This window comes from Candidatus Polarisedimenticolaceae bacterium, from assembly GCA_036376135.1.
Lineage (GTDB): Bacteria > Acidobacteriota > Polarisedimenticolia > Polarisedimenticolales > DASRJG01 > DASVAW01.
In genome coordinates, this window is the sequence record DASVAW010000165.1 from 1 (window position 1) to 42,900 (window position 42,900).

The window sequence follows — 42,900 nt, forward strand, 5'->3', positions numbered from 1 at the left end:
CACGGCGATACGTCGTGAGGGCCGCCCTTCAAGCCGAACCCGCGGACTCGGCGCTCCCCTAGACGCGCATCGGAAAGGAGATCCCGGTGACTTTCGGCGTTGTCGCGAGCGAAGAGCCCCTCGTGGCGGAGTTGATCGCGCTGGCGTTCGAGTCGGCGGGACACGTCGGCCTCGTCTTCGAGGATCTCAGGCACGCCACTCGAGTGCTCCAGGAGCTCCACGTCGACTTGATCGTCCTGGACATGGATCCACCCGACGGGAGCGGACTCGAGTGGCTGGAGACCATGGCCACGGAGTGGCCCGATCTCTCCTCGCGAACGCTGCTGCTCTCGCGAACCTCGCTGTCGCCCGAGGAGGCGGCCCGCGTCGGGAAGCTCCGAGTCGAAGTCGTCCACACGCCGTTCTCCCTCGTCGCCGTCGAACGCGTCGTGACGGGGCAGCTGCAGAAAGCCGGATTCGAGCCGTACGCGCCGGAGAGCCTCGGATGGAAACGGGATCCCCGCGCCGAATTCGTGAACTAGAGGGCCGCCGGTCCGGCGACGCTCGCGCCCGAGGAGGCGCTCGATCATGCACGGCACCAGGCGCCGGAGCTCCACGCGGACGGCGCGCGGTGCCGGAGTCGGGGTCGCGTTTTGCTTCTGAACGAAGACGGCGTCCCCGGGGCGTGTACGATTCGAACATGGACCGAATGGGCGCAGAAATACGGAAGGTCGGACGCCCGATGCGATGGGCCGCGCTCGCGATCGCGCTCGGCGCGCTTGCCGGCCACGGATGGGCGGCGACCGACTCCTCCTGCGCGCGCTGGGAGCTCGAGGGCCTCGCGCCGGGAATGAGCGCCGAGGAGGTCCTCGCGAAGCGACCCGCCGCGGGGATGCGTTCGCTCCTGCGCGAACCCGGTGGCGTCGAGACATCGGGCGTGCATTACCCCGGCCCTCCGCTCGACCTGTACGTGGAGTTCGACGGTCGTATCGACCGGCGGCCGCCGCCCCGCGCGGTGCGGGTTCGCGTTGCGATGCCGCCTTCCCCCACGGCTGCACGCGAGATCCTCGAACGATTCGGCCCGCCCCGAGTGGGAGCCGTCGAACTCGAGAACGGTCTCCACGAAGGCACCGCGGTGTGGGTCGACGACCGCTGCGGCGTCGTCCTCACCGCCCAGGTCCCGCCCGCCGACTGGTGGCTGCCGCGGGTCGGGCTGGTCCTCGAGCTGCAGCCTCTCGGCTTCGTCCGAAGCGGCATCGCAATCGCGAATGCGGGGTTGAAGCGGACCCTGGAGCAGGTCGGCGCGACCGCGGAGCCCACCGCGACCCCGCCCGTGGTGGACGAGGTCGTCGAGGAACCCCCCGCGACACCGCCCGTCGTCGAGGAGATCGTCGAGGAACCCCCCGTGACACCGCCCGTCGTCGACGAGATCGTCGAGGAACCGCCCGCGACACCGCCCGTCGTCGACGAGGTCGTCGAGGAACCCCCCGCGACCCAGCCCGTCGTCGACGAGGTCGTCGAGAAGCCCCCCGTCTCCGAGCCGCCGGCCAAACCTGCGACGATCGCCACCTGGCGCCCCGCGATCAAGGCTCCCGCCGCCGCCCCGCCGAACCCTGCGCCGCCCGCGACCATCGCCACCTGGAAACCCGGCGCGGCGGCCGCGCCGTCGCGGGACAACGGGAACGCCAAGCCACCCACGGATCGCCCCGCGGAACGGATCGCGTTCGTTCCGGCGGTGGTTCCGCCGACTGCGAAGTGGCTGGGGTTGAAGGGGGAGGTGACCCTGAAGGTGCTCGTGAAGGTGGACGGCTCCGTGGCCAATCCTCGAGTGGTGGTCGCGCGGCCGGCGGGTCGGGGATTCGAGGAAGCCGCAGTGGATGCGGCGCGACAATGGCGTTATGCGCCCGCCGTCGTCGGGGGAAGGCCGGTCGATTCGGAGCTCGTGATTCGCATCGACTTCGAATGAGAGCGGGCGCCCCTTCCCTTCGGAAGGGAGGCCCGCTCCCGCGTCATCGATGGGTGGTGGTATCGGTGACGCGAAGGGTCCCGATCATGTGGTTGAAGGTCGACTTGAGCTCGGCGTAGTCCTGCCCGGGGGCGATGAACAGCGCGTACACGACGTGATCGTCGGCCAACTCGCGGGTGAACACCGTCACCCGCTCCTCTTCGCCCGTCACCGCGGAGCGTCCGGACAACACGAGCGAGATGGCGGAGGCGCCGTCGATCGTGTCGATGCGCTCGGAGTCGGGGACCGGCGTCAGCGAGGGATTGGTGCGGAGAATCTGACCGACGAGGTCGCGAGTCGCCTCGGCGAGGTTCGTTCGACTTACGTTCCGCGCGCCGACGGCTCCCTGGAACGAGAACCGATCGACGGCCGGATCGGGGTCGTTCAGGAACGGCTGGTAGTGATTGATGACGACGCCGTAGATCAGGTCCTTCTCGGCGCCGCCCGCGTCCACGAACCCGCCCTCGGGCGCGATCGTCACGCCGAAACCGTCGGCCGCCTGGCTGGGGGTCCAGTTCGACGGGTATTCGATCTGGTAGGAACCGTTGCGATGCGCGAACGTCCGATAGGACGTCGCGGGCACCTCGATGCGGAGGTCGCCGTACCGCGTATTCGATACCGCGCGCGGCGACGGGGTGGCGGGCTTGTTCGTGGCGATTTGCTGCATCGACTTCGCGGCCGGCATCCCAGCCAGCGTCGTCTGGGTCCTGCGGAGGTTCCCCACCGGCGCGGTCTCGCGCACGGTCAGCAGCTTCATCTCGTTCCGGATGCGGTTCGCGCGTCCTTCGGGAGCCGGATGGCTGCTGAAGAACTGCTCCACCTTGCTCGGTTCGCGCGCCTGCTTGGAGTTGAGCAGCTCGAAGAAGTCGACCATGTCCTGCGGGTCGTAGCCGGCCCGGGCCATCGCCTGTGCTCCCACGACGTCCGCCTGTTCCTCGTCGGTGCGGCTGAACTTCAGGAACAGGGCGTTGAGCCCGAAGCCGCCGACCGCGCCGATCACCTTGTTGGGTGCCTTGTCGTCTTTGGTGAGGAGCCCGCCGAGGAGGCCAAGGCCCGCCTGCCCCATGTAGGCCTTCGACGCCTGGTTGGTGCCGTGCCGAAGGGCCACGTGGGCCATCTCGTGGGCCATGACGCCGGCGAGTTGGCCTTCGTTCTTCGCGGCGTCGATGAGCCCGCGATTCAGGTACATGTACCCGCCGGGCAGGGCGAACGCGTTGATGTCCGAGGCGTTCACGATCTTGAACTGGTAGGGGAACTTCGTTCCGGGCATGGCCGCCGCGAGGCGCTGCCCCACGGCGTTGATGTAGGCGTCTGCCTTACGGTCGTGGAGGATGGGCAATTGGCTTTCGACCTCGGTCGCGGACTGACGACCGATCTCGAGGTCCTGTTCCGTCGAGAAGAGGTTGAAGCCGGGCTTGATCTTCGTCTGCGCCGCGGCGCCGCTCGCGACCAGAGCCGACAGCGTCACGAGGATACCGAGGTTCAGGATCCGTCGAAGGGGTTCGATTCTCATGTTCTGGGTCTCCTTGGATACACGACCCCATCGTGTGCGGCGGAGACCGGGGAACCCATGGGGTGATGACCCCAACCGGCGGAGGGCGGTAGGGTTAGACCCCATCGAGTTTCCCGGCGCCGCCACCTACCCTGCGAGTTGAACCTCACAGGAGAGAAGGCCCATGAACCTGAAATCCGTGCTCGCGACCCTCCTCATCGTGCTCGGCGTCGTGGCCTTCGCGTACGAAGGCTTCAGCTACACGACCCGCGGCGAGGGCATGCAGCTGGGCCCCATTCACATGACGACCGAACGGTCGCACCGCGTCCCGCTGTCGCCGCTCGTGGGCGGACTCGCCCTCGCGGGCGGCATCGTCTTGTTGGTCTCCGACGGGAAACGACTCGGCGGACCGGCGACGTCATGACGACCTGCAACCTGCTCGATCCAGCTTCGAAGGAGAAGCCATGAACGCCCCCAGATCCGCTCTTCACGCCGCTGCGCCCCTCGGCGCGGCCTTCCTCGCCGTGACGCTGTTCGGCTGCATCCAGCAGCCCCCTCCCCCCTCCTCCTCCGCGATCGACGTCCCGCAGAAGACTTCCGGCGCCTCGTCGAGCTTCCGCGCGGCGGAGCCCAGGGCCGCTCGCGTCACCGTTCCCCAGGGTACGGAAGTCCACATGACCCTGGCCTCGTCGGTCGGCTCCGCCACGAGCTCCGTGGGCGATACGGTCACCGGCACGACGACCTCGGCGATCGTCATCGGCGATCAGGTCGCGATCCCGGTCGGAAGCACGATTCACGGTCGCGTCACCGGCGTCGATCCGGCGACGAAGGGTCTCGACGTCTCCGAGAAGGGCGGCGCGATCGCGTTGGCGTTCACCAAGCTCACGACCCCGGCGGGCGACTCCTCGTCCATGTCGGGCTCGCTGACGAGCATCGCCAAGTCGGGCGGCAAGACGGGCGGCATCATCGGCGGCAGCGCGGCCGGCGGTGCGCTCCTCGGCAAGATCCTCGGCGGCAGCACCAAGGACGCCGCCATCGGCGCCGTCATCGGCACCGGAATCGGCACCGGCATCGCCGCCGGTACGAAGGGCAAGGAAGTCGTGATCCCCGCCGGGACCGACCTCGCCCTGACCCTCGACCAGCCCCTGATCCTCGCGCGGCGCTAAAACGCCGCCGCCGTTCGGCGAAGGGAACATCCCCCCTCAACCCCTTCGCCGGACGGCTTTTTCGGGGCTTCACGGACAATCCTGCCCGCGAGTGCCGTCGGCGCGGGGGGGGGAAGGGGCCCCGCGCAGAGCGAGACCCCCTCCCCGGCGCGCTACTTGATCAGCGTGACGTGCCCCTTGAGCTCGTGCCCTTTCCCGCGGGCGACGACGCGGACGGAGCCGTCCGCCGCGAGGTCGGCGGGCGCCGCCGCTCTCGCGGCGCCGGGCGGGTTCTCCAGCGTGACTTGGAACCGCACCGGCTTGTGCATGCGCTTTCCGGTCGCCATGCCGCTCGCCGCGTCGCGCGGCGCGACCACCTGGCTGGCGGCCAGCGGCGTCGCGTTCTCCACCGCGCGCACGGTGCACTCCCCTTGCGGGGCGTCGCGGAAAACGAACCTCCCGTCGGCGTCCGGGACCGCCTGCTGCGTGACCCCGCCGCAGTCCAGCACGACGACGCACCCGCCGGTGCCCGTGCCGGCGCTCACCGCGGGGCTCGCCGCCTGCGCGCCGTTCGCGAGCAGCGCCTGCGCGAGGATCATGGACACGATTCCGAAGGAATTCCCCATCATCCGTCTCTCCTCGATCGAGTCGGTGCGACTCGTTTCAGGGGTGGACTTGCGCCGAACGCGGCGAGTCCGGTCGGGAGAAAACGTATGGACCGGGACGCCCAAGTCAACCCGGCGGGAGGCGCCCCCGGGCCGGCTCAGTCGAGGAGCTTCTCGAGGTCCTCGAGGACCCGCCGCTCCTCGGCGGAGATCTTCGAGGTGATCCCCAGAAACCCGCCGGCGGATTCCGCGACCTCGCGGGTGGAGCGGAGCACGTTGCTGCGCATCTGCCAGCTCTCGTCGGCGGTGAAGCGACCCCACAGCCGCCCCACGTAGGCCTTCCAGATCGCGAGCAGCTTCGGATCCGGCCTGCGGGCGAGGGCGTTCGCGAGCAGTCGCCGCGCGATCCGGTCCGCCGCGACGCCGCGCTCCTGCGCCGCCTTCAGGATCGCCTCGCGCTCCCGATCCTCCAGCTTGCCGTCCGCCCAGGCGACGACGACGAGGGGGATGAGCGCCACCGCCAGGGCCGTCTCGGGAGTGATGCCCAGGGCGACGAGGCGATCGAGGAACTTCTCGTCCCGGATCTTCACGACCTCGCGCAGCATCGCCCGGCGCTCGCCCTCGTCGGTCTTGCGCCGCAACTCGTCGAGCAGGTCCGCGTTCTCGCCGGTGAAGAAGGCGGCCTCGAGTGAGGCCGCGTCGTGCCGGAGATCGGTCCCGTGCGACATGAAACCCCCACGACGGCGAAGGCCCGGGCCGAAGCCCGGGCCTTCTGTTCGCGCCGGCGTTCACCGGCGTGTTGTCTGGTCCCCCCGTGGGGGGCCTTTGAGGACAACGAGAAGTTACTCCCCCGGCAGACGGAAGGCAACGTGGACCTCAATCGCGGCTCTCGGCGATCCTCCGGGCGGCGTCGATCTGGCGGTCCTCGCCGATCACGGCGACGCGATCCCCGTCCTCGAAGACGGTGGACGACTTCGGGTTCGGGACGAGCGTCCCGCGCCGGATCAGGGCCACCACCGACGCGCCGGTGCGCGAGCGCACATCGGCCTCGGCCAGCGTCTTGCCGATCAACGGGCTGCCCCGCGAGAGCCCCATCCACGTGATCTCGAGGCCCTTCGAGGCGCGGAGCAGCTCCTCGAGCGACCGGTGCTCGGCGTCCGAATCGATCCGCGCGTCGTAGTGATCCCTCCGGACGGATTCCGCGTACTCGTGGGACTGACGCAGGGGATAACCCAGGCTCAACAGCGTGTGGTGGACGAGCTCGAGGCCTCCCTCGAGCTCGGGGTGAATGACGTGATGCGCGCCGGCTTTCGCCAAGCGCCGAACGCCCTCTGCCGTCGCGGCACGGGCGATGATCCTCAGGTTCGGGTTGATGTCCCTCGCCGAGGTCACGATCACGAGGGCCGCGCTGTCCTCCGGAACCGTGCTCACGAGCGCGCGCGCCCGCTCGAGCGCCACCTGCGTGACGACCTCCGAGTTGGCGGCATCGCCGTACAGCGCGGGGATGCCCCGCTCGTTGAGGACGGCGATGCGGTCGATGTCCGATTCGATGACGACGAACGGGACCCGGAGCGACTGGAGCACGTCGACGAGGTGTTTCCCGACCCGCCCGAACCCGACGACCACGACGTGCTCCGTCAGCCGCTCCTCCGCGACCCCCGAGAGGGGCCGCAGCGATTCCTGCGGCTTCCAGTAACCCGGGACGCGGCGGAGAAGCGTCTCCAGGCGCGGACGGGCGCGGAACAGGAACGGGTTGACGGTGATGGAGAGCGCGGCGCCGGCGAGGAGGAGCGAGTACTGATCGAGATCGAGCAGGCCGAGCGACAACCCCGCCTGCCCCAGGATGAACGAGAACTCGCCGATCTGGCTCAGTCCCACCGCGACCACCAGGAACGTGCGCGCCGGCCTCGAGAAGAACAACCCCATCAGGATGACGATCAGGCCCTTGCCGACCACCACCAGAAGCGTCAGCAGCGCGACCTGGCCGAGGTGTGTCCACAGAAAGGCGGGGTTCACGAGCATGCCCACGGAGACGAAGAACAGCACCGAGAAGGCCTCGCGAAACGTGAAGATGTCGGCTCCCACCTGGTGGCTCAGCTTGGATTCGCTGATGACGGCCCCCGCGAGGAAGGCTCCGAGGGCCAACGACACCCCGAACAGCTCCGAAGCGGCCATGGCGGTTCCGAGCGTGATCGCCAGCACGACCAGGACGAACAGCTCACGGGACCGCATGTGCGCGATGCGCTCGAGAAGCCACGGGATGATCCGCACGCCCGCCACGAGCATGATCCCGACGAACGCCGCCGCGGTCAGGAGCGTCCGGGTCAGATGAGCCCAGTCGATCCCGTCCTGCCCGCTGGCCATGGCCGGCATCAACAGGAGGATCAGGACGGAGAACAGGTCCTCCATGACGAGCCAGCCGACCGCAACCCGGCCGTGCGAGGTGTTCAGCAGGGAATGGTCCATCAACCCGCGCAGCAACACGACGGTGCTGGCCACGGAGATCGACAGCCCGAGCACGAGACCCGCGCTCCAGGACCATCCCCACGACCGCGTGAGGACCACGCCGGCCGCGGTGGCGAGCGCGGTCTGGACCAGCGCGCCGGGAATCGCGATGTCGCGGACCCGCCGGAGGTCGGAGAACGAGAAATGCAGCCCGACGCCGAACATGAGGAAGATGACGCCGAGTTCGGCCAGTTGCCGGATCGTCTCCAGGTCGCTGACGAACCCCGGCGTGAACGGCCCGATGGCGATCCCGGCCAGCAGGTAGCCGACGATCGTCGGAAGCCCGAGTTTCCTTGCGGCGATCCCGCCGAGGAACGCCATCCCCAAGGCGACGGTGATGTTGATCAGCAGGGGGACATCGTGCACGGCGTCGTTCCTCGAGAGGCTTCAGCCTCGAACCGTCGAGTTGCGAGCCGGAAATTATCGCCGAGGTTCCCGCGACGCGTGCTCCCCCTTCTCGCGAGGAGGCTTCGCGAGCAGGGGAACCACGCGTCGACCCACGACGACGACGAGGCCGGCCGCTACGATACCGACGACGAGCCCGCCCGGGTGGACCGCGCGAAGCGGCGCGATCCGCGACCAAACGGTGCCGCTTCCCCCCGGTGCGACGACCACGGCCCCGTCCCCGTACAGCTCGAAGCCCGCCCAGGCGACGTCCGCGACGCCGGCCTCGATCCGGTCGCGCCGGACGCGGGCGAAGCCGTCGGACAGCCGCCGTCCGCGGGCCAGCTCCGCGGCCAGATCGCTCACGAAGGCCGCCGCGTCGTCGTCGCGAACCGGCCACAACGAGGCCACCACGGCTCGCGCACCGGCCCGGAAGAAGGCGCGGGTCAACCCGAACACGCCCTCTCCGGACAGGAGCTCCCCCCCGGCGCTCGAGCACGCGGACAGGACGACCACCCGGCCCCTGAGGTCGAGCGCCGCGATCTCGGCGGCGGTCAGCAGTCCGTCCTCGGAAGGATCCCCGCGGGCCAGGACGATCGCCGCGCGATCCGGACGGGCGTCGTCCACGACCGCATGCGCGGCGAAGTGCACGACCCCGTAAGGGGCGAGATCGGTCGTCTTGATGAACCGTTCGGAGGCCGCCTCCGCGGTGACGACGCGGCTCTCGCCGCCGAGCAGTCGCACGAGCCACGTCGCCTCGTCCACCGCCCGGGGGATCCTCCCGTAGGCGGAACGGAAGACCGCGACCTGCGCCGAGTCCTTCGTCTCCGGGTCGGCGACGGCGAGCGCCGACGGCGGAACCGATGCTCCGCCGCGCGCGGCGAGCCACGCGGACGCTGAAGGGGCGATCGAGATCTCGTAGCGTGAGGCCAGGCGGGCGTCGCCTTCGCCGGTCGGCAGCGCGGCCACGGGGAGGCGGTGCATCCCCCGATCGGGGACGACGACGAGGCGCCGCACCGTCGGAGCGACCGTGCGCAGCGGCGCTTCGAAGAGCTCGGCGTGCAGTCGCCGCCCCGCGCGCGACGCGCCGGGATCGCTCGCGTCGACCAGGCCCAGGTAAAGCTCGATCCTCGGCTCGAGCTCCACCGACTCGCCGACCGGCACGACGCGGACGCGCTCCCGCTCGATGACGAACACCCACGACCCCCCGCGGTCGTCGAAGAGGTGGATCTCGGGATGTTCGAGCCGCGTGGAGAGCTGGAAGACGAGCATGGCCTCGTCGTCGGCGAGCGTGCGGCGGAGCGACGCGAGCGTCGCGGAGCCTCGCCGCCCCCGTTCGGCCATCTCGAAGGCGACCGCCAGATCCTCGTCGGAAGGTTCGCCGTCACCCAGGGTCCTGCCCGCGCAGGTCGCGTACCAGCTCCCCCACTCCGCCGCGACCCGGGCGGCGATCAGCGTGTCGGACTGCCCCGCGTGCAGCGCATCGACCGCATCGAAGGCCGCCTCGCAGGCCGCGATCGCCTCGGCGCGTCGCGCGAACCTCCACTGCACGTGACTCCGGGCGAAGAGGCTTCGCACGACTTCGTCGGGGCTCCCGCGCGTTTTCGCCGCGTCGATCGCCTCGTCGACGAGGGCCAGGGCCTCGTCGGGTTGCCGGCTGCGCACCGCGAGGGCGCGCAGCGCCTGTACCTCGAGGCGCGCGTTCCCCAGGTTCCGCCCGACGTCCAGGGCCCGACGGGCGAGCTCCCCCTGTCGCTCGTCGGGGACGGACCGCAGCCGCGCGAGCAGCAGGCAGGCCGCGGCCTCGGCGGCGGGGTTACCTGCGGCGACGGCGCTGTCGACCGCCGCCTGCACGAGACCCGTGACTTCCTCGACGGAGATCTCCCCTCGCTCGAGCAGGCGTCCGGCGAGGACCGCGGCGTTCGAGCGCTGCGTCGACTCCTCGAACCGGTCGCCGCGGATGCGACAGCGCTCGGCGTCGGCGAGGTAGGCCTCCAGCCCCTCGCGGTAACGGCCCGTCGCCCAGGCGACGGCCCCGAGACCCCCCGCGACCGCGGAGGCGAGGTCGTCGGGACCCTCTCGGAAAGCGACCGTCCCGGCGCGCTCGAACGCGGCGCGCGCCGCCGCATAGTCGGCGAGGCGGATCGCCTGCCATCCGCGCTGGGCCTCCACGCGCGCGCCGACGACCGCGTCCTCCGATCGCGCCGCGGCCGACGAAGCCGCCCCGAGCTGTTCCTCCGCCTCCGCGTTCCGGCCGCCGTACCCCAGGTACATCGCGTACCAGACGCGCGCGCGGGCCTCGGCGTAGGCGTCGCCTCCCGCGACGAACCCGTCGATGGCCCGGCGGTACGACGCGTCGGCCCCGGGATCACGCAGGTCCGCCAGGACCCCCGCCAGAACGATGCGGGCGGCGTCGTTCGCCGGATCGACCGCCACCGCCGCCTCGAGCCGCCGCCTGACCTCGGGCCAGGCCTTCTGCTCGCGCGCGGCCATGAAGAAACAGGCCCAGCGATCGACGGCGTGTCCGGTTCCCCGCAGCCCCGCCTCGCACGACTCGATCGTCACGGCGCGCACCGGCGCCGGAGCCGCCGCCAGGATCGCGACGCCCAGCAGCGTGCGCCGGGCGAGCCGTTTCACTCGACGCTCGCGCTGAAGCTCGGCGAGGAGACGCGCCGGCCGTCGGTGAGCACGGCGTCGACCTGCCAGACGATGGTGGCGCCGCGCGGCAGGGAGCCGAGGGCCTCGGCGGGGACGAGGTACTCGGTCCCCGCGAGGTTCGGTACCGTCGCGAGCACATCGAGGTCCGCGGTCGCGACCCGGAGCCGGTAGATCGCGCCGGGCTCGACGGGCGACCACCGGAGCCGGAAGTGGTGTCGCGCAAGCGCGGCCCCTTGGGGCACGAGGGACGCGATCTCGCGGCGCGTCCCCTGCCGGTATTCCGGCTCGGGCCCTCGAGGGATCGCGATCCAGAGCGAGGCCGCCGCGATCAACACGGCGGCCGCGGCGAGCCAGTAGGGACCCGATCGGCGGGGCGCGGCGACCTGGACCGGCGCCGCTCCTGCGGCGACCGCCAGGCGCCAAGCCTCCGAGCAGGCGCCGCAGACGGCGAGGTGGTCCACGACGCGGCGCCGCGTTTCCGGAGTCGACGCACCGCAGACCGCGTCCCAGATCGCCTCCGCCTCGGGGCAAGGCGCCGTCGATCCGGAGGGGTCGGCCGTCGACGCGAACGCCGACTCGAGGTCCTTCACGGCTTGAGCCCTTTCGCCTCGAGGCAGCGGCGGAGATCCGCCATGCCCCGGTAGACCAGATTCTCGGTCCGCTTCTCGGACCAGCCGAGAATGCGCGCTCCCTCGGGAACGGAATGTCCCTGCAAGCGAACGACGCAGGCGAGCCGACGGTCGGCCGCGAGCGTCGCGAGACAGGCGCGAAGTCCGCGGGCGATCTCGCGCGAGGCGGCGGCGCGCTCCGGATCGCCCCGTTCGTCGACGATCATGCCCTCCTCGAGGCCCTCCGGGGCCTGAACCTCCCGGCTGCGCCGTCGCCGACGGATCTCGTCGACCAGGGCGCTGAACGCCGCTCGCTGGACATAGAACGGCGTCGCCCTCCAGTTCCCCTCACGCGACTCCTGCGCCGCCACGATGCGCGTGATCGCGACCCCGACGAGATCGTCGGCTTGCGAGCGTAGCCACCAGGGGCAGATGCGTCGCACCGCCTCGGCGAGCCTGGCCCGCAGCTGGTCGTGCCCGATCTCCGGTTCGCTCGAGTGCTCGATCGCGCCGTCGGGCTCGCGCGGAACGCTCATCCGGCTCCCGTCTCCCCGTGCCTCGAATCTCCCCGCGGGCTGAGGGGATCCCGCGACGGACGCGTTCTGTTCAGGGCGAGGAGAGGCCCCATGCTAATCGAGAACCCGGGTCGACGTGCCCCGTACGCCGCGGCTTTCGCGTTGTCCCTGACGCTCACGGGGCCCGCTTGGGCTCAGGCGCCCGACCCCGGCTGGCTGGCGAAGGCCTCCGCGGAGGTCGCCGCCGCCGAGTACCGCTTCGCGGCGGACGAAGCGGGGGCGGCGTGCGCGCCGAACCGGGCCCACGACCTCCGGGCGCGCGTCGCCGGCGACGGGATCTCGATCGAGTCCCGGACCCGCGGAGCCGATCCCCGCGAGGGCGGCTGGCGACTGACCCTCGGCGGCCTGGCGTGGGGGCGGGGCGAGCACTTCGGGCCGGCCGAGCGGGGCGCCGTGACCTCCGAAGGGAATCGCGCGGCGATCGTCCGCATGGGGATCGTCGAGACCTGGATCAACGACACGCGCGGGCTCGAGCAAACGTTCGACGTCCACGCCCCTCCGCCGGGGTCGCGCGCGGGTGGGCTCCTCCGGATCGCCGTCGAACTCGGCGGCGACCTCCTCCCGTTCCTCGCGGAGGACCGCGCGTCGATCGAGTTTCGGTCCCCCGGCGGCGAGCCCGTCGCACGCCTCGGGCACCTTCTCACCACCGACGCGCTGGGGCGCGTCGTCCCGTCGAGCTTCGAGCTCGCCGAGGGGCGCCTGGAGATTCACGTCGACGACGCCGACGCCGTTTATCCCCTCCACGTCGATCCGCTGCTGACGAGCCCGTCGTGGGTCGTCGAGTCGAACCAGGCCGGCAGTTCGCTCGGAATTTCGGTCGCGACCGCGGGGGACGTCAACAACGACGGCTTCTCCGACGTCGTCGTCGGCGCGTGGGGGTACGACGCCGGGCAGACCGACGAAGGGGCGGCCTTCCTCTACCTCGGGTCCGCCTCCGGTCCGTCGACCACGGCGAGCGTGACGTTCCAGGCCGATCAGGCCTCGGCGCAGTTCGGCGCCGCCGTCTCGACCGCGGGCGACCTCAACGGCGACGGCTTCGACGACGTGATCGTCGGGGCCCCGGCGTACGACCCCGGCGTCGCGGACGTCGGGCAGGTCTTCGTCTACCTCGGAGGCAATCCGATGAATGCCGTCGTCGACAAGACGGACAGTCGCGGGAGCTCCGGTTCGAACTACGGCGGCTACGTCGCGCCGGCGGGGGACGTCGACCGCGACGGCTATTCGGACGTCGCCGTCGGCGCGGCGTACCTCGACGACGGGCAGGTCGACGAGGGGGCCGTGTTCGTTCGGTACGGGCACCCCACTTCCGTGTTCGACGCCTCGCAGGAGTGGGCCATCCAGTCGAATCAGGCGAACGCCAGGCTCGGCGCGGTCGGGACCGCAGGCGACGTCAACGGCGACGGGTACGACGATCTCATCGTGGGCGCCTATCTCTACAACAGCGGAGAGAGCGGCGAGGGGAAGGCGTGGGTGTTCCACGGCGGACCCGGCGGTCTCGCGGCGGGCCACAGCTGGTCCGCGGAGCCGAACCAGCTCGAGGCCCAGTTCGGCGTGTCGGTCGCCACCGCAGGGGACGTCGACGGCGACGGGTACGCCGACGTGGTGGTGGGTGCCAACGCCTTCGACAACGGACAGACCAACGAGGGCGCGGTCTACCTCTACCGCGGGTCCGCGTCGGGACTGTCCGCGTCGTACACCCATCGCATCGAGTCGGACGGGCCCGGCGCGCTGCTGGGGACGTCGGTCGCCACCGCCGGGGACGTCAACGGCGACGGTTTCGCGGACGTCATCGCGGGGGCGCTCAACTTCGACGGGGCGGGAACCGATCGCGGACGGATCTACGTGTGGCCGGGAAGCGCCCAAGGATTGCGTACGTCCTCGCCGTGGACCTTCGACGGCGACCAGGACTCGGGGAAGATCGGGAGATCCGTCGCGACGGCGGGGGACGTCAACGGCGACGGGTACTCCGACGTGATCGCCGGGGCCTCCGACTACGACGCGGGCCAGACCAACGAGGGGCGCGCCTATCTCTTCCTCGGATCGGGAGACGGGCTGACGACGGCCTCCCTCGACGACATCGTCCTCTCGGGAGCGACGGTGGACACCGACTTCGGATGGTCCGTCGCCTCCGCCGGCGACGTCAACGGCGACGGCTTCTCCGACGTGATCGTGGGCGCCGAGGGATACGACAACGGGCAGACGGACGAGGGCGGCGCGTTCGTCTACCTCGGGTCGGGAGGCGGATTGCCGACCTCCCCGAACGCCACGCTCCAGTCGAACCAGGCCGGCGCGCTGTTCGGGTGGGCGGTCGCGGGCGCGGGGGACGTCAACGGCGACGGTTACGACGACGTGGTGGTCGGCGCCCCCGAGTTCAACATCAACACCGGGCAACCGGTACGCACCGGGAGGGTCTTCGTGTTCCATGGCGGCCCCTCGGGCGTCGACCCCACCGCGGACTTCCAGGACTCGCACTACGGCACGTCGGGCCCACCGGACGCCAACTTCGGCGAGAGCGTCTCCGGCGCGGGTGACGTCAATGGGGACGGCTTCGCGGACGTCGTGGTCGGTGCCCGGAGCGCCGGCGAGGCGTTCGTGTACCACGGCTCGGGAACGGGCTTGCGCAACGACAACGAGACCGCGCTCGCCGAAGGGAACGAGTTCGGTCGCAGCGTCTCCGGCGGCGGCGACGTCAATCGCGACGGCTTCTCGGACGTGATCGTCGGGCGCCCGGACACTTTCGGCTCCGACTTCGCCTACGTGTACTGCGGCTCGGCGGCCGGGGTCTCGGCGAGTCCCTGCTGGACGAAGGCCGGGACGTTCAGCGGCATGGGCCACGGCGTCGGCGGAGCCGGCGACGTCAACGGCGACGGTTTTTCCGACGTGGTGGTGATCGATCGCGCCTCGGGGGCGAGCAGCGGCCAATGGCAGGTGTTCCACGGGAGCGCGTCGGGGCTCTCCACGACGGCCGCTCGCACGGTCTCCTTCTCCTACCTCGATCGCGTCGGCTCCGCGGGAGACGTCAACGGCGACGGCTTCTCCGACGTCGTGATCGGCGCGGGATCCGGGAACTCGGCCGCGGTCTACCTCGGCTCGTCGACCGGCATCGGCTCGACCGCGGGTTGGTCGGTGACGGGCGCGAACGCCGGCGACCAGTTCGGGCACGCAGCCGCGGGAGCCGGGGACGTCAACGGCGACGGCTTCTCCGACGTGATCGTCGGCGCGTACGGCGAAGGATCGGGTGCCGTCCACGTCTATTACGGCGGCGGTGGGGACGGCCTCGATCGCCGTCCGCGGCAGATCCGGTCCTCCACCACCGCGCCGATCGCGCACGTCGGCAACGCCGACTCGTCCGATCGTTTCAGGATCCGACTCTTCCGGCGGACCCCCGCCGGCCGCGACTCCGTCGGGTACCAGTTCCAGGTCGCCTCTCCCGGGCAGGCTTTCGGTTCCGGCGTCAGCGGAACCGCCGGCCCCGCGGACTCCGGGGTTCCCGGCGCGAACGGAAGCGCCACGGACACGGAGAGGCTGGTCACCGGCCTCCTCCCGCAGACGGTGTACCGGTGGCGCGCGCGCTATTTCTCGCACAACCCTTACTTCCCGGCGTCGCGCTGGTTCGCCGTGCAGGGGAACAACGTCACCGAAGCGGACTTCAGGACCCCGTGCGCCACCCTCTGGTACCGCGACGCGGACGGCGATACGTACGGCACGTCGTCGCTGTCGCAGAACGCCTGCGCCCAACCCACCGGCTACGTCGCGACGGCGGGAGACTGCAACGACGCCGACGACTCGATGTTCCCCGGGAATCCGGAGGTTTGCGACGGGAAGGACAACGACTGCAACGGGACGGCGGACGCCCTCCCCGCGCCGACCGGGACGCCCTCGATCGCCACGATCACGCGAAGCGGCATCTCGGTCACCTTCAGCTGGGCTGCGGTAGCCGGGGCCGACCGCTACGACACGGTGCGCGGGCGGCTTCTCCTCCTGAAGTCGTCGGGAGGCGATTTCACCTCGACGGTGGACAACTGCTCAGCCAACGACGCGACATCGACGTCCGTGACCGACCCCTACCCGACGCCGGTCAACGATCATTTCTACTTCCTGGTTCGCGCCGTGAACTGCGCCACGAACGGCACCTACGACGAGCCGGCGGGGACGCAGGTGGGGCTCCGCGACGCGGAGGTGCAGGGGGCGGCGGGAGGAACGTGCCCGTGAGGCTTCGCTCCGCTCACGGGCACCCCGCCGCCGGCATCCGCTCCGAAGGCGTGGAGTCGAACCCGTAGGTCCCCGCGCCGCAGCCGCTCTGCGCGCGGACCAGGTAGTACCAACCGTCTCCGCTCGCCGGGTCGGGGCGCGCGTCGTCGAAGCTCGTGTTCGCCAGATCGTTCCCGAGGCACGTCGCCGTCGTCGTGCCCGACGTGCGGAGCTCGGACAGCGCCGCCGACGCCACGTCGTAGACCACGCCGCCCCCGAGCCCGGTCCAGGCGATCGTGGTCGTCGTCGATCCGCTCACGGCCACGCCGGCGACCTCCGCGGGAACGGGAATCGTCGCCCCGGGCTGGCAGGTGCCGCCGCCGCAGGAATCCCCCGCGGTGCAGGCGTTCCCGTCGTCGCACGCCGCCCCGTTCGCGAGCGAGGCGCAGGTGTCGGGGACGCAGGCGTTGGGGAGCTTCACGTTCGTGACCTCGACGTCGTCGAGGTAGAGCCCCGCGAACTCCGCCGCGGGGTCCGAGGCGAACCGCCAGCGGAAGCGGACCGCATCGCCGTCCGCGAGGCCCGAGATCGGGTGGCAGCGCCGTGCGTACGCGGTGACCCCGCCGGTCCCGTAGTCGTTGCACGAGGTTCCGCTCGCGAAGGGGCCGTTGAGCACGTTCTTCGTCGCCGGATAACCGCAGGCGTTGATCGGCGGCGACTGCGTGCAGGCCAGCGGCTCCCAGCCGGTCGTGGCATCCGCTACCTCGCAGCCGGAGGCGTTGTCGTTGCTCGGGGCGGGAACGTCGTTCCACGGGCCGCCGTTGACCGAGTACTCGACCGCGACGCCGTCCCAGTGGTACTCGAGCTGGTGCCGCTCCCAGTAACGGAGGTTGAGGCTCGTCGCCCCGGCCGTCAGCGCCGGCGACTGGACCTCGGTGCAGGTGTTCGGCGTGTACGTGTTCGACGCGGCCGGGCCGGCGTTCCGGTAGGCGTAAGCGCCGGACGCGGTGTGGTTCGCGCCGGCGTCGTCCGCGGCTCTCACGACCCGCCACGACGGATCGGAGGTGTTCCCCGCCCCCGCCGCGTTGAGCTGCAGGAACGCCGTTCCGTCGCCGCCGCCGTCGGTCCAGGTGCCGGGCGACGGTTGCGTGCCGGGGCCGTAGGCGGTCCCCGGGACGACCGCAGCGTTGGTCTCCTCGTTGCCGCCGCCGCAGGGCCCGCCGTTCCCCGTGCTGTCGTCCTCGGCGCGCACGACGTAGTAATAGGTGACGCCGCTCGAGAGCGCGTTCACGTCGGTGTGGGAGCTCGGTCCGGTCACGCAGGTCGCGATCCGGCTCGCGGCGGAGGGGACGAAGTCGGGGGTGGTCCCGCGGTAGACGTTGTACCGGACGTTCGGGGTGAGCGGGCAACTCGTCGTCGCGGGGTTCCACTGCAGGGTCACGCCGCAGTTGGTCCCGTTCGCGCTCGTGCCGGACGCCGCCCCCGCGAAGCTCGGCTTCAGGTTGCACGTGCCGGTCGCCGTCGCCTCGGTGCACCCGCTTGCGACGAGCGACTGGCACTTCCCCGCCGCGTCGGTCGCCGCGATCACGCGGTAGGCGTAGGACAGCCCGCCGAGGACCGACGTGTCCGTGAAGGTCGTGGTCGTCCCCGGGACGGAGGCGAGCGGCCGGTAGAGCCCGGGGTTCGCGCAGGTGCCGTCGGCGCGTTCGATCGCGTAGGCGCCGGGCGCGGGGACGAGCCCGGTCCAGGACACCGTGATGCGGTTGTCCGCCGGCACGGTCGCCGCCCCGATCGTGGGTGCACTCGGCGGTCGCGTCGTGCACGCCGTCGCCGGGCAGAACCCCGCGCCGCTCCCGTTCGGCCACGCCGCCGAGGCGACCCGGGTCGACCAGTTCCCCGCCGTGGCGAAGTACTGGCCGACGTACCAGAAGGTGCAGTCGTCGAAGGGATCGACGCTCATGCTCGTGTAGTCGCCCCAGCGGGCGTTGGTGTTGTTCGCGGTGCCGGTGACGATCGTCGTCTCGGCGACCGTCATGCTCCCCAACGGGTCGTCCTTGGAGCGGCCGGTGAACCGGATGCTGTGGTTGTCCGACCCCGCGGTGAGCCCCGTCGTGCTGTACCCCACGAGGATGTTCTCCGCCGTATCCATCGCGACCGAGGGCATCCAGCGGCTGCGCCCGCCGGGGACGTCGGCGACGGTTCCCTGCTGACGCACACAAGGGAAGGCGGAACAGACGGCGTCGGGAGACCCGGAGAGGCGGAAGTCGTACCACCGGACCCCGGAGGCCACCCCGGATACCGAAGGATCGACGGAGTGGCTCACCACCAGCGACTCGTGGTCGACGAAGTTGCGGTACGCCGCCCGGAACATCAGCCGGTCGCCCAGCGAGGAGAGCGTTTGGGTGGTGCCCGGCTGCGGGATGCAGTCCCCTCCGCCGTTGCAGGCCCCCGTGGCCGGCGCGATCGGAATCACGGCCTGCCGCGTACGGGTCGTGTTCGCGGGCGTCTGGAAGTCGACCTTCATCCGGTACAGATGCATGGACGCCCCGTGCACCGACAGGAAGATCCCCGGCGCGCCGGTGGGCGGGGGCGCGAAGCCGTCGAGGTCTGCGGGCATGTGCCCGCCCTCGAAGGGATCCTCGATCACCTGCCACGTCGCGTCCGGGCTCCCCGCGATCATCTTCCCGCGGTCCATCGCGGCGAACAGCGCCGCGACGTACGAGCCCGAGGAGGACGTGAACGCGTGCGCCATCAGGTAATAGGCGTCCGACCACGCGCCGAAGTGCGGGTAGTCGCCGAAGCGCCCGTTCGGCACCGCGAACGCCCACCGGAAGTACGCTCCCGCCGCGTTCGCGCCCGTCGAGACCGCCACGCACTGGTAATACGTGCCGTTCGCCGGGCTTGAGGTGAACTGCGAGATCAACCAGCGGTTCGCGAGCTTGTCGAAGAGGACGATCGGGTCGCCGCTGTTCTGCGTCTCGCAAGCACCGCCGAACCCCGACCAGAGCGTGTTGATGTTGATCGGACCCAAGAGCGAGGTCGCGGTCTTGTTCGACCGGTTGAGCGACCAGACCTGGTAACGCGTGTTCACGGTTTCCACGAACTGGTTGTTCCCGACCGAGCCGTTGCTGTCGGACGGCGTGAGGCCGACGGTCCCGACCCCGGGGAAGTTGAACCCGATCGTCGGGGTTCCCGTGAGGAACGTTCCCCCGGCGGGGGCAGGCTGCGCGACGGGGTCGGGGACCCCGGAGCGGATCCGGCGCCACGGCGGGAGCAGCGGGTTGCGCGGCGGCTCGTCCTCGCGCTCCACGGCGACCGCGGGGGCGCGCGCGGCCAGGACCTCGAGCGGCTCGGAGACGTCGAAGTGGGAGGCGGCGACGGCGTAGACCGACTGCCCCTGCGCGTTGCGGTGGGAGGTGATCGTGTCGGTCCTGGGGTACGGCGCGATCTTCGCCTCGCGATCGCGCTCGCCCCCGCTCGGCAGCGCGGGGGCGACTTGCTGGAGCTCCTTCTTCTTCGGGGCGGTGTCCCTCGCGGCGACGTCGGGAGACCCGACGGCGAGCAGGCACGCCGCGAGGCACACCCATGCGGTTCGGCCGATCGATCGAAGCATCCGCAACCCCCGGCGCGCCGCCCGGCCCGGGAGGGCCGTGCGGGCAGCCGGAAAGGTACGCCGCTCCGGCCCGATCCTCCAGCCCGACCCCGCGCGGACCCTACCGTGGCCGGGGAGCGGAATCGACCTCGATCTCGTCCACGACCACGCGGAGGCGATTCGGCCGCCCGGCCGCCTCGACCTCGATCCGGTGGGGGAAGAGGAGCCCCTGGGTCTTCTTGAAGTCGCCGAACGTGGTGGTGACCTGGACGGGCCGCCCGCGGAACCGCCGCGTCGACACGCTTCGGACGAGGTGGTGGGATTTCACGTCGAGGTAGTCGTGGCGCACGACACCGCTCGCGAGCGTGATCTGCAGCTTGTAGACCTCGCGGCCGTCCACGAGCTCCCGATTGGCGAGCTCCACCCGGTGTCCCTTGGCCTTCCAGTCGACGAGCGGCCCGTCGAGATCCGCCTGTTCGACCGCCTCGGCGACGGCCTCGGCGGGAAGCGGCGTCGGGTCGAACCGTCCATCCAGCGGAGAGCTCACCCAGCCCTGCTTCCCGTCGGAAACGAGCACGGAGGTGACACCCTGGACGGTGAACTCGAACCGAGTCCGGGCCGGCCGCGCCAACTCGCGTTTCACGAGGGCCTCCCGGCCCGCGCCGGCGCTCGCGCGCCCCTTCTGCACGAGCCGCTGAACGGAGCGGATCTTCGTCAGCCCTCCGCGCGCGGCCAGGTGCTTCGCCACGATCTCGTCGACCGACGGCTCCACGGTGGTCGCGGACGCCGGCGTGCCGGCCGAGATCGCGACGAGCGTGACCGCGGCGATCGCCATCCGCGCGCGGCTCACCGGCCACCTCGCGCCGGAAGCTGGGCCGGTCGTTTCGGCCGTTGGCCTCGATTCGGGGTCGAAGGCCAGTACGTCGTTCCGTAGCCCCATCCTCCCCAGTAGACGGGCTGGCCCGAATCCCGGTCCGCTTGCGCCTCACGGGCCTCCTGCTCGGCTTCGTCGGCGCGGCGCTGGGCCTCGAGCGCGGCGATCTCGGCTTGCGCGGCGCGCCGCTCGGCCTCGTAGGCCGCGGCCTCCGACTGCGCGACCTGGACTTCCGCCGCGGTCATCCACTCGCCGTCGTACTTCACGTAACCTCGCGCGCGGTAGCTCTCCTCCTCCGTGACCCAGCGACCGTCGAGCTGGACGAATCCCAGCGCCTGCCTGGCCTCCGCGTCGTCGGGCGAGACCGTCAGCACGTGCTCGTACGCCTCGCGTGCCTGCGAGGACAACCCGCGCTGCGAGGCCCAGCGCCCGAGGCCGCGCCAGCCCTTCGCGTCCTGCGGGCCCAGACGGCTCGCCCGCTCGTCGTATTCGTCGAGCGGCGTCTTGCCCTTGACGATGCGGTCGACCGAGGAGGTGGGCACCCCGACGATGCCGTCGCCGATGTCGACCTTCACCACCTCGTCCGTCTGCTCCACGATCCGGCCGGAGATCGTGCCGGCGTTCTTGAGGAAGACCTCGTCGGCGAGCAGCGAACCGGGCGTGAAGAGGAAGCAGGAGCAGGAGAGAACCAGGAAGAACCGGTGTTGTCTCAAGGGGAACCTCGCGGGGGTGTCCAGCGCCCCCTTCAGCCGGGGGCCGGTGTCAGATCCACGATCTCCATCCGATGATTGCTCTCCGGATGCTCCGGCGAAGGTCCTTCGGTCCGAATCGCGTAGTCTCCTTCGAGGCCTTCGTCTCGGACCCACCGGCGGATGTAGGCGCTCCGGTCTTCCGTGGAATCGGGTTCGAATACCGGCTGGACCCCGTAGCTGAACTGGAGTCGGCGGCAGGTGGCCTCGTCGGAGCTGATCGCCACGATCCAGACCGGCAGCCGGAACAGGGTGATGTTCCGCGCGGTCGCACCGGACCTCGTGGGTACGAAGACGGCTGCCGGCGACGCGTACTTCAGGCTCTCTTCCACGGACAGGGCGATGAGGTGTCCGGGCCGCAGTCTCCCCCTGAGGTCCACCCCGCGGTAGAGCTCCTCGACGGACTTCTGGCGCACGTGAGGCTCCACGGCGGCCGCGATCTTCCCCAGCATCGCCGTGGCCTCCACCGGGTATCTCCCCATGGCGGACTCGCCGGAGAGCATGACGCCGTCGGTTCCGTCGAGGATCGCGTTCGCGACGTCGGTGGCCTCCGCCCGCGTCGGGCGGGGATTCCCGGTCATGGACTCCAGCATCTGCGTGGCCGTGATGACGGGCTTGCCGCGCATGTTCGCCCGGCGCATGAGGTCCTTCTGGACGACGGCGATCCGCTCGATGGGGACCTCCACGCCCAGATCCCCACGGGCGATCATGATCCCGTCCGCGGCCTCGAGGATCTCGTCGATCCGGTCCAGCGCGCGGTCGCGTTCGATCTTGGCGATGACGAAGGGGCTCTTCCCCAGCGACGTCGCGGCGGCGCGGACCGCTTCGACGTCCGCGGCGCTCTCCACGAACGACTGGCTCACCGCATCGACGCCGTGCTCGAGCGCGAACCTCAGGCATTCGCGATCCCGCTCCGTGAACGCGCGGATGCCCAGGTCCACGCGGGGGACGTTGAGTCCCTTGCGGGACCGGATCTCCCCGCCGACGACCGTGCGGCACGTCACGTCGCTCGCGGACACCCGCACCACCTCGAGCTGAATCAACCCGTCGTTCAGATACAGCGTGTCCCCCGGGCGAACCGTCCTGGGCAGGGGCTCGAAGGTCACCCAAGCGCGGGTCCGATCGCCCAGGATCTCCTCCGTGGTCAGCGTGAAGGGATCCCCCCGCTCGAGGTACACCGGTTCTTCCGCGATTCGACCGATGCGCATCTTGGGCCCGGGGAGGTCGGCCATGATCGCGACTCGACGCCCCGACCTTCGGGAGGCGGCGCGGAGATTCTCGATGACCCGTCCGTGGCTCTCGAGAGCACCGTGGGAGAAATTGAGGCGGGCCACGTTCATCCCCGCCAGGAGCATCCGCTCCATGACCTCGGGGGCTTCCGAGGCGGGACCGATCGTGCAGACGAGCTTCGTCTTGTGAGCGGGCAGGCTCACGCTCCACCTCCTTCGGCGTCGGAGCCGACGCGGGCGCCGCTCAGCGGGCCCGCGCCGCGAGGACGGACGGGGAACGCCGCCGCATCGACGGCGTCAGATCTCGCCGGTCGGCACGCAGTTCTTGGCGTTGTGGCACTGGGCCTCGCACAGGTTGACGTACGTCTTCCCGTTGTCGCACTTCACGGGGCCGTAGATCTTCGGGCAGAGGCAACGCCCCGCCTCGGCCTCGCTGAGGAGGCTCGACACGCCGAGCACCAGCGCGAACGCGAACGCCGCGGCCACCGCGATCCGGATCGTCTGCTTCATGATGGAACCCTCCTGTGCGGGGGATCCTACACCTCCGACTCGACCCCGTGCGCGAGACCTCCCACACCGCCGGCGTCTACGCGAGCGTGGTCGAGGCGGGCGAGGTGCGGGAGGGAGACGACGTCGACGAGGTTCCGGCGTAGACTCCCGCGCGAACGCCCATGACGGAACGGGACGGCCGGACACCGGGGGGGATCTTCCCCGCGACGCGGTGGTCGGCGATCGAGGGGACTCGAAGCGCCGATCCCGACGTTCGAGCCCGCGGTACGCGACCAGCTCGGCACGATCGTGATGCTCTCCTCGCTCAAGAGCGTGATCGCGGGGTTCCTGATCGGGATTCTCGCGATCTTCGTCCGGCGTCGCGCGGTGATCGCGATCGCCGGACTGGTCATCGGCCTCGTCCTGGCCGGCCTCGTGGCGATGCAGCCGGACCCCGCCACGGGGGAGCACTATTACGCCCAGATCATGATCCCGGGGGCGATCGTCGGCCTGCTCGTGGGCTGGGCGACCGCCCGTTACGGCGACAAGTCCGCCGCGAACGCGGCGTGAAGGAGAATCCGATGAGCCCCGCGAAACCCGTCCCCGACGGTTACCACACGGTCACGCCGCACCTGGCGATCCGCGGCGCCGCCCGCGCGCTGGAGTTCTACGCGAAAGCGTTCGGCGCGGAGGAGGTGTACCGCATGCCCGGGCCCGACGGCACGGTGCTGCACGCCGAGATCCGCATCGGGGACTCGATCGTGATGCTCGGCGAGGAAGCGCCGCAGATGGGGGCCGTCTCCCCCGAGACGCTCGGCGGATCCCCGGTGAGCCTGCTGCTCTACGTCCCCGACGTCGACGCGTCGTTCGCGCGCGCGACCGCCGCGGGATGCGTCGCGCAGATGCCCCCGACGGACATGTTCTGGGGCGACCGTTACGGGAAGCTGAAGGACCCGTTCGGACACGTCTGGAGCATCGCGACCCACGTCGAGGACGTGGCGCCGGAGGAGATGGCGCGCAGGATGGCGCAGTCGATGTGAGTGGATCGGGGGGCTCGCCGCCGAGCCCCCCGGATCCGGTCAGGGTTTCGCGGCGGCTTCCGGCACGACGTCCCAGGCCCCCCGGGCGTCGAGGAACATCACGCAGTCCTCGCTCCCCTCGCACCGCGCGGCGTGCGGCGCTCCTCCCGTGAACGAGAAGAACGATCCCGGAGGAACCCGGGTCTCCTTCCCGTCGACGACGAGCACGAGATTCCCGGAGACGGTCGTCACGTAATGGTCCGCCGAATGGTGGTGGAGCGGCGTGACGAGTCCGGCGGCGTATTTCAGGAAGAAGTGGCTCGGCCCCTTGGCCATGTCCCCGTCGACGGTTGCCGAGCTCACTCCCGGGATCTTGCCCGGCGTCCAGGTCAGCTCCGCACGCGGCTTGACGACGGCGGCGCCCTTGCCCGCCAGGACTTGACCCGGAACGACCAGGGCGATCGCGGCGACGCATACGAGGATTCGTCTGTTCATGTGGGCCTCCTTCCGCGGGACCATGGAGCCCTGCGGTGCACGCTGTCTACCATCCAGTAGGTAGGTTGGCAAGCGAAGTTCGGGAGGCCCGCCCGGACGGCGCGCGTGTTAACGTCCGCCCACGGAGGCGGCCGATGCCCGCGAAGCGCGACACCGCGAACCGGATCCTCGACGTCGCCGAGCGACTGGTCCAGGTCCGTGGATTCAATGCCTTCAGCTACGCCGACGTCGCAAAGGACGTCGGGGTCCGGAAGGCGAGCCTGCACCACCACTTCCCGACCAAGGGGATCCTCGGTGCCGCGTTGATCGAGCGCTACCACCGCCGGTTTTTCGAGGCCCTCGCCGCGATCGATGCCGACGACGCGGACGCGGGGGACCGTCTCGAGGCGTACGCCGGGCTCTACGGCGCCGTGCTCCGGCGGAAGCGGATGTGCCTGTGCGGTATGCTCGCGACCGACGCGGCGACCCTTCCGAAGGCGATGCGGGATCGGATCGCCGGGTTCTTCGACGAAAACGAGACGTGGCTGGCCGGGGTCCTCGAGGCGGGACGTCGTCGCGGTGAGCTCCGGTTCGACGGCCCGGCCACCCCACTCGCCGAGGTCATCGTCAGCTCGCTCGAGGGGGCGATGCTCGTGTCGCGGGCGAGCGGAAGCGCCAGGCACTTCGATCACGTGGCGAAGCGGCTGCTCGACAGCGTGCGTCCCCGGGAAGGCCGCAGGGCTCCCCGGCGCTAGGCCTGGCGCGGCGCCCCGGCCGGTGCCGGGACGCCGCCCCTTCGTTCGAGATCAGGCCAGGTCGAACCGGTCGAGGTTCATCACCTTCGTCCACGCCGCCGCGAAATCGCGCACGAACTTCTGCTTCGCGTCGTCGCAGGCGTAGACCTCCGCGAGGGCGCGCAGCTCCGAGTTCGAGCCGAAGACGAGGTCGACCGCCGTGCCGGTCCACTTCACCTCGCCGCTTCTCCGATCGCGACCCTCGTAGAAGTGCGCGCACCGCGCCGACACCTTCCACTCGAGGTCCATGTCGAGCAGGTTCACGAAGAAGTCGTTCGTCAGCGTCTCGGGTCGCTTCGTGAAGACGCCGAGGTCGGAGCGCCCGGTGTTCGCGTTGAGGGCGCGCAGGCCGCCGACGAGCACGGTCATCTCGGGCGCGCTCAGCGTCAGCATCCGGGCGCGCTCGACGAGCAGGTGCTCCGCCGGCAGCGTGTTCGACTTGCCGTAGTAGTTGCGGAACCCGTCCGCCGTCGGCTCGAGCACGGCGAACGACTCGACGTCGGTCATCTCCTGCGTCGCGTCCGTCCGCCCGGGCGAGAACGGGACGTTCACGTCGACGCCGGCGGCCTTCGCGGCCTTCTCGACCGCCGCGCAGCCGCCCAGGACGATCAGGTCGGCGAGCGAGATCTTCCCGGATTCCTTCTGGATCTTCCCGAGGGCCTCCAGTGCCTTCGCCAGCAGCACCGGATCGTTGACCTCCCAGTCCTTCTGGGGCGCGAGGCGGATGCGCGCGCCGTTGGCGCCGCCGCGCTTGTCGGTGCCGCGGAAGGTCGCGGCGGACGCCCAGGCGGTGAAGACGAGTTGGGAGACGGACAGCCCCGACGCGAGGATCTTCGCCTTGAGCTCGGCGATGTCCTTGTCGCCGAGCGACGGAAGCGTGGCCGGGGGCACCGGGTCCTGCCAGATCTGCGGCTCTTTCGGAACCTCCGGGCCCAGGTAACGCGAAATCGGTCCCATGTCGCGGTGGGTGAGCTTGAACCAGGCCTTGGCGAAGGCCTCCGCGAACTGGTCCGGGTGCTCGTAGAAACGCCGCGAGATCTTCTCGTAGGCCGGGTCGAACCGCAGGGAAAGGTCGGTCGTCAGCATCGTGGGAACGTGACGCTTGGACGGATCGTGGGCATCGGGAATGACGGCCGGCGCCCCCTTGGCGACCCACTGGTGCGCCCCCGCCGGGCTCTTGGTGAGCTCCCATTCGTAGCCGAACAGGTTCTCGAAGTAGTTGTTGCTCCACTTCGTCGGGGTCGTCGTCCAGGTGACCTCGATGCCGCTGGTGATGGTGTCCCCGCCCTTCCCGGAGCCGAAGGTGCTTTTCCAGCCCAGCCCCTGGGCCTCGATCGGCGCCGCCTCGGGATCCGGCCCGACGTGGGACTCGGGGCCCGCGCCGTGGGTCTTGCCGAAGGTGTGCCCGCCGGCGATCAACGCCACCGTCTCCTCGTCGTTCATCGCCATCCGGCGGAACGTCTCGCGGATGTCGCGCGCGGCCGCGATCGGATCGGGATTCCCGTTCGGACCCTGCGGGTTGACGTAGATCAGCCCCATCTGCACGGCGCCCAGGGGGTTTTCGAGGTCCCGGTCGCCGGAGTAGCGCTCGTCGGCGAGCCACGTCCCCTCGGGCCCCCAGTAGACGTCCTGCTCGGGCTCCCAGACGTCCTCGCGCCCGCCGCCGAAGCCGAAGGTCTTGAATCCCATCGACTCGAGCGCGCAGTTGCCGGCGAGGACCATCAGGTCGGCCCACGAGATCTTCTTGCCGTACTTCTGCTTGACCGGCCAGAGCAGCCGGCGCGCCTTGTCGAGGTTCACGTTGTCGGGCCAGGCGCTCAGGGGCGCGAAGCGCTGCGTGCCGTTCCCCGCTCCGCCGCGCCCGTCGTGAATGCGGTACGTGCCGGCGCTGTGCCACGCCATCCGGATGAACAGCGGACCGTAGTGGCCGTAATCGGCGGGCCACCAGTCCTGCGAGGTGGTCATGACCTTCTCGATGTCCTTCTTCAGCGCGGCGAGGTCGAGCTTCTCGAACTCCTCGGCGTACTTGAAGGCCTCGCCCATCGGATCGCCCGCGGGCGGGTTCTGGTGGAGGATCTTCAGGTTGAGCCGGTTCGGCCACCAGTCCTGGTTCGACTTCGCCCCGCCGGCCGTGCCGCGCAGGCCCCCCGACATCGGACACTTGCTTTCGCTCGACATGCTTCCTCCCATCGTCTCCGGTCGACTTCCTGAGTCAGACTCGCTCGCCTTCAGGAGCGTTTTCCTTTCGCCGACGATTTCGCACATTCCGCGCACAGGCCGCGGAAGATCACCTGCGCTTCGTCGATGATGCTTCCGGACGGTCCCACCGGGGGCCGCAGACACGGCTTGCGACCCTTCCAGCAGGGGACGTCCTCGATCCCGCCGCAGCCGCGGCAGACGAAGTGGTGGTGCCAGACGTCGCTGGCCTCGTAGAGGGCCTTTCCCGGGCCGGTGTCGGCGGGCATGACGAGCGACGCCCCGGTCAGGTCGGCCATGACGTTGTAGATCGTCATGCGCGGGATCGAATGGCCGCGCTTTTCGAGAAGGTCCACCACGTCGTCGACCGAGCGGTGGCCTCCGACCTCGCGCAGCACGGCGTAGACCAGCGTTCGGGGCCGGGTCGACCGAAGCCCCGCCGCGCGCAGCCGCTCCGCGGCGTCGAGCTCGGCGTGGGTCGTCTTCCTCGGCATCCCGGCTCCCGTGTCCGACCCCACGCTAGCACGAGTGTTTGACAATATCAAAGTAAGGCCGGGACCTTCCTGGGATCTTCCGTTGATGTCGCATCCGACCGGTGACAAACTCCCGCGGCTCGAGAGTCCCCTCGTCCGGGGACCCGCCGGGAGGGGTTTTCTGCGTGAGTGACGAGGCGCCCGGGTCCGGACCGAGGCTCGGCGACGTGCTGCCCGGACTGGGTGTCGTCGCGGCGGTGGCCGTCGCGGCGCGCCTCCTCCACGCCGCCCTGCCGGAGTCCGTCGGCAGGGTCCTCGGCGAGGTTTTCTTCGCGGTGCTTGCGGGACTGGCCCTCGGGAACGCGTTCCGGCTCCCGGCGGCGACGGTTCCCGGAATCCGGTTCGCCTTCGAGACGGTGCTCCGGCTGGCGATCGTCCTGCTCGGCGCCGGCCTGTCGTTCGTCGCCGCCCTCGCCATCGGCGTGAAGGCGCTGGCGCTCATCGTCCTGCTCATGGTTCTCGCGCTGGCGACGACGCACCTCCTGGGGCGGCGCCTCGGAGTCCCCGCGAAGCTGGCGTCCCTCATCGGCGTCGGGACGGCGGTGTGCGGGAACTCGGCCATCAGCGCCACCGCGCCGGCGATCGGCGCCAGGGACGAGGACGTCGCGTACGCCATCGCCACGAACACGCTCTTCGGAACCCTCGCGGTCTTCGCCTATCCGCTGATCGGGCACGCGTTGGGGCTCGGGGATTCCGCGTTCGGGACCTGGGCGGGGACCGCGGTGAACGACACCTCGCAGGTCGTGGCGGCGGGGTTCGCCTACAGCGACGCGGCCGGGCAGGTCGCCACCGTGGTCAAGCTGACCCGCAACGCGCTCATGGGCGTCGTGATCGTCGTGATGGGGTTCCTCCACGGGCGCGCGAGCCGCGGCGAGGGCCTCGGGACCCGCCTCCGGCAGTCGGTGCCCTGGTTCGTGGTCGGGTTCCTCGTCGTGGCCACCCTGAACACGCTGGGCCTGTTCACGTGGCTGACCGGAGCGCTGGGGACCGACGTTCCGCAGGCGATCCGGTGGACCGCCCGCTCGCTCATCCTCCTCGCCCTCGCCGGGGTCGGCCTCGGCACCCGGATCGACGCGATGCGACGGACGGGCCTGCTCCCGCTGTGGGTCGGCCTCGCCGCCGCCGTCGTGACCTCCGTCGCGAGCTACGCCTGGATTCGTTTCGTCGGGCCGGTCGGATAGCCCTACCAGGTCCCGATGAGATTGACGAACGCGCCCTGGTGGTCGTAGCTCAGATCGGTCAGGTCGTCGGAGAAGTCCGTGAAGTTGTAACCGACGCCGGCCTTCAGGTGCTCGCCGAAGTAACGGTAGACCGCGACCAGCGCGCCGCTGCGGCGTTGACGGACATCCGGCAGGTCGAGCATGCGCACTTCGGCCAGGCTCTCCCAGCCCTTGCGGAAGCGCCAGTCCGCGCGCAGCACCGCGAGCTGCGCGGCATTGTCGAAGAACCGCCGATCCTCGCGATCGAGGCTCACCTGTCCCAGGCGGTAGGCGACCTTGCCGCCGATCGACCAATCGGCGGTGACGTCGTAGGTGAGATCGAGCGCCGCGACGTGGCTTTTCTGAATGAACCCGACGGCCGTGTTCTGCACGCCCACCTGGTCGGTGGTCGGGACGTTGTAGAAGTACGTGTACTTGGCCAGCGCGTTCAGCCGGTCGTTGCGCACGGGGCGGTAGGCGTAGCCGACCACGAACTCGGTGTAGCCGCCGTCATGGAACTCGCCGAGCGAGCTGTCGCTGACCGAGTGGTTCAGCTTGCCGACGACGCGCCAGTCCGGCGTCAGCTGGATCTTGACGTTGTTGCGGAACAACCACGCGGTCCTCTCGGTGCGCGTCGTGTCGAGCTGCTCCGCGTCGTCGCGGCGGTACTCGATCGCGGTCGAGAACTGGATCGACTCCGCGCCGTAGCCCAGACGGACTCCGATCGCCTTGCGATCGGTCTCGGCGCCGGTCTGCGAATCGCTCAGCGTGCCGAACTCCGCGCTGCCTCCGACGTTCCAGCGTTCCCTGGCCACGAGCCGGATTCCGGTGGCGTGCGTGAGGCCGCTCACCGACCCGCCGTTCTGGTACCGCTCCTCCAGGTAGACGCTGGAGCTGTCGGAAAGCCTCCGCTTCACGCCGGAGACCAGGTTGCCCCTTCGGACGTTCAGGCCGTTGTCCGTCCGCTCGTTCTCCAGCGAATAGTTGAGGTAGAGGCTCGTCCGCTCCGATTGGAGAAAACTGGTTCCGATCCGGCCGCCGGCTCCGAGGTCCCCGTCGGATGCCTCCGCATCGATCCGGAAGCGATGCGTCAGGCGATACGAGCCGCCCACGCCGATGCGGCCGTTGTCCGGACGGCCCTCGTCCGACGCGACCGTCTCCTGCACGAAACCGTAGGCGCGCCACTTGGCGCCGGGGTCGAACAGGACCTGCGCGACCGCGTCCGTGCGCTCACCCTGCTCCTGAGTCGCGGGAACGACCGGCGAACGGTCCTCGCGCAGGTCGTTCCTCACCCCGGCGCTGACGCTCCACGTTTCGGTCACCTTGAATCGGGCATCCACTTCGATCGCCCGGGTCTCGAGCCCCTGATCTTCGGTCTTCTGATCGCCCTTGGCCGCCACGCTCAGGCGCTTGGTCACGGGCATCCGGAACGTGCCGCCGTATTGCTCGGTGTCCTTGATCGTCGCCTGCCCCGGCGCCGAGTAGCCGGCGTCCCGGTTCTGCACGTACAGGGTGACGCGGCCGTCGCGGCCCTCGAAGACGTCGCCGAGTCCGACGCTCAGGTCGGCGCGATAGGCCGCGGCTTCCGCGTCGGTGAACGAAAGGTCGTCGGGACCCTGGAACCCGAACCCGCCGTCGTCCGAACGCAGCGCGCTGGAGACGAGACCTTCGCTCCGGCCCGCCTGCACCTTGAACCAGGAGTCGGCGCTCATGCGCAGCGTCAGGTCCGCGGCGGCGAGGTTGCTGTCGGCGTCCCCTTCGTCGTTGGAGTTGGCGGTCACGCCGACCCGCACGTGGTCGTTGAACCAGTAATGGCCCTGGCCGCCGACGGCGACCGCATCGAGCTCGTCGAAGCCCGGCGTGTACTCGTAACGCGCCACGAGGTACGCCTCGTCGCCGCTCAGGCCGCTGCTGCGCACGAGCAGGTTGTCGTCGGCGGTCGACGAGAGCGGTTCGGTGAGGAGCAGCCGGCCCTGCAGGTAGTCGATGTCGTAGTCCATGCCCGGCCGCAGGTTGACCACCCCGGTGACGATGCGCGAGTCCTTGTCGCGGATCTCGATGCGCACGCGCTCGGAGCCCGTCAGGACGTCCTGGTGGCGCAGGAAGTAGAGCGATCCTCCCGTTCCCCGGAACTCCTCGTAGCTGGGCATCGTTCCGGGGTCGGCGGCGAACCCGTCCACGGCGGCGCGCGGCGCGCCGAAGCCGGTGGTGGCCTCGGACCCGTAGTGCGCGTTGGCTCCGTACAGGCCGCGATCGACCTGGGCGAGCTCGTTGCCCGTGAAGTCGATCTTGAAATTGCCCCACATCGCGTAGTTCGCGCCGCGGCTGGCCTTGACGTAGAACTTGCCCTGGGTCGGCGCCATCTCCTCCACGACGCCGTCGTCGCCGAACGTCGGGTAATAGGTGTCCGGATCGATGCGCCGGAACAGCGAGTCGGGAGACTTGTCCAGGAAGTTGCTGAACAGGTCCTCGATCGGGCCTTCGCGGGTATCCGCGCTCGCCGTCAAACGCCAGTGCTCGCTGATCTTGCCGTTCAGGTAGAACGCCAGCCGGCCGTCGAGCGTGGAATCGTACGGCTGCGGCGCATCCTCGCCCTGCAGCAGCTCCACCGGCCCGTTCGCGCGGTTCTCGGAGAGCGTGACGTCGGCGAGGCCGACGTAGAACAGGTCCCTGCGCTTGAACTCCAGGTCGCGCAGGTACAGCGACCCGTTGCCCGCCTCGTCGAGCACGGCGACTTCGACCGTGTGCGCGCCGGCGGGGAGGATCTCCTCCGCGGCGAAGTTGCCCTGCGGATCGACCGGCACCGGCCGGCCCGCCACCCAGACCGTGTGGCCCGCGGGGATGCCGCTGCCCCGGACCTTCACCGTGCCACCGTCGAGGGGGATCTGACGGCGCGCCAGCGCGCTTTCGCCGTAAACGGCGAGCAGGTCGTGCGGCGGCTCGGTCGCGGAGGCGCCGGACGTCGCGACCTCGGGGGACGGCTCGGGGTACAGCCACAGCGGCCGCGCCTCCGTCTCGTCGAAATGGTCCTTCGCGTCGTAGGCGCGCAACACGTACTTGAGCTCGCGCGCCGGGTCCGCGAGCAACTCCGCGGCCGGTTGCCACTCCGCCCGGCCGGCGGCGTCGACCGCGACGATCGCGAGCGGCGCGTCCTGCAGCGACTGCTCCTGCTCGAAGATCCGGATCTCGGCCCGCTCGATGAAGCTCGCGTAGTTGTCGTACGTCCGGAAACGCACGACCGGGGCGACGGGACCGTGCTCCGTGCGGCTCACCGCCACGGCGGCCGGATGCGCCGCGACGCCGAGCCGCGGCCGGGATTCGAGATTGTCGAAGCGGAACTGGATCCTGGCGTCGTCGAGCGCGACGTCGGTGCAGCGCTGGACGTCGGAGGAGGTGCGGCCCGGATCGTCGATCGGTTTGCCGTCCACGGTGATGCGCATCACGTTGAGCTCGTAGGCGCTTTTCGGACGCAGCTCCCGGGTGATGGGCGTGATGTCCACGCCCTCGTAATCGTCGAGCGGCATCGGTTCGTCGTACACGGCCTGCACGCGCACGAACGACCTCTCGCCCTGGGTGAAGCCGACGTTCACGACGTCGTCGGACTGCACGTAGCCGCGCCCCTCGTGCTCCGCCCGGGCGTTCGACAACGCGGGATCCTGCTTGAGGGCGTCCATGGTGCGGCGCGCCCGCGCGGCGGACAGTCCGATGTCGTCGCCGTACACGGACGCGGTGCGGCGGTCGAGGCGCTCGTTCTTCGTGTAGCCGATGAACCGCAGCCGCGCATTGGTCCGACCGGAGATGTCGGTCAGCGCGCGATTCAGGACCGCGGCGTAACCGGGAGGAAGGACCGGCCGGCCGTCGGCGAGCTCGAGCGTGGGGATGGTGCCCCAGGGGGGGTCGTAGACCTTCGTCACCATCTCGTCGCCGGCGTCGCCGGGACAAAGCTGCGGCTCTTCCGGGAGCTCCTGGAGCGCGTCGTCGTGCCAGAACTCCACCTCGACCCGGCGATTCAGCGTCCGTCCCTGCGCGGTGTCGTTGGAGGCGAGCGGCTGCGAGGCGCCGCGCCCGTCGCTTTCGATCGCCGCGCTCGGAAGTCCCAGGGTCTCCTGCATCGCCAGGGCGACGCGGAGCGCCCTCGCCTTCGACAAGGCCAGGTGGTCGCCGTAGATGCGCTCGTCGCGGTCGGTCAGCGGCGCGTCGTCGGTGTGGCCGATGAACCGGACCGTCACCCGCTGCTTGTCCCCCAGGTTGTGGAGCGCCTGCCGGACCTGTCGGGCGAAGTCCTCGGAGACGGGGGTGGTCTCGTCCTCGTAATGCAGCGGTACGACGAGGTTCTTGACGCGCGAACGCCGCGCATGACCTTCCCTGTACTTCAGCTTGCAGACGGTCTCCATCCGGCAGACCTTGATGCGCTTGATGTCTTCGGCGACGACGACCTCCTCGTCCCGGAGGTCCTTCCGCGGCTCGTCGTACCAGACCTCCACCTCGACGCGTCGGTTCTGGGCGCGGCCCTCCTCGGTCAGGTTCGAGGCCACGGGCTGCGTGTCGCCGGCCCACTCGTAGGTGATGGCCTCGGGGGGCAGACCGAGCGCCGTCTTGAAGTACTCGGCCACCTCGCCGGCACGTTCCCGGGAGAGGCCCGCGTTGTCCCCGAAGACGCGCACCAGCCCCTCGGAAAGGCGTTGGGAGTCCGCGTGGCCGACGAAGTGGACGCGGACGTTCCTGCGCTGCCGCATGCCCTCGAGGAGCTTGGCGAGCTTTTCGACGTGGCCGGGCGGAATCTCCGCCACACCCGATTCGAAACGGATGGGCGGAACGACGTTCTTCAGCTTGACGGTCTCGAGCTTCTGGCCCTCGACCTGCCGGACCTCCAGCCGATCGCCCCGCTCGAGATCGAGCAGATCGGGGTCCTGCGACCATCGCCGGAACGTCTGGTCGCCGGACAGGTGCCGCTCGACCGGCTCGCCCGGCGCGGCCTCGTCGACCGGCTCGGCGCTCGCCGCGGCGGTCGTCAGGAGTCCGAGGATCAGCAGCAGATGGCGGTGCTTGCTCATGCCGCTCACCTGCCTTCCTGCACGGGCACGTCGGGTTTCCCGGGCGGGGCGCCGCGGCGCCAGAAGACCTCGGCCTCGATCGTGAGGCGGTAGCCGCCGGCCTCGGCCCAGGCTTCGGTCAGCTGCTGCCGAACCGCCGCCACGCGCGCGTCGACCAGCGCCGACTCCTCCGTGTCGGCGACGTAGGAGAGGCGCAGGACCGCCGGCGCCTTGCGAAGCTCCCCGAGAAGGAGATCGAGACGCGGCCGCCACTGGACGCGGATCTCGGTCGTGTCCGGCTCGAAGACCGCATCGGAGAGGTCGATGGCGACCACGCGGTGGATCGACGCGCCGAAGTTGATCTTCAGGGCCTTGCCGCGCGTGGCGCGCCGGACCTGCACCTGGTCGGTCGACATCCGGAAGCCGCTCGGCAGGGTCCGGTCGTCGAGCTTCAGCACGAAGTTGCTGCCGCGGCTCTCGTGCGGCGTGATCGCGCAGGTGATGTGGTACCGGCCGTACGGATCCGTCGTCGCCTGCAGACCGCGAGCGGTCACCACGCGCACGCCGGGCAGGCCGTCCTCGCCGTCGTCCTGCAGCCCGTCGCGATCGACGTCGTTGAAGACCTTCCCGGTCACGTCGGTGCAGTCGAACGTGGGATCGGGCACCACGCGCACGGCGGCGGTCGCTTCGCCGGACATCGCATTGCCGGTCGCGCCCTGCACCACCTGCGCGCGGTTCACGAACTCGCCCTCGCCCACGCCCGCGCCCACGGCGAGCAGCAGCTTCACCGTGCGCACCTCGGTACCCGCGAGGACGAGGCCGTCCCAGCGCAGCTCGCGTCCCGCGACCGACGGCTCGGTCGGCACCCCGTCGAGGACGGCGGAGCCCTCGACGTAGGTGAATCCAGCCGGGAAGCGATCCAAAAGGCTCACGTCGGTGAGCAGCAGCCCGGCGGCGTTGTTGACGGTGATCACGTACGGGACCTGCTGCCCGCGGGTCACGTTCCGCAGCGGCGTCGTCTTGGAGATCCCGACCGAGCCGTTCAGTTGCGGATCGAGCGGGATGTGGTTGTTGAAGATCTGGCTCGTGCCGGGGGCCTGGCTGCCGTCCAGCATCAGGTGGACGCGGTAGACCGTGCCCGCGCTGCGTGCCGGAACCGAGGCCGCCGGCGCGAACTCCGTGGGCTGCACCTCGCAGAACAGGGCGGTGCCCGGCAGGGCGTCGTCGACGGTTCCCGGGCAGGCCGGCACCGAGAACGCCGCGGTCGTCGCGTCGGAGGTCGGCGGGATGATCTGGGAATAACCCGCGAGGTAGGTCGTCCCCGGGGGCGCCGTCACGCCGATGACGTAGTCCCCGCCGCTCGGGCAGGCCGGGTCGCCGAAGTTGAGGTCGAACTTGTAGTAACCGTCCGCGAGCGTGACCTGCCCCTGCTGGGCCGCGTCGTCGAAGCAGTTCTCCGGGAGGGGCGAGGCGCCGGCGGCGTTCAGCAGGGTGAGGGTCGCTCCGGCGATCGGGACGCGCGCGACCGAGTTGTAGACGACGCCGTTCGGATCGATCGGCAGGTCGAGTCCCTGGAGGTTGGCCCCGGACGCCACGACGACGCCGTCGATCCGCTGCGGCAAGTTCGTGAACGGCGACGCGGCGCGCCCCAGCATCGCGGTGTTCGGCCCCGCGCCGGGGGCCCGGAACCGCAGCACGTAGGGGGTGGCCGCGTCGTTCGGCTCGACGTTGATGATCCGGTAGGCGCCGCCGGCATCGGTCAGCGACGTATGGAGCAGCTGACCGCCGCGATAGAGGTCCACCGACCAGCCCGCCAACGCCCGCTCGCCGGTGTCCTGGGCGTCGTCGAAGTCCGCGTCGTGCCAGACCGACCCGTTGAGGATGGCGACGCCGGGGATTCCGCCGACGGTGATCGAGACGCTGGCGCTCGCCGTGAGCGTCGGGGTGTTCCACGCGACGACGCCGGTGTTCGTGACCACCGTGCCGTTCGCGAGGCCGGCGTCGAGCACGGCCCGGAACCGCAGCGTCACGGTCGCGCCGGGATCGAGCGGGCCGTAGACCGCGCCGTAGTCGGCGGTGATCGACGCTCCGGCGACGCCGACGCCCGACGCCGAGCCGTTCATCGTGGCCGATCCGGGCACGTAGGCGAGCTGGCCGGCGGGCAGATCGTCGGTGAGGACGACGTTCTGGGCCGGGACGGCGGCGATGTTCGTGACCGTCACCAGGTATTCGAGCGTCGCGCCGGGGACGGCCGGGCCGCCGCCGACCACGACGACTTGCTTGGTGATCGTCAGCTGCTGGGCCGCGCCGACGACGACGACCGTCGGCTGGGCGCCGTTCGCGGGGTTGCCGTCGCTGTCGGTGAGCAGATCCGGAAGCTCGACGGTGTCCACCACCGCCTGGTTGACGATCAGGGTCCCGTCGGGGGTGCCGAGGTCCACGCGCAGGTCGAACGCGACGACGGCCGTCGCCCCGGGCGCGATCGTGCCGAGGTCGATCCCCGAGGCGAGCGGGGCGACGCCCCCGTCCGGCCGGCCGAACGGCTGCGCGTTCCGCGTGGTCGAATCGGCGACGTAGGTCGTGTTCGCCGGAACCGCGTCGGTCAGGACGACGCCGGTCGCGGGGATCGTTCCCGAGTTCTGGACGGTGATCGTGTAGTGCAGGACGTCGCCCGGATCGACGACCCCCGGCGAGCCCAGGTCCACCGCCAGGGCGACCACCTTCGCGGCGTAGAGCAACGGGTAGTTGCCCACGACGTCGCGCGTCGGGTCGTTGGGCAGCGGCGTGTCCGGATCGTCGGACGGCTGATCGATGACGCCGCCGGCGGCGGCCGTGACGAAGCCCTGGTTCGAGATCACGGTCCCGTCGAGGACGTTCGGATCCACGACGACGTCGAACGTGACGGTCGCGACGTTGGCCGTTCCGGCCGACGCGTCGGCCGGCATCGAACCCGGCGTCGGATCGGCCGGCGAGTGGATCGGAATCCCGTTGACGAGCGCGGACGTGCCGCCGACGTCCGCGAGCGGAGCGCCGTTCAGGGTCGTGGTCCCCGCGACGTACGCCGTGTTCACCGGGATCGCGTCGCGAAGGACGACGCCTACGGCATCGGCGTTGCCGATGTTCTTGACCGTGATCGTGTAGCGGAGCGTCTCGCCGGCGAGCAGGACGTTCGGATCGCCGGTCAGGTCCGTGGAGATCTTGTGGATCCGGAAGGCGGGCGACGCCTGGATCGTCACCCGCGTCGGATCCTCGTCCCCCGCGACCAGCGGGTCGGCCGTGCCGTTGACGTTCGGGTCGTCGCTGAGGGCGACGACCGTGCCGCTCGGAAGGCGCGACGTCGACTGGTTCGTGACGACCGTGCCGTTCGCGAGGTTCCCCGCCAGCGTGATGTCGAACTGGACCAGCAACTCGCTGCCGGCCGGCAGGCTCAGATTGCGGATGTCGAGGACGCCGGTCCCGTTGGTGCCCCCCGTCGCGCTCGTGTTGCTCGTGTCGGCCCCGGGCGGGACCGTGACGAGCGTGAGCGAGCCCGGCACGTACGCCGGCTGCGGGTTGAGCGCCCCCAGGTCGTCGAAGATCCGGAAATTGGGGATCGCCTGGTCGGTGGTGCGGAACCGCAGGGTGTAGCGCAGCGTGTCGCCGGGGGCCGCCGTCGTCGCGGGATTCACCCCTGTGGTCACGTTCGCGGCGGTCTTCTCGAAGAAGAAACCCGTCAGCGCCACCGTCACGGTGTGCGCGTCCTCGTGGTCGGCGACCCCCACCGTGCCGTTGGTGAGCGTCCTGTTGGTGGCCACGCGGTCGGGATTGCCGCCGTCGCCGTTGAACCACTGGATGGCGCCCGCGACGTTCGTGAGCGCGACGCCGTCCTGCGTGTCGTCGTCGAGCTGGGTCCGGTAGCGGACGATCAGCCGCTCGTTCGGGCCGATCGCCGCCGCCGGCGTCCGCATCGTGAGGTCGAGCCGGCAATCGGGCGCGGCGGAGTAGCTCACCGTGTAGTCGCTGCCCGCGAGGAGCGGACCCTTCCCCGGGACCGGGGTGACGCCGTCGGCCGCGAAGACCCGCGCGCTCAGGATCTCGGGGGTGAGGTCGCACATGCCGCCGGTGGCGCCGTCCGGGAGCAGGTCGCGCAGCGCGACGTCCCAGGCGTCGGTCAGACCGGTGTTCCGGACGTCGAGGGCGAACGTCCCCCACTGCCCGAGGTTCATCGTCGCCGGGCCCGACTTGTCGGCGACGAGCACCGGCGCGGCGATCGTCAGCGGCGGCGAGACTCCGTTCTCGCCGGGCAGGGGCTCGTAGAAGACGTCGTCGATGAGCCGTCCGAAGTCCCACCGGGCCGTGTTGACGAACGAAGTCCCGGGCGTGTTGAGGACCGGGTCGTCGTTGAGGACGACCGTGAGATCGATGACGAACTGCCGCCCGGCGGCGACGACGGGGATGTCGTCCCAGGTGAGAAATCCCCCGACGTCCGTGAAGGTGTGCGGAACGGGAGTCCCGTCATCCTCCCAGTAGATGCTGTAGCCGACCAGGCTGAGATTGACGCCCGTGGTGTTGAGGTCGTCCCAGACCGTGATGCTGTGCAGATCGTTGAGACTTCCCTGGTCGTCGATCACGGTGCCGGTCGCCGGGTCGAACAGGACCGGGATGACGAGCTTCCACGTGAACGGCACGCCGATGGCGGCGGTCGTCCGCGTGGTCGGGACGTTCTGCTTGTCGATCTTCTCGACCGGGATCAGAAGGCTCAGGCAGTGAGCCTGGACCGAGGAGGACGCGCTGTTGACGAACCAGATCTTGTTGCCCTGCGAGGGGAGGTTGCAGGACATGTTGCCGGTGTGCACGACGTTGTCGAAGATGAGCAACCAGCTCGTGGGGTTGTTCCCCTCCCAGCTGATGTTGCTGGTGAGCGGATTCGACGCGGGGTAGTTCCGGATCGTGCAATTGCCGTCGATGTTGATCTGGGGGGGAGGGACGGGGTAATTGACGAAGCCGTCGACGATGCCGCCGGCATCGGCGACGCAGTCGATCGCCAGCGCCTCCGAGGACGCGCCGATCGACAGGGCGACGAGCAGCAGCAGGAGGATCGTTCTCCCGCCGCCCGCCTTCGCACCGATGGAATCGCTGAACATGTACGCCCTCGCTCCACTCACCCAGCGCAATCGCCGACGCGGGGACCGAGGCAGTCCTTTTCCCGGACTGGATTTCGGCGGTCCCGCCGTCGTGGGGCCCCGGGGGCCCTTTAGACCGGTGACTTTGCGTCGCCACCTTTCGATGGCTTTGCCTTTGTCAAAATCGCGTCGTGGTCAACGGATCACATGCGCGGCATCCCCCATCCTCGCTTCCGGCCTCACGCGGCCGGCAGGAAGTCGATCGGGTAGACGATCGTCAGGGCCTGCACGTCCTTGGCGCCGAAGTTGATCGTTCGGACGCGATTCACGACCTGATCGGAGAGATCCGGCGCGTTCATGTCCGTCGACTGCAGCACGCACATCGAGACGCTTCCGTCCGGCTCGATCGTCAGGCGCAACACCATCTGGCCGCGCAGCGTGGGGTCCTTGCGCAGCTCGCGGTTGTAGAGCCGGTAGAACGACGCCTTGTAGCGGTCGAAGACGATCTGGATCTCCTCGTCGGTGCGGGAGAGCCCGGGCCCGCCGTGCGCCAGCGGCCGCTCGCCGCCGCCGATCGACGCGATCGGGCTCGTCGCGCGGCCCACGGGGAGACCCTGGGCCGCGTCTCCGCCGCCTCCGCCTCCGCCGCCCCCGCCTCGACCGTTGCCGTGCAGCGCACCCGGGCCGCCGCCTCCGCCGTTCCCCACGGACCGGCTCAACGAGGCGAGGTTGATGCCGCCGCTCGAGCCCGGCGTCTGGGTCGTCAACATGGAGCGCGACGACCCTTGCGGCGCGTCCTGGGCATCGCTGAGCCGCGCCTGGACTCCGAGGCGCGGCGCGACCTTGTCCTGGGTCAGGCTCACGAACTTGTCCTTGAACGCGAGAATTCCGGGTTTCCCCGCCTTCACCTGAGGCTCCGCCTCGGCGTAGGCCGGCCCCTCCGGAAGGTGCGGATCTCCCTCGCCGACGGGCCCCGGCGCCTTGTCCGGCTGCGGATCCGCCGCGGCATAGGCGGGCGCGGCGGGCGCTCTGGAATCCCGCGGCTCGATCGGTTTCGGCGCGTCGCCCGGTTTCTGCTGCTCCGGCGGCTTCTGCGCGACCGCCGGCGGCGGCGGCAGCACCTTCGCCTTCTCCTGACGGACGAGTTGCGCGAGGCGTCTGGGCACGTCGTCCGGCCGGAAGCGCTTGGGGAGCGGCAGGTCGATCATCGGGAGCAGGGCGCCGAGGACCGCGCTCGCGACGAGCGATGCGGCCAGTGCCTTGCGGAAACGCCGGTCGTCCTCGCCGCCGCGCGCCCACGCCATCACCATCGTGCGGGCCGGCTCCGCACCGGCCTCGCGCTCGACGACCCATTCGAGCTTTCGACGCTCCTCGTCCTCCCGGGCCTGGTAGAGGTCGTCGCCGAGGATCTCGAGGTTTTCCTCTTCGCGACCGATGCCGTCGAGGATCGCCCGGCGTCGCTCCTCGAGCTCGGCGAGCTGGGCCTGGAACGCGGCGACGCGGCTGCGCGCCCCGCGCAGCTGCTCCGCGACGCGTGCGGGCTCGAGGCGCTCGCCCCAGAAGAGCGAGGCGACGCCAAGCTCCCCGAGTTTCTCGAGGGAGCCGCAGGCCTGATCCAGCAGCTCGTGCTGGATCCGCCGAGGCGCCAGGCTCTCGACCTCGTCGTCGACGACGCGCAGATCCGCGTTCAGACCCTGCAGTCTGCCGCGCACCTGCTCGACCCGAGTGCGCAGTTCCTGTTCTTCCTGAGACTTCATGCCGTGCACCTGGTCATCTCTGTCTTAGGTGGTTTGCGCGGGCTTCTCGACCACGGCCAGCGACACTCGCGTGTAGCCCTGCGCCGTACACGTGGCCAAGACCTTCTTCAGGACGCTGAAGGGAACCGACTTGTCCGCGAGAACCGTGACCTCCTGGCTCGCGGCGACGGCCTGCGTGCTCAAGCCGATGACGCTTGCGCTCAGCTCGGCGAGCCGCGCACCGATCGGCTCGATCTCCGCGTTCCCGGAGGCCTGGATGTCCGCAACGCGCGCGACCGGCACGCCCTGCACGAGGACCTCGTCCCTGCTGACGAAGATGACGACCGTCTCGCGGGGCTTCGCCTCGACCTCGGACTCCGGCAGGGTGATCTGCTTGGGTTGCTGCAGCACTTCGCTCGTGGCCGAGTTGACGATGAGGAAGAACACCAGCGTGACGAAGACGTCCATCAGGGACGTCAGGCTCAGCTGCGGGACGCCACCCCGGTTGCGCGTCATGCGCGCGATGCGGCGCGAGGTCTTCATGGCGCATCTCCTATGGAAATCGCCGTGAACAGGTCGGCCCGGCCGGCCCGGCCGCCGTCGCGCGTCCGGACGCTTCGCACGGTGTCCATGACCTGGACGAGATGGTCGTATTCGATGTCGGGCTCGAGAAGCACCGAGGCGTCGTCCTTCTGCGGGTACTCGCCCTTGATCGCCACGAGGTACTCCGAGAGTTTCGGCAGGTCGTACGAGCCGCCCACCTTCGGAATCGCGGCGATCACCTGCGAGCCGTCCATGATCTCGAGCCCGGCCTCGCGGACGACGACCTCGACCCGGAAGGTCGGGCTCGTCGGCGCCTCGCCCTTCGCGCTCGGCAGATCGAGCTCGGCGATCGTGATCCGCGAGAAGACCGCCGTGCTGAGCAGGAACGGCACGAGGCACATCATCAGATTCATGAAGGTCGTCATGTCGAGGTCTGCCGCCGCCTTCTGGCGCAGGCGGTAATGATGTGCTCTCGCCATACCCGTTACGCCGTGACCTGGCGCTTCGCCAGCGAGGTGATCACGTTGAGGGCCTTCACGGAGGCCATCTCGAGGCTGTTCACGATCTGGCCCGTCTTGGCCGTGAGCACCGAGTGCGTCACGAGCAGCGGGATCGCGACGATCAGCCCGAACGCCGTCGTGTTCATCGCGACCGAGATGCTGGCCGACAGCAGGTCGGCCTTCTCCGCGGGATTGGCGTTGCCCACCGCGGTGAAGCCCTGGATGAGGCCGATGATGGTACCCAGCAGGCCGAGGAGCGTGGCGATGTTCGCGCCGACCGCGACGTAGGCCGTGCGCTTCTCGAGCTGCGGGATGATCTCCATCATCCCTTCTTCCATCGCGATCTCGATGTCCTCGCGCCGCCGCACCGCGCCCTGGCGCGCGAGCCCCAGGCCCAGCAGCCGCGACACGGTGGAGTCGTCCTTGCTGGTCAGCTCGCGCGCCTTGTCGAAGTCTCCGCTCGCGAGCGCGGGCTGGAGCTTGCTCCACATGCCCTCGTTCTTGCGGATGATGCGCGTGAGCGTGACGTAACGCTCGATCGCGATCGCGGCGCCGACCGCGGCGACGACCAGGATCGGATACATGAAGGCGCCGCCCGCCTCGAAGAATCTCACCACCACGTGCACGAGCTCCATTGCGGAGTCCTCCTGAGAAGTTCCGTGACCGCGCAGCTCGCTAGGGCGCGCTGCGT

Annotated in this window: 30 protein-coding genes and 1 riboswitch; of the genes, 9 read left to right on the forward strand and 21 right to left on the reverse strand. The window is 70.2% G+C overall.

Annotated elements, in window-relative coordinates; translation table 11 throughout:
• Positions 1–86: 86 nt before the first annotated feature.
• Positions 87–521: a response regulator gene (locus tag VF139_17970; protein ID HEX6853289.1), complete on the forward strand. Its 435-nt coding sequence runs from the start codon at positions 87–89 to the stop codon at positions 519–521.
• Positions 522–679: 158 nt separating this feature from the next.
• Positions 680–1,945 (forward strand): TonB family protein, encoded by a 1,266-nt coding sequence (locus VF139_17975; GenBank protein HEX6853290.1) that lies wholly within the window; start codon positions 680–682, stop codon positions 1,943–1,945.
• A gap of 43 nt (positions 1,946–1,988) precedes the next feature.
• Here VF139_17975 and VF139_17980 read toward each other — a convergent pair whose 3' ends face one another.
• Entirely contained in the window at positions 1,989–3,497 is a 1,509-nt protein-coding gene (locus VF139_17980; GenBank protein ID HEX6853291.1) for a M48 family metallopeptidase, read from the reverse strand.
• A gap of 163 nt (positions 3,498–3,660) precedes the next feature.
• On the opposite strand from VF139_17980, the gene VF139_17985 reads away from it, so the two are divergent.
• Positions 3,661–3,900: a hypothetical protein gene (locus tag VF139_17985; GenBank protein ID HEX6853292.1), complete on the forward strand. Its 240-nt coding sequence runs from the start codon at positions 3,661–3,663 to the stop codon at positions 3,898–3,900.
• Between the two features lie 40 nt (positions 3,901–3,940).
• Positions 3,941–4,642 carry a hypothetical protein gene (locus VF139_17990; protein HEX6853293.1) on the forward strand — a complete coding sequence of 234 codons (702 nt, stop codon included), beginning with the start codon at positions 3,941–3,943 and terminating at the stop codon, positions 4,640–4,642.
• A gap of 152 nt (positions 4,643–4,794) precedes the next feature.
• Here the strand turns inward: VF139_17990 and VF139_17995 are convergent, their stop codons facing one another.
• The 6 genes from VF139_17995 to VF139_18020 all read right to left on the reverse strand — a co-directional run bounded on the left by VF139_17995 (position 4,795) and on the right by VF139_18020 (position 11,917).
• A complete protein-coding gene (locus VF139_17995; GenBank protein ID HEX6853294.1) occupies positions 4,795–5,250 on the reverse strand; it encodes a hypothetical protein in 456 nt (151 codons plus the stop codon).
• Between the two features lie 134 nt (positions 5,251–5,384).
• The gene (locus VF139_18000; protein ID HEX6853295.1) at positions 5,385–5,954 is read right to left on the reverse strand and encodes a hypothetical protein; all 570 of its coding nucleotides are present in this window, start codon (positions 5,952–5,954) and stop codon (positions 5,385–5,387) included.
• A gap of 148 nt (positions 5,955–6,102) precedes the next feature.
• On the reverse strand, positions 6,103–8,097 hold the full coding sequence (locus VF139_18005) for a cation:proton antiporter (protein HEX6853296.1): 1,995 nt from the start codon (positions 8,095–8,097) through the stop codon (positions 6,103–6,105).
• Between the two features lie 54 nt (positions 8,098–8,151).
• Positions 8,152–10,752: a CHAT domain-containing protein gene (locus VF139_18010; protein ID HEX6853297.1), complete on the reverse strand. Its 2,601-nt coding sequence runs from the start codon at positions 10,750–10,752 to the stop codon at positions 8,152–8,154.
• Positions 10,749–11,363, reverse strand: a complete 615-nt coding sequence (locus VF139_18015; GenBank protein ID HEX6853298.1) for a hypothetical protein — start codon at positions 11,361–11,363, stop codon at positions 10,749–10,751. The genes VF139_18010 and VF139_18015 overlap by 4 nt, the downstream gene beginning before the upstream one ends.
• A complete protein-coding gene (locus VF139_18020; GenBank protein ID HEX6853299.1) occupies positions 11,360–11,917 on the reverse strand; it encodes a sigma-70 family RNA polymerase sigma factor in 558 nt (185 codons plus the stop codon). Before VF139_18020 ends, VF139_18015 begins: the two co-directional genes overlap by 4 nt.
• Before the next feature lie 90 nt (positions 11,918–12,007).
• Here VF139_18020 and VF139_18025 point away from each other — a divergent pair, with 90 nt between their 5' ends.
• Positions 12,008–16,168: an FG-GAP-like repeat-containing protein gene (locus VF139_18025; protein HEX6853300.1), complete on the forward strand. Its 4,161-nt coding sequence runs from the start codon at positions 12,008–12,010 to the stop codon at positions 16,166–16,168.
• Between the two features lie 13 nt (positions 16,169–16,181).
• Here the strand turns inward: VF139_18025 and VF139_18030 are convergent, their stop codons facing one another.
• The 5 genes from VF139_18030 to VF139_18050 all read right to left on the reverse strand — a co-directional run bounded on the left by VF139_18030 (position 16,182) and on the right by VF139_18050 (position 23,101).
• Positions 16,182–19,760, reverse strand: a complete 3,579-nt coding sequence (locus tag VF139_18030) for a hypothetical protein (GenBank protein HEX6853301.1) — start codon at positions 19,758–19,760, stop codon at positions 16,182–16,184.
• A 100-nt stretch (positions 19,761–19,860) separates the two neighbouring features.
• Positions 19,861–20,589: a hypothetical protein gene (locus tag VF139_18035; protein ID HEX6853302.1), complete on the reverse strand. Its 729-nt coding sequence runs from the start codon at positions 20,587–20,589 to the stop codon at positions 19,861–19,863.
• Positions 20,586–21,326, reverse strand: coding sequence for a hypothetical protein (locus VF139_18040; protein HEX6853303.1), 741 nt, complete (start codon positions 21,324–21,326; stop codon positions 20,586–20,588). The genes VF139_18035 and VF139_18040 overlap by 4 nt, the downstream gene beginning before the upstream one ends.
• 32 nt (positions 21,327–21,358) lie before the next feature.
• Positions 21,359–22,795: a pyruvate kinase gene (pyk, locus tag VF139_18045; GenBank protein ID HEX6853304.1), complete on the reverse strand. Its 1,437-nt coding sequence runs from the start codon at positions 22,793–22,795 to the stop codon at positions 21,359–21,361.
• A gap of 93 nt (positions 22,796–22,888) precedes the next feature.
• A complete protein-coding gene (locus tag VF139_18050) occupies positions 22,889–23,101 on the reverse strand; it encodes a hypothetical protein (protein ID HEX6853305.1) in 213 nt (70 codons plus the stop codon).
• 291 nt (positions 23,102–23,392) lie between these two features.
• On the opposite strand from VF139_18050, the gene VF139_18055 reads away from it, so the two are divergent.
• Positions 23,393–23,650, forward strand: a complete 258-nt coding sequence (locus tag VF139_18055) for a hypothetical protein (protein HEX6853306.1) — start codon at positions 23,393–23,395, stop codon at positions 23,648–23,650.
• A gap of 11 nt (positions 23,651–23,661) precedes the next feature.
• A complete protein-coding gene (locus tag VF139_18060; protein ID HEX6853307.1) occupies positions 23,662–24,120 on the forward strand; it encodes a VOC family protein in 459 nt (152 codons plus the stop codon).
• Between the two features lie 39 nt (positions 24,121–24,159).
• On the opposite strand, the gene VF139_18065 is transcribed toward VF139_18060, so the two are convergent.
• Positions 24,160–24,594, reverse strand: a complete 435-nt coding sequence (locus VF139_18065; GenBank protein HEX6853308.1) for a cupin domain-containing protein — start codon at positions 24,592–24,594, stop codon at positions 24,160–24,162.
• A gap of 134 nt (positions 24,595–24,728) precedes the next feature.
• Between VF139_18065 and VF139_18070 the strand changes: the two genes are divergently transcribed.
• Complete coding sequence (locus tag VF139_18070) at positions 24,729–25,328, forward strand: TetR/AcrR family transcriptional regulator (GenBank protein ID HEX6853309.1); 600 nt, start codon at positions 24,729–24,731, stop codon at positions 25,326–25,328.
• Between the two features lie 51 nt (positions 25,329–25,379).
• Here VF139_18070 and katG read toward each other — a convergent pair whose 3' ends face one another.
• Both katG and VF139_18080 read right to left on the reverse strand, forming a co-directional pair.
• Positions 25,380–27,545 (reverse strand): catalase/peroxidase HPI, encoded by a 2,166-nt coding sequence (gene katG, locus VF139_18075; GenBank protein HEX6853310.1) that lies wholly within the window; start codon positions 27,543–27,545, stop codon positions 25,380–25,382.
• A gap of 50 nt (positions 27,546–27,595) precedes the next feature.
• Positions 27,596–28,057: a Fur family transcriptional regulator gene (locus VF139_18080; protein ID HEX6853311.1), complete on the reverse strand. Its 462-nt coding sequence runs from the start codon at positions 28,055–28,057 to the stop codon at positions 27,596–27,598.
• 164 nt (positions 28,058–28,221) lie between these two features.
• Between VF139_18080 and VF139_18085 the strand changes: the two genes are divergently transcribed.
• Positions 28,222–29,277: a putative sulfate exporter family transporter gene (locus tag VF139_18085; protein ID HEX6853312.1), complete on the forward strand. Its 1,056-nt coding sequence runs from the start codon at positions 28,222–28,224 to the stop codon at positions 29,275–29,277.
• 2 nt (positions 29,278–29,279) lie between these two features.
• On the opposite strand, the gene VF139_18090 is transcribed toward VF139_18085, so the two are convergent.
• The 6 genes from VF139_18090 to VF139_18115 form a co-directional block, all read right to left on the reverse strand.
• Entirely contained in the window at positions 29,280–34,349 is a 5,070-nt protein-coding gene (locus tag VF139_18090; protein HEX6853313.1) for an OmpA family protein, read from the reverse strand.
• A gap of 5 nt (positions 34,350–34,354) precedes the next feature.
• Positions 34,355–39,451, reverse strand: a complete 5,097-nt coding sequence (locus tag VF139_18095) for a hypothetical protein (protein HEX6853314.1) — start codon at positions 39,449–39,451, stop codon at positions 34,355–34,357.
• A gap of 73 nt (positions 39,452–39,524) precedes the next feature.
• Positions 39,525–39,614: riboswitch (cyclic di-GMP riboswitch) on the reverse strand.
• Between the two features lie 55 nt (positions 39,615–39,669).
• Positions 39,670–41,187, reverse strand: a complete 1,518-nt coding sequence (locus VF139_18100; protein HEX6853315.1) for an AgmX/PglI C-terminal domain-containing protein — start codon at positions 41,185–41,187, stop codon at positions 39,670–39,672.
• A 24-nt stretch (positions 41,188–41,211) separates the two neighbouring features.
• Positions 41,212–41,709 (reverse strand): biopolymer transporter ExbD, encoded by a 498-nt coding sequence (locus VF139_18105; GenBank protein ID HEX6853316.1) that lies wholly within the window; start codon positions 41,707–41,709, stop codon positions 41,212–41,214.
• Positions 41,706–42,188 carry a biopolymer transporter ExbD gene (locus VF139_18110; protein ID HEX6853317.1) on the reverse strand — a complete coding sequence of 161 codons (483 nt, stop codon included), beginning with the start codon at positions 42,186–42,188 and terminating at the stop codon, positions 41,706–41,708. Before VF139_18110 ends, VF139_18105 begins: the two co-directional genes overlap by 4 nt.
• Before the next feature lie 5 nt (positions 42,189–42,193).
• On the reverse strand, positions 42,194–42,900 hold a 707-nt coding region (locus VF139_18115), incomplete at its 5' end, for a MotA/TolQ/ExbB proton channel family protein (GenBank protein HEX6853318.1).

Bases quoted from the DNA above. Each gene is read 5' to 3' on its own strand.
- VF139_17975 (HEX6853290.1), top strand. From the start codon at position 680: ATGGACCGAATGGGCGCAGAAATACGGAAGGTCGGACGCCCGATGCGA.
- VF139_17980 (HEX6853291.1), bottom strand. From the start codon at position 3,497: ATGAGAATCGAACCCCTTCGACGGATCCTGAACCTCGGTATCCTCGTG.
- VF139_17985 (HEX6853292.1), top strand. From the start codon at position 3,661: ATGAACCTGAAATCCGTGCTCGCGACCCTCCTCATCGTGCTCGGCGTC.
- VF139_17990 (HEX6853293.1), top strand. From the start codon at position 3,941: ATGAACGCCCCCAGATCCGCTCTTCACGCCGCTGCGCCCCTCGGCGCG.
- VF139_17995 (HEX6853294.1), bottom strand. From the start codon at position 5,250: ATGATGGGGAATTCCTTCGGAATCGTGTCCATGATCCTCGCGCAGGCG.
- VF139_18000 (HEX6853295.1), bottom strand. From the start codon at position 5,954: ATGTCGCACGGGACCGATCTCCGGCACGACGCGGCCTCACTCGAGGCC.
- VF139_18020 (HEX6853299.1), bottom strand. From the start codon at position 11,917: ATGAGCGTTCCGCGCGAGCCCGACGGCGCGATCGAGCACTCGAGCGAA.
- VF139_18025 (HEX6853300.1), top strand. From the start codon at position 12,008: ATGCTAATCGAGAACCCGGGTCGACGTGCCCCGTACGCCGCGGCTTTC.
- VF139_18030 (HEX6853301.1), bottom strand. From the start codon at position 19,760: ATGCTTCGATCGATCGGCCGAACCGCATGGGTGTGCCTCGCGGCGTGC.
- VF139_18050 (HEX6853305.1), bottom strand. From the start codon at position 23,101: ATGAAGCAGACGATCCGGATCGCGGTGGCCGCGGCGTTCGCGTTCGCG.
- VF139_18055 (HEX6853306.1), top strand. From the start codon at position 23,393: ATGCTCTCCTCGCTCAAGAGCGTGATCGCGGGGTTCCTGATCGGGATT.
- VF139_18060 (HEX6853307.1), top strand. From the start codon at position 23,662: ATGAGCCCCGCGAAACCCGTCCCCGACGGTTACCACACGGTCACGCCG.
- VF139_18065 (HEX6853308.1), bottom strand. From the start codon at position 24,594: ATGAACAGACGAATCCTCGTATGCGTCGCCGCGATCGCCCTGGTCGTT.
- VF139_18070 (HEX6853309.1), top strand. From the start codon at position 24,729: ATGCCCGCGAAGCGCGACACCGCGAACCGGATCCTCGACGTCGCCGAG.
- katG (HEX6853310.1), bottom strand. From the start codon at position 27,545: ATGTCGAGCGAAAGCAAGTGTCCGATGTCGGGGGGCCTGCGCGGCACG.
- VF139_18080 (HEX6853311.1), bottom strand. From the start codon at position 28,057: ATGCCGAGGAAGACGACCCACGCCGAGCTCGACGCCGCGGAGCGGCTG.
- VF139_18090 (HEX6853313.1), bottom strand. From the start codon at position 34,349: ATGAGCAAGCACCGCCATCTGCTGCTGATCCTCGGACTCCTGACGACC.
- VF139_18095 (HEX6853314.1), bottom strand. From the start codon at position 39,451: ATGTTCAGCGATTCCATCGGTGCGAAGGCGGGCGGCGGGAGAACGATC.
- VF139_18100 (HEX6853315.1), bottom strand. From the start codon at position 41,187: ATGAAGTCTCAGGAAGAACAGGAACTGCGCACTCGGGTCGAGCAGGTG.
- VF139_18105 (HEX6853316.1), bottom strand. From the start codon at position 41,709: ATGAAGACCTCGCGCCGCATCGCGCGCATGACGCGCAACCGGGGTGGC.
- VF139_18110 (HEX6853317.1), bottom strand. From the start codon at position 42,188: ATGGCGAGAGCACATCATTACCGCCTGCGCCAGAAGGCGGCGGCAGAC.